At 33.8% G+C, this 57,671-nt stretch carries 60 protein-coding genes and 1 pseudogene (2 of these 61 cut by a window edge); 15 read left to right on the top strand and 46 right to left on the bottom strand.

The features are described 5' to 3' along the window. The 14 genes and pseudogenes from J0J69_RS00585 to J0J69_RS00520 form a co-directional block, all read right to left on the bottom strand. Positions 1–147: the 5' portion of a hypothetical protein gene (locus J0J69_RS00585; RefSeq protein WP_212725517.1), read on the bottom strand. It extends 9 nt beyond the left edge of the window; 147 of the gene's 156 nt are visible here — the first part of the coding sequence; the start codon lies at positions 145–147; its stop codon lies beyond the left edge, outside the window. Between the two features lie 350 nt (positions 148–497). Beyond that, positions 498–854, bottom strand: coding sequence for a hypothetical protein (locus J0J69_RS00580; RefSeq protein ID WP_212725518.1), 357 nt, complete (start codon positions 852–854; stop codon positions 498–500). Between the two features lie 101 nt (positions 855–955). Further along, positions 956–1,102 (bottom strand): hypothetical protein, encoded by a 147-nt coding sequence (locus J0J69_RS00575; RefSeq protein ID WP_212725519.1) that lies wholly within the window; start codon positions 1,100–1,102, stop codon positions 956–958. 234 nt (positions 1,103–1,336) lie between these two features. Beyond that, complete coding sequence (locus J0J69_RS00570) at positions 1,337–1,573, bottom strand: DUF2922 family protein (protein ID WP_212725520.1); 237 nt, start codon at positions 1,571–1,573, stop codon at positions 1,337–1,339. Between the two features lie 32 nt (positions 1,574–1,605). Continuing rightward, the gene (locus J0J69_RS00565) at positions 1,606–1,812 is read right to left on the bottom strand and encodes a DUF1659 domain-containing protein (RefSeq protein WP_212725521.1); all 207 of its coding nucleotides are present in this window, start codon (positions 1,810–1,812) and stop codon (positions 1,606–1,608) included. A 240-nt stretch (positions 1,813–2,052) separates the two neighbouring features. Beyond that, positions 2,053–2,257: pseudogene (locus J0J69_RS00560) on the bottom strand (helix-turn-helix domain-containing protein); the annotation flags it as partial. A 108-nt stretch (positions 2,258–2,365) separates the two neighbouring features. Next, a complete protein-coding gene (locus J0J69_RS00555) occupies positions 2,366–2,671 on the bottom strand; it encodes a hypothetical protein (RefSeq protein WP_212725522.1) in 306 nt (101 codons plus the stop codon). A gap of 124 nt (positions 2,672–2,795) precedes the next feature. Continuing rightward, entirely contained in the window at positions 2,796–3,980 is a 1,185-nt protein-coding gene (locus tag J0J69_RS00550; RefSeq protein ID WP_212725523.1) for a GIY-YIG nuclease family protein, read from the bottom strand. Next, on the bottom strand, positions 3,973–5,895 hold the full coding sequence (locus tag J0J69_RS00545; RefSeq protein WP_212725524.1) for a DEAD/DEAH box helicase: 1,923 nt from the start codon (positions 5,893–5,895) through the stop codon (positions 3,973–3,975). The genes J0J69_RS00550 and J0J69_RS00545 overlap by 8 nt, the downstream gene beginning before the upstream one ends. Positions 5,896–5,900: 5 nt before the next feature. Continuing rightward, positions 5,901–8,495: a type IIL restriction-modification enzyme MmeI gene (locus J0J69_RS00540; RefSeq protein ID WP_212725525.1), complete on the bottom strand. Its 2,595-nt coding sequence runs from the start codon at positions 8,493–8,495 to the stop codon at positions 5,901–5,903. Between the two features lie 2 nt (positions 8,496–8,497). Beyond that, positions 8,498–9,391, bottom strand: coding sequence for a DNA cytosine methyltransferase (locus J0J69_RS00535; protein ID WP_212725526.1), 894 nt, complete (start codon positions 9,389–9,391; stop codon positions 8,498–8,500). After that, positions 9,384–10,289: a DNA cytosine methyltransferase gene (locus J0J69_RS00530; protein WP_212725527.1), complete on the bottom strand. Its 906-nt coding sequence runs from the start codon at positions 10,287–10,289 to the stop codon at positions 9,384–9,386. The genes J0J69_RS00535 and J0J69_RS00530 overlap by 8 nt, the downstream gene beginning before the upstream one ends. After that, positions 10,289–10,510, bottom strand: a complete 222-nt coding sequence (locus tag J0J69_RS00525; RefSeq protein ID WP_212725528.1) for a helix-turn-helix domain-containing protein — start codon at positions 10,508–10,510, stop codon at positions 10,289–10,291. The genes J0J69_RS00530 and J0J69_RS00525 overlap by 1 nt, the downstream gene beginning before the upstream one ends. Before the next feature lie 2,727 nt (positions 10,511–13,237). After that, on the bottom strand, positions 13,238–13,636 hold the full coding sequence (locus J0J69_RS00520; protein ID WP_212725529.1) for a hypothetical protein: 399 nt from the start codon (positions 13,634–13,636) through the stop codon (positions 13,238–13,240). Positions 13,637–15,517: 1,881 nt separating this feature from the next. On the opposite strand from J0J69_RS00520, the gene J0J69_RS00515 reads away from it, so the two are divergent. Next, positions 15,518–16,090 carry a hypothetical protein gene (locus J0J69_RS00515; RefSeq protein ID WP_212725530.1) on the top strand — a complete coding sequence of 191 codons (573 nt, stop codon included), beginning with the start codon at positions 15,518–15,520 and terminating at the stop codon, positions 16,088–16,090. Positions 16,091–17,623: 1,533 nt separating this feature from the next. Here J0J69_RS00515 and J0J69_RS00510 read toward each other — a convergent pair. The 14 genes from J0J69_RS00510 to J0J69_RS00445 all read right to left on the bottom strand — a co-directional run bounded on the left by J0J69_RS00510 (position 17,624) and on the right by J0J69_RS00445 (position 30,473). Beyond that, positions 17,624–17,764, bottom strand: coding sequence for a hypothetical protein (locus J0J69_RS00510; RefSeq protein ID WP_156343908.1), 141 nt, complete (start codon positions 17,762–17,764; stop codon positions 17,624–17,626). Between the two features lie 141 nt (positions 17,765–17,905). Continuing rightward, positions 17,906–19,891, bottom strand: a complete 1,986-nt coding sequence (locus J0J69_RS00505) for an MBL fold metallo-hydrolase (protein WP_212725531.1) — start codon at positions 19,889–19,891, stop codon at positions 17,906–17,908. A gap of 2,005 nt (positions 19,892–21,896) precedes the next feature. Next, positions 21,897–22,751, bottom strand: coding sequence for a hypothetical protein (locus J0J69_RS00500; RefSeq protein ID WP_212725532.1), 855 nt, complete (start codon positions 22,749–22,751; stop codon positions 21,897–21,899). A gap of 363 nt (positions 22,752–23,114) precedes the next feature. Further along, positions 23,115–24,008 carry an N-acetylmuramoyl-L-alanine amidase gene (locus tag J0J69_RS13425; protein WP_212725533.1) on the bottom strand — a complete coding sequence of 298 codons (894 nt, stop codon included), beginning with the start codon at positions 24,006–24,008 and terminating at the stop codon, positions 23,115–23,117. 2 nt (positions 24,009–24,010) lie between these two features. Then, complete coding sequence (locus J0J69_RS00490; protein ID WP_055275811.1) at positions 24,011–24,451, bottom strand: phage holin family protein; 441 nt, start codon at positions 24,449–24,451, stop codon at positions 24,011–24,013. A gap of 37 nt (positions 24,452–24,488) precedes the next feature. Further along, positions 24,489–24,830 (bottom strand): phage terminase small subunit P27 family, encoded by a 342-nt coding sequence (locus tag J0J69_RS00485; RefSeq protein WP_212725534.1) that lies wholly within the window; start codon positions 24,828–24,830, stop codon positions 24,489–24,491. 989 nt (positions 24,831–25,819) lie between these two features. Continuing rightward, a complete protein-coding gene (locus J0J69_RS00480) occupies positions 25,820–26,884 on the bottom strand; it encodes an EcsC family protein (protein ID WP_212725535.1) in 1,065 nt (354 codons plus the stop codon). A gap of 472 nt (positions 26,885–27,356) precedes the next feature. Beyond that, positions 27,357–27,908 (bottom strand): single-stranded DNA-binding protein, encoded by a 552-nt coding sequence (locus tag J0J69_RS00475; RefSeq protein ID WP_212725536.1) that lies wholly within the window; start codon positions 27,906–27,908, stop codon positions 27,357–27,359. After that, positions 27,905–28,276, bottom strand: a complete 372-nt coding sequence (locus tag J0J69_RS00470) for a hypothetical protein (RefSeq protein WP_212725537.1) — start codon at positions 28,274–28,276, stop codon at positions 27,905–27,907. The genes J0J69_RS00475 and J0J69_RS00470 overlap by 4 nt, the downstream gene beginning before the upstream one ends. A gap of 28 nt (positions 28,277–28,304) precedes the next feature. Beyond that, the gene (locus J0J69_RS00465; protein ID WP_212725538.1) at positions 28,305–28,484 is read right to left on the bottom strand and encodes a hypothetical protein; all 180 of its coding nucleotides are present in this window, start codon (positions 28,482–28,484) and stop codon (positions 28,305–28,307) included. Between the two features lie 94 nt (positions 28,485–28,578). Further along, a complete protein-coding gene (locus J0J69_RS00460) occupies positions 28,579–29,505 on the bottom strand; it encodes a rolling circle replication-associated protein (protein WP_212725539.1) in 927 nt (308 codons plus the stop codon). Positions 29,506–29,659: 154 nt separating this feature from the next. Continuing rightward, the gene (locus J0J69_RS00455) at positions 29,660–29,875 is read right to left on the bottom strand and encodes a hypothetical protein (RefSeq protein WP_055277571.1); all 216 of its coding nucleotides are present in this window, start codon (positions 29,873–29,875) and stop codon (positions 29,660–29,662) included. Between the two features lie 18 nt (positions 29,876–29,893). After that, complete coding sequence (locus tag J0J69_RS00450; RefSeq protein ID WP_212725540.1) at positions 29,894–30,220, bottom strand: hypothetical protein; 327 nt, start codon at positions 30,218–30,220, stop codon at positions 29,894–29,896. A 25-nt stretch (positions 30,221–30,245) separates the two neighbouring features. Then, positions 30,246–30,473 carry a helix-turn-helix domain-containing protein gene (locus J0J69_RS00445; RefSeq protein ID WP_212725541.1) on the bottom strand — a complete coding sequence of 76 codons (228 nt, stop codon included), beginning with the start codon at positions 30,471–30,473 and terminating at the stop codon, positions 30,246–30,248. Between the two features lie 352 nt (positions 30,474–30,825). Between J0J69_RS00445 and J0J69_RS00440 the strand changes: the two genes are divergently transcribed. The 11 genes from J0J69_RS00440 (at position 30,826) to J0J69_RS00390 (ending at position 38,331) form a co-directional block, all read left to right on the top strand. Continuing rightward, complete coding sequence (locus tag J0J69_RS00440; RefSeq protein WP_212725542.1) at positions 30,826–31,455, top strand: LexA family protein; 630 nt, start codon at positions 30,826–30,828, stop codon at positions 31,453–31,455. A 72-nt stretch (positions 31,456–31,527) separates the two neighbouring features. Beyond that, complete coding sequence (locus tag J0J69_RS00435) at positions 31,528–32,886, top strand: recombinase family protein (RefSeq protein WP_212725543.1); 1,359 nt, start codon at positions 31,528–31,530, stop codon at positions 32,884–32,886. 23 nt (positions 32,887–32,909) lie between these two features. Next, positions 32,910–34,265: a recombinase family protein gene (locus tag J0J69_RS00430; protein WP_212725544.1), complete on the top strand. Its 1,356-nt coding sequence runs from the start codon at positions 32,910–32,912 to the stop codon at positions 34,263–34,265. Beyond that, positions 34,265–34,843, top strand: coding sequence for a GspE family protein (locus J0J69_RS00425; protein ID WP_212725556.1), 579 nt, complete (start codon positions 34,265–34,267; stop codon positions 34,841–34,843). The genes J0J69_RS00430 and J0J69_RS00425 overlap by 1 nt, the downstream gene beginning before the upstream one ends. Continuing rightward, positions 34,822–35,850: a type II secretion system F family protein gene (locus J0J69_RS00420; RefSeq protein ID WP_212725545.1), complete on the top strand. Its 1,029-nt coding sequence runs from the start codon at positions 34,822–34,824 to the stop codon at positions 35,848–35,850. The genes J0J69_RS00425 and J0J69_RS00420 overlap by 22 nt, the downstream gene beginning before the upstream one ends. A 23-nt stretch (positions 35,851–35,873) precedes the next feature. Continuing rightward, positions 35,874–36,149 (top strand): competence type IV pilus major pilin ComGC, encoded by a 276-nt coding sequence (locus J0J69_RS00415; RefSeq protein WP_055276257.1) that lies wholly within the window; start codon positions 35,874–35,876, stop codon positions 36,147–36,149. Further along, entirely contained in the window at positions 36,149–36,598 is a 450-nt protein-coding gene (locus J0J69_RS00410) for a prepilin-type N-terminal cleavage/methylation domain-containing protein (protein ID WP_055276255.1), read from the top strand. The genes J0J69_RS00415 and J0J69_RS00410 overlap by 1 nt, the downstream gene beginning before the upstream one ends. Beyond that, positions 36,585–36,896, top strand: a complete 312-nt coding sequence (locus tag J0J69_RS00405; RefSeq protein ID WP_055242575.1) for a hypothetical protein — start codon at positions 36,585–36,587, stop codon at positions 36,894–36,896. Before J0J69_RS00410 ends, J0J69_RS00405 begins: the two co-directional genes overlap by 14 nt. Beyond that, the gene (locus tag J0J69_RS00400) at positions 36,865–37,452 is read left to right on the top strand and encodes a competence type IV pilus minor pilin ComGF (RefSeq protein WP_212725546.1); all 588 of its coding nucleotides are present in this window, start codon (positions 36,865–36,867) and stop codon (positions 37,450–37,452) included. Before J0J69_RS00405 ends, J0J69_RS00400 begins: the two co-directional genes overlap by 32 nt. Beyond that, positions 37,442–37,819, top strand: a complete 378-nt coding sequence (locus tag J0J69_RS00395; protein ID WP_212725547.1) for a hypothetical protein — start codon at positions 37,442–37,444, stop codon at positions 37,817–37,819. Before J0J69_RS00400 ends, J0J69_RS00395 begins: the two co-directional genes overlap by 11 nt. An 11-nt stretch (positions 37,820–37,830) precedes the next feature. After that, positions 37,831–38,331, top strand: coding sequence for a shikimate kinase (locus J0J69_RS00390; protein ID WP_055242568.1), 501 nt, complete (start codon positions 37,831–37,833; stop codon positions 38,329–38,331). Between the two features lie 76 nt (positions 38,332–38,407). Here J0J69_RS00390 and J0J69_RS00385 read toward each other — a convergent pair whose 3' ends face one another. The 6 genes from J0J69_RS00385 to J0J69_RS00360 form a co-directional block, all read right to left on the bottom strand. After that, positions 38,408–39,034, bottom strand: a complete 627-nt coding sequence (locus J0J69_RS00385; protein ID WP_212725548.1) for an MBL fold metallo-hydrolase — start codon at positions 39,032–39,034, stop codon at positions 38,408–38,410. Positions 39,035–39,091: 57 nt separating this feature from the next. After that, entirely contained in the window at positions 39,092–40,033 is a 942-nt protein-coding gene (locus J0J69_RS00380; RefSeq protein ID WP_055242563.1) for an ROK family glucokinase, read from the bottom strand. A 227-nt stretch (positions 40,034–40,260) separates the two neighbouring features. After that, positions 40,261–41,205 (bottom strand): L-lactate dehydrogenase, encoded by a 945-nt coding sequence (locus J0J69_RS00375; protein WP_055242651.1) that lies wholly within the window; start codon positions 41,203–41,205, stop codon positions 40,261–40,263. Between the two features lie 297 nt (positions 41,206–41,502). Next, entirely contained in the window at positions 41,503–41,652 is a 150-nt protein-coding gene (rpmG, locus tag J0J69_RS00370) for a 50S ribosomal protein L33 (protein ID WP_055242559.1), read from the bottom strand. 273 nt (positions 41,653–41,925) lie between these two features. After that, positions 41,926–44,070 carry a peptidoglycan D,D-transpeptidase FtsI family protein gene (locus J0J69_RS00365; protein WP_212725092.1) on the bottom strand — a complete coding sequence of 715 codons (2,145 nt, stop codon included), beginning with the start codon at positions 44,068–44,070 and terminating at the stop codon, positions 41,926–41,928. A 224-nt stretch (positions 44,071–44,294) separates the two neighbouring features. Beyond that, positions 44,295–44,918: a superoxide dismutase gene (locus J0J69_RS00360; RefSeq protein ID WP_055276236.1), complete on the bottom strand. Its 624-nt coding sequence runs from the start codon at positions 44,916–44,918 to the stop codon at positions 44,295–44,297. Between the two features lie 130 nt (positions 44,919–45,048). Between J0J69_RS00360 and ispG the strand changes: the two genes are divergently transcribed. Beyond that, the gene (gene ispG / locus J0J69_RS00355; protein ID WP_212725549.1) at positions 45,049–46,137 is read left to right on the top strand and encodes a flavodoxin-dependent (E)-4-hydroxy-3-methylbut-2-enyl-diphosphate synthase; all 1,089 of its coding nucleotides are present in this window, start codon (positions 45,049–45,051) and stop codon (positions 46,135–46,137) included. Between the two features lie 280 nt (positions 46,138–46,417). Then, complete coding sequence (locus J0J69_RS00350; protein WP_055276231.1) at positions 46,418–46,684, top strand: hypothetical protein; 267 nt, start codon at positions 46,418–46,420, stop codon at positions 46,682–46,684. 28 nt (positions 46,685–46,712) lie between these two features. Here the strand turns inward: J0J69_RS00350 and J0J69_RS00345 are convergent, their stop codons facing one another. Together J0J69_RS00345 and J0J69_RS00340 are read right to left on the bottom strand one after the other, a co-directional pair. After that, positions 46,713–47,615, bottom strand: a complete 903-nt coding sequence (locus tag J0J69_RS00345) for a deoxyribonuclease IV (protein WP_172676263.1) — start codon at positions 47,613–47,615, stop codon at positions 46,713–46,715. Positions 47,616–47,639: 24 nt separating this feature from the next. Beyond that, a complete protein-coding gene (locus tag J0J69_RS00340; RefSeq protein ID WP_055245210.1) occupies positions 47,640–48,941 on the bottom strand; it encodes a DEAD/DEAH box helicase in 1,302 nt (433 codons plus the stop codon). Between the two features lie 194 nt (positions 48,942–49,135). Here J0J69_RS00340 and J0J69_RS00335 point away from each other — a divergent pair, with 194 nt between their 5' ends. Continuing rightward, entirely contained in the window at positions 49,136–50,086 is a 951-nt protein-coding gene (locus J0J69_RS00335; protein ID WP_305888110.1) for a 4-hydroxy-3-methylbut-2-enyl diphosphate reductase, read from the top strand. A 32-nt stretch (positions 50,087–50,118) separates the two neighbouring features. Here J0J69_RS00335 and J0J69_RS00330 read toward each other — a convergent pair whose 3' ends face one another. The 10 genes from J0J69_RS00330 to J0J69_RS00285 all read right to left on the bottom strand — a co-directional run. Beyond that, entirely contained in the window at positions 50,119–50,790 is a 672-nt protein-coding gene (locus tag J0J69_RS00330) for a M15 family metallopeptidase (RefSeq protein WP_237252368.1), read from the bottom strand. Between the two features lie 291 nt (positions 50,791–51,081). Further along, positions 51,082–51,507 (bottom strand): HTH domain-containing protein, encoded by a 426-nt coding sequence (locus tag J0J69_RS00325; protein WP_055305350.1) that lies wholly within the window; start codon positions 51,505–51,507, stop codon positions 51,082–51,084. Positions 51,508–51,650: 143 nt separating this feature from the next. Beyond that, a complete protein-coding gene (locus J0J69_RS00320; protein WP_212725550.1) occupies positions 51,651–52,151 on the bottom strand; it encodes an AAA family ATPase in 501 nt (166 codons plus the stop codon). Positions 52,152–52,203: 52 nt separating this feature from the next. Then, on the bottom strand, positions 52,204–52,338 hold the full coding sequence (locus J0J69_RS00315; RefSeq protein WP_256637893.1) for a hypothetical protein: 135 nt from the start codon (positions 52,336–52,338) through the stop codon (positions 52,204–52,206). Between the two features lie 118 nt (positions 52,339–52,456). After that, positions 52,457–53,749: a VanZ family protein gene (locus tag J0J69_RS00310; protein ID WP_212725551.1), complete on the bottom strand. Its 1,293-nt coding sequence runs from the start codon at positions 53,747–53,749 to the stop codon at positions 52,457–52,459. Positions 53,750–53,905: 156 nt separating this feature from the next. Next, entirely contained in the window at positions 53,906–54,784 is an 879-nt protein-coding gene (locus J0J69_RS00305; RefSeq protein WP_212725552.1) for a choline/ethanolamine kinase family protein, read from the bottom strand. A 278-nt stretch (positions 54,785–55,062) separates the two neighbouring features. Then, positions 55,063–56,445: an IS4 family transposase gene (locus J0J69_RS00300; RefSeq protein ID WP_370456870.1), complete on the bottom strand. Its 1,383-nt coding sequence runs from the start codon at positions 56,443–56,445 to the stop codon at positions 55,063–55,065. 142 nt (positions 56,446–56,587) lie between these two features. Further along, positions 56,588–56,710 (bottom strand): hypothetical protein, encoded by a 123-nt coding sequence (locus J0J69_RS00295; protein WP_256637892.1) that lies wholly within the window; start codon positions 56,708–56,710, stop codon positions 56,588–56,590. 143 nt (positions 56,711–56,853) lie between these two features. Further along, positions 56,854–57,189, bottom strand: coding sequence for a hypothetical protein (locus J0J69_RS00290; protein ID WP_055276214.1), 336 nt, complete (start codon positions 57,187–57,189; stop codon positions 56,854–56,856). A 192-nt stretch (positions 57,190–57,381) separates the two neighbouring features. After that, positions 57,382–57,671: the final stretch of a GNAT family N-acetyltransferase gene (locus J0J69_RS00285; RefSeq protein WP_055276212.1), read on the bottom strand. The gene runs 505 nt beyond the window's last position; the window shows 290 of its 795 coding nt (coding positions 506–795); its start codon lies beyond the right edge, outside the window; the stop codon is at positions 57,382–57,384.

Genomic DNA, 57,671 nt, shown 5'->3' with positions numbered 1-57,671 from the left:
ATAGCAACGATTACATAAAGGATTTGACGGATTATAGTCTGTGCCGACAGATAAAATACATCCACAATTATTGCAGTAAACAACACATCCTGGTTCTACAAATGCTTTACGAAGATGAAATGGATTTTTTCTAGGGAATAATGCCATAGTTAAACCTCCTTTCAAACTAAGCGAATAATCACACATTTAGTTATGTTCGATATTCCAATTATAGTAAGAAGGGAGTTATTTTATGTCTGTTTCTTAAAAACATAGATTCTTTTAAACAGAAAATGCTGCTTTTAGTATTTAGTTTGGTCAAAATTTTAATTCAAATGGTAGCAGATATGTAAAAGAGGTGTACTATTCAGTTTTTACAACGCTTGTTTGTTACTCCCTTTGATCCACATTCTTAAATAACAAAAAAGCAGTTCGTTAGCCAATGGCTACTTAACTGCCTTTTTTGTTTTGAATTCAACTTTATCAGTTTAAAAGTTAATCCTGTACTATTCTAATTGTTAAATAAGATATACTTCACATGGCAGGTCTAATAGTTCATCATGTGATAAATTCTCTTGATTATTGAATGACAGAAAGTTATGTAAACTAACGCACATCCCACTTCCAGCTTCTGTATAAAGATACTCACCTGTAAGACTATTAAAAATCATATAGAAACTATGATCATCCTCATACTGTTGGTTCTCCATATCCCACGTTTCGCAAATTCCCTCCCTGATTTTAATGTTGTATTCAGGAATATGAATAGCCCTTTGCTCTAACCATAACCTATGTTCCTGATTTTGCTCTTCAAAAAGATCATAACCCTCAACATCTTGTCCTTCTAAATAATTTTCCAGCTCTTTTAATTGCATATCCTCTCCCCCTTATTATTAATAAATATGAATAAGAGGACGATTTATTCTGTATAAAAGGATTTATTTAATTTTTCATGATGTAATCATCAAGTTTTCAATTATTCTTCTAGTAACTTAAACGCTCTCTCTAATGCCTTGTCATACTCTCTTTGTGCCACTTCATCAAATTCATTATCCTTAATTAATAGAGCCTTTAATAATAATAGTGAATCTAATCTTTCTTCAAATTGTTTTTCCTTTGTCATTTTTATCACCTCATATCACTATACGATTATTAAAGATGATTTCCTTTTTTAAATTTAACTTCCTATAGAAAATGAAAAAGCAGCAATCGTTAAACGACTAATGCCTTTTATGATAGTGATATATTTGTGTGATACATAAAATAATGACTTACTTAGTTTACCACAATTTTTCTTCATTAAACATATTTTTTCACTAAAAAAGAGCCACTACTGATGTAATGGCTCTTTCCTATATTAAGCTAATGTAATTTCTTCAACACGTTTCGTTGTTAAAGAGGCACCTGCAATACTCGCGTATTTTAAGTCAGGTTGTGTCTCATTTAAGACTAATACTTCACTATCAATCACATAATTCATGAAGTCTAAAATTTTATCGTCTGATAAATCTTCTGTTGGATTGTTAATCTCAATTGAGCGTGTTTTATTCTGAGTATCTTTGAATTTACAAGTTAATGTGTATGTTTCTTCCATAATCTTATCCCCCTATCATTTATTATTGTTTACTAAAGCTGACGATAATCGGCAACTACCGTTTTAGTATGAGTTCCAGATGATAACGCGATATATTTATCTCTAAACTCTGATAACTCATCATCCGTTGTGTCTAATCGAACATTTGAAAAAGACTTAGCCTTTACAATGTCGTTCCCCTCATCGTCTTGACCAGCCGTTAAATAAATAGATAACTTGCGATCATAAATATCTTGCATCTTTAATTCCCCCCGAATTCATTATGTTTTTTGAAGGTTAGCGCCACCTACCCTTTAATTATATCCCCATTTACGTTTCCATCCAAAAGCATAAAAATCCCGCTACACTAAATAAAAGGTCTTGGTACTGCCCCATCGCAGGGATGCAAGTAACAAGACCTTAAGTTTTAGGTTAGAATTGAAGAAGCGGTTTTCTTTGTAGCGGGAGACCTATGATTATATAAATTCATATTTTATATCCTTTTTTAAGATTTCATTCTCCTTTTTTAAACGTAACATTTTTTTGCTTCATACGTCTAATTTCCTCTAATGCAATCTCAGTATTATCAATTGTGGCAATTAGAGAAAACTGTTTGATCTATTTATAGATAGTAACTTCTGACACACCATATTCACGACTAAGGTCTTTGACTAAACGTCCCTTTTTATAAAGTTCAACAATCATTGATTTAAATTCAGTATTATATTTTTTGATAGCGACACATTCTTTGATTAAGTCTAGTATAACGACTTAACTTATGTGTATACATAAAACTATACTAGAACCACATACTCAAAATATAAAAAATAACTTTCTATAAATTGACACAATGAAAAGTATCAAATTATACTCCAAACCATCGTTTGTTACAATCTCTTCGACTTCTTCAGGTACCGTATCTTTAATAAGATTCTTTTGAATATACTTTGTGTCAAACAGATTTTCTGCAATAAGAGCATATCCCCCTAGCTGAACATCTACATCTCTGTTGTCTCCATAGTTCTCATCTAATATGCCTAATGTTTCTGATAACCGTAACTTTACTTCGTCTGGTAGTCGTAAATGTTTTACTTCTCTTTGGTATCTTACTTTTTGCATAAAAATAACCTCCCTGAAATGAATTATTCAAATTTATAATATATATTTGAATTTGTATTCATTTCAAAAAGGTTATTATTAATTGCATAGTAATATTATAGTGTTATGTCTCATCTATGCTTCCTTATTTTTGTATAATAGCCTGCATAGTAGAATCATATTCATAATTATTAATTTTTCCGTCAACAATAAGCTGTATTGCTTCTTGTATAATTGGAAGTGGAACTACAAACCATTCTTTAGGATAACGTTTATTCCCATCCTTGTCTATAACTTCAAATAGAACGTTAACCTCATTAAAGAATGAATGAATTGTTGCCTCTAAATTTAATACATTTATATTATAACATCGTACAGTTAACTCTACCTGAACTTGACTCATCAAATACGTTGGCTCATTTGGAGCATTTTTAATCCTCTCGGTAACATCACCACTACACATGCCTATTTTGTATAAATCTTTCATATTAGAAACATTAGGATCAGCGCTCATACTTTTTAATACATAAATATAACCATTTTGTACATCATCATCTGAAATCTCAACAGAATTATTAACTGTTTCTATCGGCTCACTCACCCCAAATCCATCTTTTAATAGTGCTTTATATAAAGATCGATACAACATATCTGACTCTGTCCCATTATCAAATACACAATGTGTTCTTCCATCTTTTCTAATACGCACTCCGCTATCATATTGTTTTTCCTGCTCAGTATGTTCACTTTTTTCAAGATAAAGTAAAACTCCTCTTAATACAAAAAATTTTCCCTCTGATAAATCATGTTGACTAAATTTGACTAGCTTTCGAACACCGCTTTTCAACTCAGTATGGACTTGCTCAAACATTCCCTCATACTCATCAAAATTCTCACATATATTTCTTCTAGAGATATAGTCAGGACGTATTCTATCAGTCTTTTTTACGTGTTTTAGTGAAAAGATACTATCCTCCATTTCATCTATATTAAGAAGATTTAATGGATCATCCCTAAGAAGCTCTTCAATAGTTACTGATTTTGTCTGTTCAACTTTGAGTAAATCATAAAAATCAAATGGCAACAAAATTTTCACTTTTTGAGGACTATTTCTAATACCTTGCAAACGAGATGCCAACATAAACTCTGTAATATCCGCACCTAATTTAGGTTCTCTCCCATTTTCCTCATAAAAATTATTAATTTCCTCAAAGCTGCTAATTAGTCTTTGCTCAGAGGGTGTACGTTCAGTTGTCTGCTTTGCATCTGATATGTCTAACAAGCCAAGATGGTCATCAGCAAAAATCTCTGCAAACTTATTCCTATTCATTTTTCTGCTCCCTTTTAACTTGTCGTAAATACACAAGTGCTTCTGCCAATCGTCTTTCATGTGGATCCAATGCATCCAATGAAGGATGTCTTCTGGTTACTTTAACGAACTCTTGAATCTTAGGCCATAAATATATTGCTTCATCATCTGTCATATTAACTTTAAATGCTGCAACACATTCCTGAATAGATTTTAATACTCTCGGAGTCATATTCTTTGAAATCACTTCATAAGCCTGTTGAAACGGATTAACTGAATCAATTAAATCGATACTTAACTCTTCAATATTTATAAATTGATCTACCAACTTAATCAATCTTTTATCTCCATGAGTACTTTTTTCAGAATGCCTAATAACCATATCCGCCACAAGATGTTCTCTTACTGTCTCCACCTCATCATCTAGCAAGTCAGGATATTTTGTCATTATAATCTTTGGTAAAAATACATGGTTGATAACATCAGTATCTACTGCTCCTGAGAATGACTTCACCATATCAGGATCCTGTAAAATGCTTGCCTTTAATTCAGTTAAATCTGAATCCAAAATATTCTTTACTCTTGGTGTTATAGGTTCTCTCAAGCCTTTAATTTTTATAGTTTTACTACTATTAGTAGTATCATCACCATTCTTTGGCTTAAAATTAAAATTTGGTGCAAGAACTTGTTCCATTAGTAATGAGGCCGCTATAGCCTTCAACATATTGTTAACAGCCTCAATAACTTCGTTATTTTCGGCATCTGGTTCGGCTATAAGATTAGTAAATTGTGCATGGGTTTTATTACTACTATCCCGAGTACACCTTCCAATAATCTGAATTATTTCTGTCAATGATCCTCTATATCCGACTGTCAATGCATGTTCACAGTACTTCCAATCAAATCCTTCTTTTGCCATGCCTAATGCAATAATTAAATCTACATCATCCAACGAGGATACATTCCTTAAAAAAGTTATTGTTTTCTCTCTTTCAGTCGCATTATCATTCACTAAATCTGCTACTTTAATAATTTTTCCATCTGTTCGCTTTACAGAAATAATATTAGTTTCACTATTAACATCAACAATCTCTCCAATTTTGTCAAGGATTGTATCCACTTCAATATACTTATCTTTAGTCGATTCCCCTGAATTTACATTAGGTATATGCAGAATAGTTTTCTTATTTGTGTCAAGTACTTCATCAATTGCCTCTGTATAACGCCCATGATAAAAATGAAATCCAATTCCTAACGATTTTAAAAAAGTATAACCGTTCAACTGTTCATAATAATTATAAGTAACCTTGTAGAATTTTGCCTCATCCTCTGGCATTAAAACTGGAATACCATCTCCTCTGAAATAAGAACCAGTCATAGCCAAAATATGTGCACTAGTGCTGTCCATTAGCATTCGTACTAACTCACCTAATTTACTTTCGTAGTTTGCTGACACATGATGAAATTCATCAATTGCAATTAGACAATTGTTAAACTTTGTAACTCCAAATTTATCAAATGCAAATCTTAATGTAGAATGCGTACATATTAACTTATCAGAATCAGAATCCAAAAAACGCCCTAATGCTGATACCTTTCTTGACTCTCCTCCCGGAAGACATAAGTTATATTCATCTTCTACTATCCAATCACTGTGAAATCCAAAATCAGATAATTTTGTGTTTTTAAATGAGCCACCTATTGAACGTTCAGGCACCGCAACAATTACCTTAGATACCTGTTTTGTTTTTAGTTTATCCAATGCAATAAACATAAGAGCTCTTGACTTTCCTGATGCTGGAGGTGCTTTCAAAAGCAAATATTGTGCATTTCTAGCTTCATATGCCTTAGCTTGCATCTCTCTCATTCCCAGTTTATTTGTCTGTATACTCTTCCCAGTTGCTTCATAATTTACGTTGACTATATTTTCAGTCATCTGAATCACCCCTCCTTTATGGTTTTATATAATAAAAACATCGAGTCAAGTCTTTCTTGATCAGAACAAAATTCTTCTTTTTTATAGCAGCTCTCTACAACTTTATCTAATAATTTATGTGCATATTTTAATCCCTGTGGCATAGTATCTTCATTATATAAGTCTCTTAAAGTCATTTCCGAATGATTTTCTCGTTCTAAAATCACCTGTAATGAAGCTTTAGAAATGTCCTGTTTCTGTTCTTTTGTTAACTCAGGTAGCGGAAATGTATTATAACCTAATACATTGGAATATCTAGGTCGCGTTTCTAAACCTCCACATACTATTCTTGCCCATAAATTATGCATCTTTGACGAAATAATACCAAACACCCATGGTTCTGCATCATAAATAGTAAAACATAGATTGGTTACAACAACATCTCTTCCTACATAACCAATTTGAAAATATTCTCTATTTTCTGATGAAACTGCCGGAATTACAAGTGTATACTTCTGTGGTATATGTATTTCTCGAAAACGATGTGGATTTTCTTTCATTTGAGCAGAGCATTTACTATCTAGTCGATATTCCCTTACTCTTTCAATTCTGTCTGCAATAAGTGGAATACTTATTGCCTCTGTTAATTCATTATCTGAAATCCATAAGCACCACCTTTCGATTCCCTTTATAAATTCATTAGCTCCTACCACACGTCTTAGGAATTTAATTGATTCTGGGTATATGCTAACAAGTTCATCTTTTTCTTTTGGTGTTAATAATAGGGCTTCTCCGTAAGGCATATTACCTTTTATCATCTTAGGTAATTGTTTACTAATAGGTGCCCTATTTTCTTTTTGAATAATAACATTACCTTTAGTTAAATATGGACTAATATCATCTGCATCATACACTAAGTCATTTCTATAAATAGTCTTATGGTGTGGAAACATAATTGTTCTACATCCAATAACCACAACTGTTACAGCTGTATTATTTTTTCCACCATTTTTCCATTTAAATGCGGAGTAAGCAAATGATATGCAAATTCCTTTATTAAATAACATTGGCCATAATACTGGAACATGAGTACCTTGTGTCAAAGAATTAGTTGTAACAAAAGCAAACGCACAATTACTATCTTTTATATATTCACTTGCTAAATAAAACCAACATGTACAGTAGTCTAATTCCCCAATCTTTACTCCATTTTTTATTTCATCAGCAAATACCCTACCCATAGCATTTTTTTGTTTAGTACTAAGGTCCTTTCCTTTGTATGATGGATTGCCTATAATAAACACTTGATATCCAGACTTTGGACAAAAACTATTCCATTCTACATCCGTAGCTATATTGTTTATGATATTATGATCTGGCAACCTTAACGTTGCTATATCTGCTGTTTCATATTTTAACTTGCTAAACAGTAAACCAATTCTTGTTATTATTGAAGCTAAACCATTAGCTTCAATACCATAAAAGTTTTCTAAAACAACATATTCTTTTCTTTCATAAGGAATCTCTTGAGATTCTAAATAATCCTTTACATATAATTCAAGTCTTTTTAATTCTTTGTAGGAAATCATCAAAAAATTACCTGTACCACATGCTGGATCTAAAACTTTAATTCTCGATAATTTTTTTAAAAAATCTACTCCAGATACTTGTCCCTTTTTTATCTTCTCAAACTCTGTATCTAAATCATCCATAAATAGTGGTCCAATAACTTTATAAATATTGGCTGTGCTTGTATAGTTATAAGCAACAGCCTTTTCTTCTGGAAATGCTATATTTTGAATAAGTGCTCCCAATACTTCAGGCTCAACATCAGCCCAATCAAACTCACTTATTTCGATCAAAATTTTTCTAGTAGATTTATTGAAATTCAGCTCAAGTGGTGATAATTCTAATCCATAAATTGTATTATTAATCTTTGACCCAATATAATCATCGCTTTGTTCTTTATCTTCATATAATGCTCTAAAAAAGTCATCTAAGAAACTAGAAACATCACTTCCATCTGTTTTGGTATACTTAGTTAACCAGTAAAAAATAGATTTCTGCATTACAATATCAAAACTATCTGCAAAAAATGCTGTAATAAGAGCTGTTAATAACATCTTCAAAGATTCCTCTTTTCCAGCATTTAAGACAAGCATCTCGTTATAAAACTGTGCAAATTTTTCTCCAATTTTTACATCGACAGTCTTTCTATCATTGAGTATTGCTCGCTCCATTCCCATAAGTGGATAAAAGAAATCGCACTCCTTATACAGTTCCTTAATTGGACACGAGAGCCAATCACTTGTCTTAGAATCAAATGCCAAGATTTCTCTTGTATTCATTAGCATTACAATTCTTGCTTTACTTGTCGTATTCTTTCTCTTTTGTAACGCACTATATCGAGTATATAGATTTTCATTTAACGTAAACATATAAACCAACTTATTTGTAACACATACTTCAACATCTGTCTTTACACCATCTGTAATATTAAGTCTCATCAATGTAGCTTTAGGAATATTATAAATTTGTAAAAATTGATGCAAAAAAGTTGGTGTTCCTTCACTCTCACCTAAATTTTTTATCTGTTGTTGAAGTGCAGAATAATTAATCATTGTTACCCCCTTTCTTTGTATTCTAAAATACAATTAGCTACATATTCCGCAAGTTTAACTGGAACTGCATTACCAATTACTTGTTCCATTACTGTCTTACTTCCCACAAATTCAAACTCTTCTGGAAATGTTTGTATATAACTGCGTTCCTTTGTTGTAAGACTTCTTACTCCCTCTGATATATCAGCTTTATCAGCATTATGACGTTGATAACCACTAGGAATAGGACGATTAACCCCTCTTATTGTTGCACTCGGTTCATAAATGCTAAATACAGCTCGTCTATTATAACTACGAGGATGCATATAATAAAATTCTGTTTGAAGTGAATCTCCAAGATAATCATATAAAGTCATTTGCTTTTCACTGAGATTTGTTTCAAGTATTTCATCTAAAAATCCATCTTGTGCTTCAATATTCCCTATTAAAAAAAATCGCTTTCTTTTCTGAGGAACACCGCATCGAGAAGCATCGAGCACCTTGCTCGTAATTCCATAGCCTGCTTCTTTAAAAATTTTTATTGCTTCTGGAAGTATAGGCATCCTTTCTATGTTGTATACATTTTCCATGACAAACCATTTTGGTTTTATAGCCGCAATAATTTGTGCATATCGTATAGTTAAATTTGCTCTTTCCCCCATTTTTCTATTGCCGGCAATTGAAAAATCTTGGCAAGGAGGACCTCCAATTATTATATCTGGTTTTTTCCCTTTTAGTATTTCAATTGTATCATCATCATTAAGATCTTTTTTATAAACTGGGTGTTTAAAGTTCTTCTCATATATTTTTATAGCAGCATCCCAAATATCATAAGCCTCCATAATATTAAATCCTGCATTTTGAAATCCGCAAGACATACCACCACATCCGCAAAATAAATCTATAGTATTAATCATCTTCACATCCATTCTCGTATTCTAAAATTGCATTTGCAATATATTCTGCCAGTTTTACAGGTACAGCATTGCCAATCATCTGATTTGTATTTGTTCTATTCTCTTCAAATATAAATTCTTCTGGAAATGTTTGGATATAACTTCTTTCTTTTGGTGTCAAAGCTCTTACCTCTGGACCTATATCAACTAAATCCTGAGGATGCTTTTTATAGTTTGGTGGTATGGGTCTATCCACACCTCTTATCGTAACACATGGTTCATAAATGCTAAAAATTGCTCTTCTACTATAGCTTCTCGGAATCCTAAAGTAATATTCTACACCAAGTGAATCACCTAAATAGTCATGAATAGACATTGGTTTTTTTGATAATCCCGCATCTAATATATCCGATAAAAAATTGTCTTTTGCCCCCAAACAACCAATAAGGAATAATCTTTTTCTTTTTTGTGGTACACCACAAAGACTTGCATCTAAAATTTTCTCTGTCAATCCATATCCATTTTCTTTAAATATATTATAAATATTCTTATATATATCACTAACTCTGATTCTTGGTACATTTTCCATTACAAAATACTTTGGCATTGCTGTCGTAACGATATCAGTATATGTCTTTGAAAGTATAGCCCTACCCCGCGTTTCATCACGGTGCCCTGCTGATGAAAAATCTTGACAAGGCGGTCCTCCAATAATAATCTGTGGCTTAAAACTAGCAACTTCTGATACTATACTTTCATCAGATAAATCTCTCTCATATATTATGTGCTTAAAATTCTTTCTATAAGTCTCAACTGCAGGCTTCCAGTTATCATACGCTGCAAGAATATCATATCCTGCATTCTGAAATCCGAGTGACATTCCGCCACACCCACAAAATAAATCGACTGTCCTAAACATTATTTTTCCTCACCTTCAACATTATCAACAAAACTACAGATGTCTCCGATATCACATTCTAGTATTTCACATATGTTTTTTAAAGCAGCCAATGATACATCCTCGTTTTTATTTAAACGTGTAAACACACCTGCTGAAAGCTTTGCTTTCTTTCTCAATTCACTTTTACTCATATTATTTTCAATTAACATTATCCATAATTTTTTATAATCAATGTGCATCTTTTGACCTCTCATTATCATGTATCAAATTATTATTAGATACTATACTAATTCTATCATAATTCTCTTCACTCCTCAATATTCCTTCAATAAATACAGTTAGATTCTAACTATATTTAAGTAGTTTTCATTAAAGTTCATATTTTGTAACTAAATTAAATTCTTAGTTTAGTTCTTACTGAATTAATCAACTTCAAGCAAATAGACTAGACAATTTAAATAATTTTATATTAATGTCTATTTTCGCTTATTTGAAAATAAAAAAGCTTTTGGATATAAAAGCAAGTTTCCCAAAGCCCATAATGCAAAAAAATTAAATATTATCCTTTAACTCCCTATAGTACCAATTAATATCTAAATCTTATCTAATTTCTCAGATTCTTTTATTTATAGGCTCTGTTTTAGAAGAGTGTTGATCTTTAACTAAAATCATGAACTCAGCGTGTATGATGTTCATGGATTAGTTAATCAAACTTGATGATATCAACGATTTCAGGCATCAACATTTATTTAAAACACAGCCTATTTATATGTATACTTTTACCACTAAGCATACATATAAATATTTACTCTAAACATCTTTCATCGATACTTCCAAATTCAGTAAAACTATCCCCTATTTATGATACGGTTCACCATCTCTTATGCTAAATCACATCTCTATTGAATTAAATGTTTCTCCAATTCTTATAAGCTTTATTACATATCTTTTAATTTATGGTATATATAATTTTTTAATATCATATATCTTGAAAATCACTTGTAACATGTATATGAACGTGGATGCTAACCGAAATACCCCCTGTTAAATAAAAAACTAAACATCAAGACATATGCCCACACCGTATGTAATAGGTAAGGCAATAGATGGATTGAATGGTTAGTGACTCTTTCTTTTGGGGTATAAGGTTTTATCTTCCTTTGGAGCAGGATGCCTATGGTTATTTCTATCACCTTTTAAATCTATCTCAAAACACGATGGATACCAACACCACATTCCTGTCGTTTTGGTTTTCTTATTGTTCTTGCTACATTAATTTCTTCTTTAATCAGAAGATATGATTTAGTAACGGGTTTGTATTTATATTTTTATTTATAACGAAATCCCCCCAATAGTTGCCTAGCAACCGTTGGGGGGATTTCAAATTCTATGAACTATGGTTTTTCATTTGTATAGAAGGGAATATCTCCCACTACGATGCAGTCTCCTCTATTAAACAAAAACAGCTAAACATCAATCCCCACGCCCTAACCATACGCAAGGATGGTAGCACTGGGGATTGATGTTTAGTGATGACGTTGTTTTGGGATGAAAGATAGGATAAGAAAAGGCTAATGATGCACTTGCATGATTAGCCTATCCTTGGTTTAGTTGTTGCAGGAGGCTTAGAATTAGCAAATGCACCTAAATAGCAATTCCACCCGTCTAAAATATCCGTAGGATATGGCGCAGGTGGATTGATATTTAGGATAGATATAGTTAGATAGTTCCATAGTAGCGGGATATTCCATGCTCATTCTTAATGCTTTTTTAATTTATTTCTCAAAAAATCAAGGATACCAACACCGCAGACTTGCCGTGTTGGTTTTCTTATTGTCTTACTATAAAGAATATCTTTTCAATCAGTAGATATCGGTTAATAATCTGAGTAAATAACCGTTCATTTTTGAACCGTTATTTACGTCCTTATTTATAATATGGTTGATAATGATAAAGCCCCAATCGTTGTATAACAACAGTTGGGGCTTTATCAAATTCTATGTACTCAGATTTAGTCTGTAATTAGAAAGAACACTCTCCCGCTACTAAGAAGCCTCCTCTATTAAGCAACACCTAACCATCAAGCCCTAAAGCCCCCAACATCAGCATGATGTGGGCAAATAAGGGGATTGAATGGTTAGGGAACGTCTTGTTTTAAAAGAATTCGCTAAGTGCAAAAATCGTTAGATTTGCACCTTAGCATCAAATAAGAAAAAGCGAATGACTTATCAATGTGATTCGCCTATCCATGCTTTAATATAGCGGGATTAATATGATTATTAAATAACACTAAATAGCAATTCCACTGCTCCAAAATATCCGCAGGATATGACGGAAGTGGATTGATATTTAGGGGAAATGTAGTCAGATACTTTCTTGTAGCGGGATAGTTTATGCTTATTCTTAGTGCCTTTTTGATTTCTTTCTCAAAACATCATGGATACCAACACCGCCCCCGTGCCGTGTTGGTTTTCTTATTATTTGTGATTGATTATTCTACTTGAAGAGTGATAATTTTTTATGAACAACAAAATTTTTATAAATAACTGTTTAGGATCATGAAGGGCTAATCGTTGCAAAGCAACAGTTAGCCACTTCATGAAATCATTTACTAAGATAAACATTCAGTAAAGAACTAATTTTCCCGCTACTTTGAAATCTTCTTTATTCAACATAGAAACTAACCACCAAGACTCCACTCCGAACATACGCAAGTATGTCGGATACTCGGAGGATGGATGGTTAGTAAGAACCATAGTTTTAGTGCTAAAAATCCAATGAGAAAAGGCTAATGACGTGTGAACGTGATTAGCCTATCCATTTACTTATTGTTATTAGGAAACATTGAAATAAAAATGCTACATGGTAGCGAGATCATTCTGATTAGTTATAGCGTTTTTACATTGTATTAAAAAGCCTAGTATATAATCATTAAGTTTCCTGAATCATCTGTAATATAATTTTATCTAGATATCCTTTAAATTTTCATTTTGTTTATACTGCTCTAATAACTCATTTATAAATGAGTTAGCTTTTCCTTTTATATAGTCATATGCATGTTCTGGTAACCCTTCTTGCATATACTGTGTAGCAAATAGATATGAACGAAGTAACCCATCCACTGCACATTTTGAAAACCTGTACTCATCATTCACTTGATGGTAGTTCATTAAAATAATATCATCTAATTCTCTTAAAACAAAGTTCATATAGATTTGTCCACCATAATTTTCTCTCACATATTTGATTTTACTCTCTATATCCCTAATGTTTTTTCTTTCTAGTTCATCATCAATCTTATAAAAATCTCGATGATCGATAGTATGGCAGTTACAAAACTCTTCATTACTCATATATTTTTTCATACTTATCCCCCATTTATTACTTGTTCCCTAATGTATATGCTAATAACTAGGTGGATATTCCCTATATTTTTATATTCTAGTTAATAATTCACCACTAACTTAATCTATTTCATATATTATTTATATTAACTAAAAATCTGTCGCTATTAGAAATTCCTTTTGTTAACTAACAAGCTAAATAGCACATTCACCGCACCTGAATATCCGTTAGGATAGAAGTATGGGGGATTGATATTTAGGTGAAATGTAGTTAGATAAGTTCTTGTAGTGGGATAGTTCATGATTAGTTCCACTCCCTTTTATATCTATCTCCTAATGATCATGGATACCAACACCGCATTGATGCCGTGTTGGTTTTCTTATGGCTTGTGACTCCTTCTCTCGCTTAGAAGAATGCGTGTATTTTATGAAACCTTAACTTTTTAGAAAGTTAGAATTAGAGTCATGAAGCGCTAATCGTTGCAAAGCAACCGTTAGCTGCTTCATGCCCCCTTGTATGAAGAAGATCGCTAGGCATTAAACATCCTGTCCCGCTACGTTGAATAATCTTAGTTAAACAAAAAAGCTAAGCAACAAACCCCAACGCCCCAATATCGGCACGATATGGGCAAATAAGGGGATTGATGCTTAGTGATTGTCTTGTTCTAAGATAAAACATCCAATAAGAAAAGGCTAATGATGTTAATTATCTTCTGACATGATTAGCCTATCCATTTACTTGTTGTTATTAAGAAGCCTTGAAGTTTAATCACGAATGGTAGCGGGACACCTATGGTTAGTCAGATACTCTCTTGTTAATGAAGGCACGATCATCACTTATTTTCAATAAAGTGAATACTTTTAAACATTTATGCCAATAACATTAGAGTGCTACTCCCCCTAGCACTTATAAAAAAATTTACTTTCTACTCTTCCTTATAATTATATACTTACATTAAAGTAAACCCTAATCGTTGCTTCCCCCTGCAATCATTAGGGCTTTTTTCATACTTTTAAATATTTTCTAGTGTTAAATCGTTAGGTAATTTCCCGCTACGCTGAATGACCTTTGTTAAATACAACAACTAAATATCAAGCCACACCACATCCGCCATATGCAATAGGTGGGTGAATCGGTGGGATTGATCATTTAGTGACTCTTTCTTTTGGGGATAAGATTTTATCTTCCTTTGTAGCGGGATGCCTAGGGTTACTTCAATCATCTTTTCTATCCCTATCACAAAAGACATGGATACCAACACCGTAGTCTACCGTGTTGGTTTTCTTACTATCTTACTATAAAGAATATCTTTTCAATCAGTAGATATCGGTTAATAATCTGAGTAAATAACCGTTCATTTTTGAACCGTTATTTACGTCCTTATTTATAATATGGTTGATAATGATAAAGCCCCAATCGTTGCGCCCTGCAACAGTTGGGGCTTTATCAAATTCTATGTACTCAGATTTAGTCTGTAATTAGAAAGAACACTCTCCCGCTACTAAGAAGCCTCCTCTATTAAGCAACACCTAAACATCAAGCCCTAAAGCCCCTAACATCAGCATGATGTGGGGCAAATAAAGGGATTGAATGGTTAGGGAACGTCTTATTTTAAAAGAATTCGCTAAGTGCAAAAATCGTTAGATTTGCACCTTAGCATCAAATAAGAAAAGGCTAATGATGTGCGAACATGATTAGCCTATCTATTTAATATTAGTAGCGGGAATTGAAGTTAGAATAATTCTTGTAGCGGGATGCTCCTGCTTACTGTTCATATCTTTTAAAATTTTTATCACGACTGTTCACCCCTCTTTACACCATTTATTTCCAGTGTTAAACTTTACCTATACAGATTGGACTCTATGGGGAATTTATAAAAACTACAGAAATGAGCGATAAAAATGAATAAACACTTTAATGAATCTGAAATCATACTTGGACGATTACCAAATAAGAAAGTAGTTCCAATATTAATCATCAAATCAAATAATATCTATTTTGGATTACGCCTATATAAATATAATCCCAACTACGAAACTACTTTTTCCTCAACAACAAAAAACACTAAAAAAACCAAACAAAATTTTAAAAAAACAAAAAGTAATCCTGAAATTCTTATACATCAGTCAGAAGGTTTGAAATTTACATCTGTTGTAGATATAAAGCAGAAAGTTTCTTTAAATCAAATTGAGAAAATTAAAGGATTATGCTATTTAGAGAAAACCAAATATCAACTAATTATAAATAATCATAATGAATTCTTACGGAAAGAATATCAAGAGTACATAAATTCACATACAAAGAAAAAGAAAAAGAAACATGATGTTGAAATAGAAATTAGTGCAATCAACAACGAAAAATCTAATTTAATGGGAAAAAGAAGAAAAAAATTCGAGAAGTGGAAAGGTCCAACAAGATCATTAAATTACATCGAACCTATACATACTCCCTATATTACAGTTTATCGTTTCTAACGGGGCATTTTTTTTATATCTCTATCTCAAAACATCATGGATACCAACACCGCAAGCTTGCCGTGTTCGTTTTCTTATCTGTCTTGCTATAATTACTACTTCTTTAATCAGTAGGTATCGTTTAGTAATCTGAGTAAATAACCGTTCATTTTTGAACCGTTATTTAAATCCTTATAACATTGTTGATAATGATAAAGCCCAATCGTTGCTTCTTGCAACAGTTGGGCTTTATCAAATTCTATATACTTAGATTTACTCTTTGTAAATAAATAACACTCTCCCGCTACCATGCTATAACCTTTGTTAAATACAAAGCTAACCATCAAGACTCACCGCCCTAACCATATGCTAGTATGGAAGGCATGAGTGAGGATTGAATGGTTAGGGATCATCTAGTTTAAAAATAAATTTATTCGCTAAGTGCAAAAATCGTTAGATTTGCACCTTAGCAATCAATAAGAAAAGGCTAATGATGCACTTGCATGATTAGCCTATCGATTGGTTAATTTATATTTAGGATTATTGAAGTTAGATACTCACTTGTAGCGGGATGAGTTTGGTTTAGAAACTGGGCACCCTAAGATGCTATTCATTCAAGGAGAGTTAAACGGTATGATATGCTGTGTAACTTTTCTGATTCTAGTTTTATATGGTAACTACGAATGAATTGTGATATACTATTTATGTAACGAATTAAAAAGTTATAACTTTGATTGTTATTTCTCTTTTATTTGGTTTGTTTGGTTTGTTGGTTGAAGAACAGCCTAGTCAGCTGTTCTTCTTTTTTTATGTCTGAAAACTGAAAGAAAAAGCCTAGCTGTCATTAGCTAGGTTATTTTGATAAATTAACAGCAACTGTTCTATCGTTGCCTATTGAATATCATGACACGATATGCAAAAAATACCGATTAACTTTTCTAGTCCTAGTTTTATACGTGGATATTTCCCGCTACTTTGAAATTCTTTTTATTAAATGAAAAGACTAAACATCAAGACTCCACGCCTAACATACGTCAGTATGTAGGAAACTCGGAGGATTGATGGTTAGTAAGAACCATAGTTTTAGTGCTAAAATTCTAATATGAAAAGGTGAATGATGTGTGAGCATGATTAGCCTATCAATGTCTATTCTAATGTCATCGTTATAGTTATTAAAAGAACCTAAATAGCAACTCCACCTCACCCAAACATCAGCATGATGTGACATAGGTGGATTGATATTTAGGTGAAATGTAATTAGATGAATTCTTGTAGCGGGATGATTCTGATTATCTTACTCCTCTTTTATATCACTATAAAAGCATGGATACCAAAAACACATTCATGCCGTTTGGGTTTTCTTACTATTCTAAGTATAAATACCTACCTATCTAGCAGAAGAAGATACTCTTTAATTAAAACACTCCTATTTAAATCTATTAATAATGAATAAGGTTCAATCGTTGCAAAACAATAGTTGAGGCTTATTCACTTGCTATAAACTAAGAGTATATCTGAGTATAAAGAAAAAATCTCCCGCTACTAAGATTTATGTTAATATACCAAGGCTCTTTCCCTTGCTTCTTGATACTCTTTTTGTGCTACTTCATAAAATTTATTATCTTTAATCAGCAAAGCCTTTAATAAAATTAATGATTCCAATCTTTCTTCAAATTGTTTTTGTTTATCTGTCATGTGTATCACCTCACTATACAATACAACCTAATCAATCATTTTCCTTTTTCCATTTTGAAATTTAAATAAATTAAAAAAGACAGTTAAGTAACTTTATGCTACTTGACTGTCTTTTTCTTGTTAATGACTTATTTAATCATTCTAACGTTCACATGCCCAACCATCTTTGTCTCGATCATGCTTCGATGCATAGGCTGGATGTCCTTGTGGCACACCATCTGGATAATCTTGTCTTAGTAATGTACAGTTTTGATAAGACTGTTGAGGAGCTGTTGATTGTTGATTATGTACTCCATTTGGATTATCGTCTTTATTTTGAGTTGTTGTAGACTCTTGACTAGATGATTCACTTGACGTACTATTTGATGAATTACTTGACGCTTCACTTGATGTGCTATTCGATGAATTGCTTGATGTACTACTTGAGCTTTGTGTTCCATCTCCTGATTTATAGCTTCCCGGTTCTTTGTCTACTGAGACACCATCTTCACTTAAAGTAACAATGATTGTGCCTTGTTCATCTGTTCGATAAACAGGAATTCCTAAGCTTTTAAAACGATTCATTACCTCAGCACTTGGATGTCCATACTTATTATTAGCACCTGCCATAATAACTACGTGTTCAGGTTTAATACGGTTTAATAAACTAGATGTATTACTTGTGTCAGAACCATGATGTCCTGCTTTGAATAAATCAACATCTCCAATGTTGGTTAAGTTTGCTTCAACTTGGCTTTCTGCATCACCTGTAAATAATGCTTGTCTTGAACCACTTTGAAGAAGCGTTACTAATGAATTATTATTTTCATTAGAATTTCCACCTCTTGTATTATAGAAGGTTAATGTGGCATTTCCTAAAGAAACCTCTCCACCTTCTAATGGAACACTTGGTTTTAAACCTTTATTTGACAAGGAATTAATAAAATCTTGATAGACTTGTGTATCAGCATTTCCATTTGAAACAAATGTTGTTCCCACTTCAAAGTCTGTCACAACTGTATCTGCTGCACCAAAATGATCAGCATGGAAATGAGTAATAATGAGATATTCTAAACGTTTAACACCTTGTCCAGTTAAATAAGACTTAACTGTAGTATCATCATCTCGATCTCCCGCATCAATTAAAGCAAACTTTCCATTATTCTCAATTAAAACCGAATCTGAATGACCAGTATCAATAAAGTGAACTTTTGTATCACCTGAAACTTGTTGAGTTACAGGTGAACTATTATCTCCCGCTTCTTGAATTGATTGCTCTGTTGTCTCGTTTTTAATTTCCTCATTAGACTCTTCTTTTTTATCTGTTTCAACTTTACCTAACTCTAATTTATAATCAACATCTGAAGCTTTGAACAAGTCCGCTTTAGATAATTGACCTTTAATTGTTAATTTGACTTCATCATTTTCTAACTCTTGACGATTAAGTGTAAAATCTGAATCATTAATCGTATATTTGTTATAATCTTGATACTGATATGTCTTTAACTCAGATACTAATTTATTAAAATCAGTATTTGAAATCGGTAAACTTAAAGCCGACATTAGTTGTCTAAACCCTTCAAGCAATGCACCATCGTTATCTTTTTTAACCGTTTGATTCAGTTCAATAAACAGATTCTTATCTGTATCACTAACTGAAATATCTACGCCATTAAGCTGAAATGATACCTTAATATCTTGTACCTTCTCGGTAAAAGATTCTTCAGTTAAGCCAATTCCATACTTAGCATTTAACTCACTGAGTAAATGATTGATTGTCTCATTTTCATGTATCGAACCTACTGCTAAAGTTTCTTTTTCAGATTCTTCAAGTTGATCAACATTAACAGTTTCTTCTTCAGTATTCATCATATCTGATTGCATAAACATATCTACCATAGAAAATGTTGATACTGAAATAATAAAAGCTATTAGCGATGATATTCCAAACTGTCTTCTTTTATCGCGTTTGAATAATGCTAAAACTAGTAAAATAAACGCTACAAGCATTACAATAAATGGAATAAGTATAAATAGAAATAGACCTGCTACAAAAATAATAGGTAATGCTAGTAGTAAAAATAAGATACATAGCCCTTTTTGTTTTTCACTTAGACTTTTCCACCAATTAAAAATCTTGTTTAACACCTTGAAACACCCTTCCTATTTACATTTATTTATTTTCCACAAAAATTAACTTTCAATAAATATTACAAGAGAATTCCATAAATCACAACATCTAATTGTTAAAAATAACCATATTAATTGATATATTTAAAAATTAACATAAAAATGTACTCAAATTAATGAGTATAAAGAGTAATACATTTAAAGATATAGTTTTTTAAGGAGAATTATACCACAATAATCCTGATTATCTAAATATCCTTTTATATCTCTATTCTAATCAAATATTGATACCCAAACCGCATCCATGCCGTTTGGGTTTTCTTATTATTCTATGTATGTGAATTAACCTATCTATCAGAAGAAATATCCGTTTAGTCAGACTATCTTCTTTATATGTATTTATAATGAATACGCTCAATCGTTGCTACTAGCAACAGTTGAGCGTATTCACTTGCTATAAACTAAGACTATCTCTTGGTATAAAGAAAAGAACGTTCCCGCTACTATGTAACCCTCTTAATTCCATAAACACACTAAACATCAAGACACCTGCTATAAACATACGAAGTATTTAAGCAATAGGTGGATTGAATGGTTAGTGATTATTAAATTTTAGTGATAACAATCTAATAAGAAAAGGCTAATGATGTGGATACATGATTAGCCTATCGATTTTCTATTCTAATGTAATAATTATCGTGATTAAATGAACCTAAATAGCAACTCCACCCGCCAAGAATATCCGTAGGATAGAGGCCTTGGTGGAGGGATAGTTAGGGGAAATGTAGTTAGAAATTTTCCTGTAGCGGGATAATGCTGATTAGTTTAAATGCTTTTTAAATCCGAGTTTCAACTGATTAAGGATACCCACACCGCACTCGTGCCGTGTGGGTTTTCCTATTATTTGTGAGGAAATACTCCACTTAGAAGAATGCGTGTGTTTGATGAACCCTTAACTATTTATAAATTTAGTCTTAGAATGATAAAGTGCTAATTCTTGCTGCTGCAACAGTTAGCACTTTATCCCCCTAGTACAAAGACGATTACTAGGTATTGAAATAATTATCCCGCTACTTTTTGTCATTTCTATTAGATATAAAAACTAAATATCAAGCCCATACCCTCACCATACGCTGGTATGGGAGGTACTGGTGGGGTTGAATATTTAGTGACCACTCTTATTTATGGATGAAAAATCCAATGAGAAAAGGCGAATGATATGAAATCTGATTAGCCTATCCATTGGTTAATTTATGTTTAGGATTATTGAAGTTAGATACTCACTTGTAGCGGGATAATTCATGATTAGTTCAATCCCCTTTTATATTACTATTTCAATGATTATAGATACCAACACCGCATTGATGCCGTGTTGGTTTTCTTATGGTTCGTTATATATCATTTGATTTGAAAAGTGATAATTTTTTATGAATAATTATCACTTCATAAATAACTGTTTAGATCATGAAGCTGCTAATTCTTGCAAAGCAACAGTTAGCAGCTTCATGAAAACCATGTACTAAGATTACTACTTGGGATAGAAAGATTCCTCCCGCTACTAGATGCAACCTCTATTAACTATAACCACTAAACATCAATTGCCTACGCTCGAATATCGGTACGATATGAGGCGAACTGGAAAGATTACATGTTTAGTGATGATAAAAGTTCTAATGTGAAAAATCCAATAACAAAAGGCTAATGACGTATCAACGTGATTAGCCTATCCATGTTTTATTGTGTTTATTAGGGAAGATGTAGTTAGTAGTTTTCATAGTAGCGGGAGGATAGTAATTATTTTCATCAAGGCTTTAAGACTTTCTCAAATTGATAATTGAGACATGACATTAAACATAAAGCTCCTCTCTCTATAAAAATCCTATATTTATTCTACTTAAAAACACTTCCCATTCTCCGTTAGTACAGTATGGATTCTCTAGGTATTATCGAAAATAATATGTACTCCAATTGTTTAGAAAATAAGCCATCCGGCCATAACTCTTGATAGCTTATTTTAATTTAGCTACTCAGTAAGTGAACATTCAAAAATAAATGGTTCAAAATCTAAATAGTAATCATCTGAACTACCTTCAAAAACTAATTTAAGATTTTCTCCCTGGATATCAACTGGAGCAAATGTAACAACACCTTGTGAAGTAACACCTGGGAAAATTTCGCTATTAATTTCTTGATAGTCTGCATCCCAATTATCTTCCTCACTAATTTGATTTGATCCTTGTATTATTACTGAATTGAAACTATAAAATGAAATATTATCTGATGAATCATTTTTAATTTTTAAGTATACACGTGTCTCACTTGCTGCTAATTCAATACGCTCTAAAGTCATACTATAACCATGTTGATTAATTTCTTGATTAACTTCAATCACTTTTAAAGCCGGTGAAAAAGCTGTTGCATAATCTGATTTTTCAATTGAATTCGCTAAAATCTGTGGGGCTACAATTGTAGCTCCAAACGCATTTGTTCCCTCAAACACATCACCAACTACTCCCTTTACATAAACAATATCACCATTGCTAACATCTAGATTGGGATCCTGAATTGCAACTACTGTATTCCCATCACTTCCTTGATTGAGAGTATACATTTGTAAATATGTTCCTTCAGCATCCTTTTCCGGCTCAATGAAAATTTTACCATAAAACTCTACTTTTCTACCTTTATATTCTTTAGGGTTAGAATAAACTAAATTAAATTCATCCGCTAAAATAAGATCTCCTTCCGTTAAATCTTCAACTGAATTAGAGGTTTCTCCTGTTGAATCTCCAACCGAATTAGAATTATCTTGGTCACTACAAGCAAAAAATATGGTACTACCTGCAATAAATAACATTAAAACAATTATTTTTTTCAAACACATTACCTCCCTTTTATGTTTCTCTTTCGAAACATCTACCTAATAACATTATAAAAAACTACATATTACTACATAGATACTATATTCGTTTCTTCTCCTTAATATGAAAAAAATAGTAAAAAATGTAATTTTAGTAGTTAATTAAGTAAATATATATCCGCAGTAAATGGTTGAACTGTTTAACGCTTATTATTGGTCTGTACGGACTTTGTTTTAAGCTATGCGACAAACTCTCCCAGAGTTTGTAATGTAATACCGTAGTCGGGCCTAATGTCGTACACATACGAGATAATAAGTGAGGCGTGCAGGTTTTTTTCTTTGATCATGATACGAAAAAAGAGAGCGAATTTGCTCTCCTTTTTACTTTTTCTTGATGTAATTTGGATTCATGCTAATATATCCAACGCCTGATTTTAGTTTACCTAAGCCATTTTCTTCTTTAGTTATGGTGTAGACTTCTCCACGTTTAACCGTTCCAACGACCTTAGAATTAAAGTCGGCTTTTTGTCTAATGTTAAGTTCATCACAGATGATCTCAACTAAGAATGGATAAGATTTTGGAATAACGGTATTAGCACTCACCTTTTCCACGTCATCAATCCAAACCCATGAAATAATATCCGATAACAACAGTTGATCTCCTGCTACCTTTGTGACTTCATAAATCGAGCCTTTCACAAACCACGCCAGTGCTTGTCCTGTTGCATACTGTGTGGCTGATTCCTTCACTCGAACCTTCTCACCAACTTTAAAGCTTGATGATGTTACGGGTATATCATTTAAATAACTTTTAATCATTTGAATGAAGCCATTCCACCCCTTATCAAGGGTGCGATGGGGGCAATATTTATTTCTAAAATCTTGATGTTTTTTCACCTTTTCAATACCCCAACCTCGCTCTCTTAAAAGAGTGGCGATAAAGTGTGCGGCATTTTTTTCAGCCTGATCAAAGCGTGTTCCCCCTGATTTAGAATAACAGATTTCTATGGAAATTCCTTTTCGATTCCCTTCGCCATTCCCATCTCCTGCATGCCAAGTATTACGGTTAATCGGTACACCTTGGACAACCTCTTGATCATCGACGGCATAATGAAAGGAGACTTGATTTTTATTACGAATCATATAGGCAACCTCATTCTCTGCGGTTGCATCATTAGCGGTATTATGAACGACGATAAATTCAGCAGTCATGGAATGTGGACATTTTACCGAATAGTTTTCTGATGCGACTAAATTTTGTTTAATAGTATACATTTTTATTTTTCCCCCTCTAATGTAACTTTTAAGCGTTCCACCGATTTCATAATAAAGTTTGGTAATGGTACCCCAACTTCCCCTAAATTCTCAAACAAGCTCACGAGTTCAAAGAGTCCAAAAAAGCCTAACATGACATGGCTAAGTCCAATACATGTCTGTTGAAGCTTGAACACGTCTAACACCTCACTTGGAATGAGCGAAACAAAGTTTAATTCCACAAGAGAATCTACCACAATAAATACTAATAACGCCAATAAGACCCCTGCTTTTCTAATAAGTCCGTTCGTTCCGATGGTTGAATTGATGCCCCGCTTCTGAGCGATGGCTTTAAATATTCCACTGAGAATATCACAGATCATTAAAAAAACTACCAATGTCATTCCCCCAACTGGCACACTAATTTCATGTGAAAAGACCTCTATCATTTTGGTTGCTATCACGTTTTACACCCCCTTTCAGATTAAAACGTAGCCTTCATCATTTACTTAGTTTGGCTCGACTAACAGGACTAAGCCCCAACTGAACACAACCTTGCCAAAAAATCTTCTGATAGTCTTTTTCAATGTTAGCCGCAGGATTTTTAACGAGCTTTTCCCCTTGCTGAATCAATAGTCCTTCTTGATCTAGTGATTGTCTTGCTTGTCGCATTCGATAAATCGCATAGGCGGTCATTTCAATACAATCAATATCCAAATTACTTAACACATCTGCCCCCTCTAAATGCCAGGCAATCGCCTCATACAATCTTTTGACTTCATCAGGCAATCCCTCTCTTGCACTAAAAACCTTGTCATAACTTCCTCTTAATTTGTTTTCCATTTTCACTTCCCCTTTCATTTATTGCTATTAAAAAAGCCATTCATTTGAACGGCTTAAAAGAAAATATGAGAGACTTTCTTGGATTTTTAAAAATAGTGATGAGTAAATGGAGGATATCGTGTAAATAGTAACGGTTGATAGCGTTACACTCATTATTATATCCTGATTTACGCTCTCATCCCAGTTAGGGTTGATCGCTTAAATATAAACCTATATTTGACTCATTTATTGGTTGTTTTATTCGCTTTGCCGTTGAGATTTTTATTTATCAGATATTTAGAGCATTATCTAATTTTTTAATTATTTTATTTTATCCCGTAAAAAATGGCTGCATTGACGACACTATTTAATCCTGACAAGCTAAACTATTCACTCTCCCCTTATATCCCCTCGTATGTGTATCGTACATCAATAGAGTGTAAAATTTACTTGTAAACTCTGGGAGTTTACCACATAGCCAAAAACAAATTCCGTACAGACCCAAAATAAGTGTTAAACAATTCAAACATTTACCGATGTCCAAAATCGCTATACGAGAGTATTATTCATCTTCTTAAAGACCACTTATCTTTACTGTGAAATGAATTTAGCTACCCCTATAAGTTATAATATCTTGATAATCACAATAAGCCCTGAATGAATTATTATCTAATTTCTATCTTCTTCAAAAAGAGTTATCATCATGACTAAAATAGGTTTATTATGATTTTTTGAAACACTAAATATCTTTGAGCATAATAAAAGACACTCAAATGAGTGCCTATTGTATTGATTTATTATAATAATCTTAAAATTATTTGCCCCGTAATAACTTTCTATTTAAATTAAATTATTATTTGCTCATTTTACTAAAATAAGAGCAAATCGTATTCAAGTACGATATGTCCCAGTAAATATTAAAACTGCTTAATTCTAATATAATACACATATAAACTGCGAATTGTATTTCGGGATTACTATTCCTAAAACATATCTCCGCTTAAATATAATTATGTATTAAGTTCTTCCATATTTTCAATTATACTTTCGTCATTAATAACTCCAACCATACAATCTATTCTATATTGTTTTTCTAAAATATATCGCTTGTTATAAAACACATCGGCATATTCCAATACTTTGTTCATTTGTGCAGTATCAAAACATGCACCAATAACACCTGATATAACAGGGACAGCTCGTTGAACGGTTTTCAATGCAAGTTTTCTACCAATTTGCTCAAATACATCTTTAAAAATACTTTTCTCTAGTCCTTTTTTCCCAGCCTTCTCAAGTGCTTTCTTCGCAGATTTATGGGCCAAGGCTCTCATCTGAGCAATTAATAACTCTACTCCACCCCTAGAAGCCATCTCTCCCCATCCCTTTTTTGCTACCTGCTTTACTGTCGTTGCTTTACTTATTAACATTACTTTTCCAATTATATCAGTTAAGCCACTGGCATCACTTCTTCTTGGGCTCAAGGCACTCATAAAGACTTCACTCGATATCACTAGCTCATTAGCATCATTTTTAACATCATAACCATAATACATAGCAATGGACTGAACTGCACGATAATATAAAAACGTACTCAATACTAGGTTAAACGGCAATCCGGCAAATCCAAATATTCCAGTTATTCCACCTTCTACAAATGCAAGGCCTATGTCCTTAGTTTTATATGAACCTACTAACTTAGATATATCATATCCCCTTGCCAAACATACCTCATTCAAACTAGAAATATTGTTGTTTGGAACTATTTCATTTATTTTTTTTAATATTGACTCCTCACTAATTGTAAACTTAATAGCATATTCTTCTACAATCTTAAAACCATCTGCAACTATTTTCATAGACTGAATATAAAGTTCTTGCTCTGAGATAGAATTTCCTACCCCCGTTCCCAATTTTTTGACTGGTTCTGGTAGAACATCAATAACTTTGCCGCCTAACTTTGATAATTTGCTAGGCTCAACGAGCTTCTCATATCTTTTAGTCAACTTATCTAAAGAATCTTCTTCTTTAACATCAATTATAGGAACTGGAAGAGTATATTGGTTATTATTTTTCATTTATGTTCCCCCATAATGATTTTTTTATCTTTGTTTAAGCATACTTTATCATAATATCCCAATATTTAACTTGTATTATAATACCTGCTTTGTTTATAAAAAAGAGCATATATTCTCTTATTTAAACCTCTTCACTACCAGTAGATATCTAAAAGAGCCTTTTATCTTGTAGAGTGACAAGTATAATAACATGTTGCATTATCATTTAATCTTGTAGCTATTTCTTCTATCCAATCGTCAACATTTAGATGTAAATGTAAACTCAACTAAGTACGGTATAGAAGACTTTTCCTTCTTAATCAAAAATATATTAGCCCATTTAGTTACGATTATAAAGCTCACCTTAGTAACTTCTAGAGTGTGGTTATTTAATTTTATTTCTAAGTTACACTATATAACAGTTACGAATTAGATAGTTATAATATGATTATATTATCTTCAAAGAAAAATAGAACTACTGTAAGCTCCTTTTCTAAAAAGGTAAGACTTCATCATGAATGGAGATAGAATTCATGGTAGTATTCATTGCCCTATTTAAACTCCCAGCCAAAGTTGTAGCGGTTGTAAAGGGATTGTTGTAGTTTTGACTGGTGGGAGAGTAATTAGGATTTGAGAAGTTTGGATCATAAGGATTATAACTTGTTTCAGTAGTGGGATCATGTTGTGCCTTAAAAGTGTCTACTGATTCTAAGGTATTATTACTTTTCTTGGACTCTAAGAATGTGAATCGATTAACTAAAACCTCTGATAGATACTGGCGGACTCCCGCTTCATTACTATAACTTCTGACTTGTAATCGCCCCTCAATCCCAATCATCATTCCTTTTAAAACGTAGTTAGCAATGGTTTCCGCCGTTTTATTCCATGCGACACAAGTAATAAAATCCGCCTGTTGTTGCCCTTGTTCATCTTTATAGGGGCGATTCACTGCTAAGGTAAATTGCACATAGTTTGTCCCGTTTTTGTTTTGCTTTAATTCAATCATTTTGGTGGTCCGCCCCACTAAAACAATATTATTAATCATCGATCTGCCTCCTTATCATACTTCACTAACCAGTAGCCTTTTGCTTGTCTGACATAATAGGGAATGTCCTGTTGTAATAAATATTCTTCTATCTCTTGTAAGTGATGACGGTAATAACAATAGATGTCACCCGAAGGCTCACAATGAATACACACACATTCTTGAGATAGAAAAGAGGTGTTTGGTTCTCCCACTTTCTGCTTCCCATCATTAATAATATTTAACTGTTCAAAGACACGCTTGATTGCTTCATCTCGTGTGACTGCCCCCTGTTTCACTCGAAAAAGCCCGTGATAATCCAGATTATACGTTTTAGCAAAGGTCGATAACTTCATCTGATGCTGCTTCAAATACTCTTGTAACGTCACGGCGATTCTCCTTTCTCGCTTCAAATCATCAGTTATTTAACAAATGATAAAGTCGTTGTTCTAATTGATCACAATGCTTCGCACAAAATTCGGCTCGATTTCTCTGCTCAATGGCAACCAATTCATTATGAATCAAAAGTCTTAAAATACGTTTTGTTTCTGTCAACACTTCAATATCAAATGGATAAATCACTTCTAACTGTTTCATCTTCTCACCCTCATTCCTCTCAATCTAGCCTCGTACGGCATCCGCTCTATCAAGTCCTCTAGCATCACAAAATTTTCTCCGTCAATTTTGACTGCTAGGTTCGACTTGTACGTTCGGATACCCGCCTTCTCAGCTTTTTACTTTGCATCCGTGCATAAATATAAAACAAACCATTCCAGTCGCTATATCTAATTTCCACTTCTTTAAATTGATACATGGGATAGTCTTGCTCTAATTTCTCACCAATCGAATCTTGATTTAACACCATATCCATCACTTTCCGCTTACTCATTTTGGTGCGATTCTTTGAGGGCTTTGGTAACACAAGATTTCCTTTACTACTTCCCCAACGACGCTTCCCCTTTAATCTAAAAGCCGTTCTTTTATACGTTTCTTCATCCTTTACCATGTACTTACAAACCCCAATGAAGTTTTCTTCTTTGTAATAATTTAACGTTCGAATGGTTGATGCCCCTAGTTTCCACTTGGATTCCACTTCTTCTTTGGTTAACCCATTATCCATAATTAAATGGAGATGGAATCGCTCGGTTCCCGTTGTTCCCTCTTCAATCACATAAACATACTTCGCATTTTCTAAGCCTTTTTTCTTTCTGACTCGGTTAATCCGTCTAAAAAAATTCTTACTTAACTTTTCTGCTGTTTCTAAATCTTGTGGTTCCTCTTTAAACGTTAGGGTACACCAGTAATCACCCGTATAAAAATTTTCATGAACTAACCGTATTAACTTTTTCTTCGCATTTCGATCATTCAAATTCTTCTGTTGCTCACTACTCTCACGACTTTTCTTTTGTTTAAATCGTCTCATCATCTCAGGAATCTCTTTTTTAAATGAGGGATAAATCTCTACTTCTAACTGATTTCCCGCTTTAATGGTTGCTGTGGTATAAGCCACTCCCCTTAACGACTTCACACCATCATTTAATAATTCCCCTGTTTGCTCATGAAAGGATTGATTATAAAAACTCTCATAATCATAATCATCAAATACTTTTTTCTTCATCACGACTTCCCCCATTTTAACTCCCACTTATTCGACAAAATCTAAAAATGGTCGACTTGTTAATATCCTATACAAGTTCGTTAAAGAGAAGAATTTCTTCTCTTTTTGTCGAACATCTTTTCTATCTGCTGATCGTGATGAATCTTTAGAAATCCTATCCCTTCAATTCATGAATAATCCAACCCGCGACTCGCATCACGGATTGATCACGCTTAGTAATAATATTGATATCTTTGACAATGGCCCCAATCCACGTATGGCTACGGTATTCAAGGGTTGCCACTTGTTCATTTTTCAAAAGAACTTTATAGCCTGTTACAACCCCCTCCTGATTCATCTCATATTCTTTAAATAAAAATCCCGCTAACATCTTCATCCCCCCATCGATCTAAACAACTTGTGCCACGACCCCGATGTATGTTTTAGTCATCAGTTCTTCGCATTGATGACATCTGATGCTTTCTAAATTAAACCCCGATTTTAATTCATAACCGCATGGACACGTATATTCATAGTCCTGTGGTTTATCTTTCCTACAACTAATCTCCGTAATCGCCTGATTCGCTGCATTACGATACCATAAAATTTCTTTCCCCTCATCATATGTCTGAATCTTCAACTTCTTTAAAGTCTTTTTTGTATCGACCGATGCATAACCATAATTTTTTAATGCATCAGAAAATTCAATGATTCCAAGTGGTGTATTAACTTTCATTTCTAATCCCCCTATGATTGCCCCCTTAGTTATCGTTGCTTTTAGTCAACGCATCAGGGAAAAAAATATTTAACAGCTCATCGGGTGTTAAATCTAATGTTTGCATAATTAATTTAATGTCAGAACGCGAAAAACTATCTGGTTTTCGCAGCTTAGCATAGATAAAACTTCTATTAACCCCTAACAGTGCAGCAAATTGAGTGAGATTCATTCCCCTTAATCCAATATAGTATTTCAATAATGCAACATTCATTGTCATTGTATCCCCTTCCATTTCGTGGCTTTTAATCAACTCCATAATATACCAATTTATGGCTTTAATCAATAGGAAAGCGCTTATTTTTGTAAATTTTTTATTTTATTCTTCAAAAAGTGTCATGATAGACAAAACAACACCAATTCCCATCAAATGTTATTATCTAGTTCTATATGTTTATAAAAAGCAACGATTGTTGTATTTTATTACATAAAATAACTTCAAATTGGAAAAAATAATATTAAATCAACAACAGATGTTGATTTCAAGCAACACGGGTAGTATCATTAAAAAAAGGATGTGGTTATATTAGGAAAATATGTATTAAAAAGGAGATTCAAGAACTGCGATGAACAATACAGAAGTTAAAGACATTATCAAAGCACGAAGAATACAATTAGGTCTTTCTTATAGTGATTTAGGAAAGCTATGTGGAGTTGATAAGACAACGGCATGGAAATGGGAGTTAGGAAAAATTGAAAATATGAGACGAGATAAAATGGTCCTTCTCTCGAAAGCATTAGACATCTCTCCACTTGTATTGCTTGGGATTGAGGAGTATGTATCAGAAGGTACAACTACTTATTCCAATGATAAAGTCAGTGTTTATCATGAAGTGTTTGCTAATAAGTTTGGGGATGTCATAGGTGAAATTAATAATCCTTATTCTAGCGAAACGGGTCACTTTTTCGCCTTAGAAATTGAAGTGAAGGACAAAGGAATGACGGGACTCCTTGTTGATAATAAGGTTTATGCGATCTTTAAAAAGCAGTCAGTGGCGGAAAATGGAGCAATTGTTGCTGTTGCACTAGCCGATGAAAAAGCAATGATTAAGAAGTATTATCACTTTGAGGATGTCATTGTCTTACGATCACCAACTTCTGAAAATGAGAATCCCATCACAATAGTTGGTGATCAGGTAGATGAGATTTGTATTTTGGGAAAATTCGTTGGGATGGTAAGCCCATTTGTTGATTAATAAATAGTTATTTACAGAATAAAAAAGGCCTCACACTGAGGTCTTTACTACTATTATCGGAGGAAAAGGAAAATGAAAGTAGCACTGTATGCAAGAGTTTCAACCGAGCAACAAATTGAAAACTACAGCATTCCTTTACAAAAGGAAAGAATGAAAGCGTTTTGTTTATCTAAGGGATGGGATGACATGACGGAGTATGTAGACGGAGGATATAGTGGTTCTAACCTAAACCGCCCTGCGCTCCAACAGTTGCAAAAAGATATTGCTGATAAAAAGATTAATGCCGTGATTGTTTATCGTTTAGATCGGTTAAGTCGTAGCCAACGTGACACGCTCTATTTAATTGAAGAAATGTTTCTTCCTAATAATGTGGAATTCATCTCAATTTCAGAAACGATTGACACCTCTACTCCCTTTGGTCGAGCGATGATCGGCGTGATGTCAGTCTTCGCCCAACTAGAACGAGAAACGATTACCGAACGTTTACGCTCAGGACGATTAAAGATGGTCAAAGATGAAGGTTTGTGGGCAGGTGGTGCTGAGAGCTGTCCCTATGGTTTTACAAGGCTCAAACGTGGAAAATTAGTCATCAACGAGGATGAACGCGCTCATATTGTTAGAATATTCGAAGAATATGTCATATTAAAGTCTTATATTAAAGTTCAAAAAAAGCTTGAAAAAGAAGGATTTAAACCGTTAGCTGAGTGGCGGATTATCCCCCTCTTAAAAAATCGTGTTTATATAGGAGAGGTTTCATTTGGTGGTGAATGGTACAAAGGTGCACATGAACCGATTATCTCGACTGAGTTATTTAATCAAGCACAAAAAGTAAATGAACATTTGAAATATAAAAATTATGGAAAAATAAAAAACAACGTTTTCCGACAAAAAGTAGTTTGTGGACTTTGCGGTGAAAATTATCGATCGTATTCCCAAAAAGATTTAAAAACTCAAACTCGATATTTCTATATGGTTTGTTGTCGCCGTAAAATGCCGGCACGTTATGAGAGTAAATGTTTTAATCGGAATATCCAGCGTACAGACTTAGAAGAAGAAATTTTTAATCGGATCATGAATTTAGAAGTGAGTGGTGAAATTGAATTCAACAGAAAGAGAACGCCAGTTGACTACTCAACGAAAATTAAGGCTCTTGATGAAAAAATCAATAAAATCTTAGATTTATATATTGAGAGTGGACTGCCCAAAGAGACACTTGATGTAAAATTAGCCGATTTAAATCAACAAAAAGAGAATTTAATAACTCAATCAAAAGATACGGATTACGAAATAACACGTATGGAACAAATGATAAAAGAAGGAATACCCAATTTATTTGAATGTGATTTAGATACTCAAACGGCGATTGTTGATTTATTTATTGATAAAATCATTGTTAAAGAAAATAGCTTACAAATTATTTGGAATCAATAAATCCATTACTTGGAGGAATCAAAATGAAGGTAGCATTATATGCTCGTGTATCAACAGAGAAACAGATTGATAATTACAGTATCCCGCTACAACTTGAGCGGATGCAGGCATTTTGCAAATCTAAGGGTTGGAACGAAATGAGTGAGTATATCGATGGAGGTTATAGCGGTTCTAATTTAAACCGTCCCGCGATAGAACAATTACAAAAAGATATTTGTCACAAAAAAATCAATGCCGTAATCGTTTATCGCCTCGATCGATTAAGCCGTAGCCAACACGATACACTTTATTTAATCGAAAAAATATTTTTACCAAATAATGTCCAGTTCATTTCTCTTTCAGAAACGATTGATACTTCCACCCCCTCTGGACGGGCGATGATCGGGGTCATGTCTGTATTCGCTCAACTCGAACGTGAAGTCATTATTGAACGTTTACGAGATGGTCAACATAAGATGATTCAAGAAAAAGGGTTATGGGTTGGAGGCGGACTGGATAATCCCTATGGCTATATTCAAGTAACACCTGGACATTTAAAAGTAGTTGAGGAAGAACGGCAACATATTCTTAGATTGTATGAAGAATTTATCAAACTAAAATCTCCAACTGCGGCTAGAAAAAAACTAGAGGAAGAAGGATTTAAAAAATTAAACCATAATCGTATTATTCGTATTCTTCAAAATCGATTGTATCTCGGAGAGGTATCGTTTAAAAAGGAATGGTTTAAAGGCAGTCATGAACCTATTATATCGACTGAGTTATTCAATCAAGCTCAACAAATCTTTGACGAGAATCGGGTTGCTTCGTTTGGTAAACCTAAAAAAAAGCTATTTACAGGAAAAATTATTTGTAGTTGTTGTGGTGAGAACTATGTTATTCAATATGCGTCAAAAACAACTTCATCAGGTAGAATTGTAAATTACCAAAACTATGTATGCCGTCGGCGTAAACTCCCCGCACGTTATGAGAGTAAATGTTTTAATCGACGAATTAAATGCTCAGACTTTCAACATGAAATTTTCAATCGAATCATGAATTTAGAAATGAGCGGTGAAATCAAAATACCTAAACCACTTAATTTCACCAAACAATTAAATCAAATAGATCGAAAGATAAATAAACTATTAGATCTTTATATGGAAGAACGATTATCTAAAGATTTACTCAACACTAAATTAAATGATTTGAACAAACAAAAAAAGGAAGTTCTAATGAAGCAGCAAGAAATAACAGAAGTTTCAGAAGTTCAAAAAGCTATTAAAAACGGTATTCCTAACCTATTTGAATGCGATACGGAGACGCAAACGGAAATTATCAATCTATTCATAAAAAAAATAATTGTAACTAACGAGAGTTTAAAAATCATTTGGAATAACTAATTTTTTTTACCCCTTTTCGGTTTTCAAATGGAGCGTGTACGGGAAGCGGGAAAACAACAACAACCTATGCCTTCATTGATTACCTTAAACATCACTTAGGAAAAAGCATCGTCACAATTGAAGATCCGGTTGAATATCAACAACCTGATATCGTCCAAATGCAAGTGAATGAAAGCCTGGGAATGACTTATGACGTTGGGATTAAAGAAATTTTACGCCATGATCCAGATGTTATTATTATCGGTGAAATCCGAGATAATCAAACAGCCCATCAAGCACTACGAGCTGCTTTTACAGGTCATCTAGTCATCTCAACGGTACATGCCAAAAATGTCATGGGAACGATAACTCGCTTACTCGATTTAGGTATTTCTTTGCAAGAACTCGAACAGGCACTCGTAGGCGTTGTTAATCAACGACTGATACAAAAGGAAGATGAACGAAAAGCCATCTTTGAACTTTGCTTCGGTGAGCAGCTCGACCACTTATTCTCACAAATCCAACAAGGAAATCTTTGCTCACTTCCGTATAAAACACTAGATGAGGAGTTATTTGAATGTCAACATCACGTCAGCTAAATCACTATTGGACACTCCCTACTCAACAAAAGTTTCTTTCCCGCTTCAGTCAATTACTTGAACAGGGATTTTCTATTGCGCAGGCCCTTGATGTCATGACCTCACTCTTTAAAAAAGAAGCCGTTGATTTTATGTTAAACTGCTGTGCCAGTGGTCAATCTTTTGCCACTACCTTAGAAGCTTGTCACTTTGAAAAAAGAATCGTCTATATCGTCAGGTGTAGTGAAGAAGCAGGATCCTTATTACAAGGATTACAAAAGTCGGCCCAATATAGTGACTATCATCTTCAAAGCAAAACTGAGCTGAATAAGAAGCTCCGTTATCCTGTCTCTTTATTTGCTTTAATGATTGTGATTTTGGCCAGTGTTTATTTCTTTTTCTTTCCTCAACTTGATAGCTTTTACAATAGTTTTAATATCGAAGGTGATCAAAGCCTATTAAACACCATTCTTCTCATTTTGGGGATCGTACTCGCTTTCTTTGTTCTCATCGGATGTTTTGCATTCCTTACCTTAAAGTGGCATGGTAAAAGATTTCAACTGAAGATGAAATACATCTTATTTCACTGTCCACTACTGAGACAACTATTTCAAAAAGTATTTTCTTATTACTTTAGCAGTCAATGGCTCGTCTTCTTAAACTGTGGCCTTCCCCTCAAAGAAAGTCTCTTGATGATGAGAAACTTCGAAACCATCCCCATGATTCAACTCATCATTTATGAATTTCAGACTCAGCTAGAAGCAGGTGTTTCACTTGAAGACGTCTTTCATCAAAGTCCTTACTTTACGCCTTACTTCAAAATCATCATGAAACACGCCTTACAAATCGGACAAGTTCATACTGAACTTGGTTACTATACAAAATCCGAGCTCCAAATGCTGACCACCATGCTAAATAACACCTTTAAAATCATTCAATTTACTTTCTTGATGCTTATTGGTTTCATCATCATTCTTATCTATCTGAGCCTGCTACAACCCGTCTTTCAAATGGCTCAACTCATCTAATAAAATCTAGGAGGAATAAATTTATGAAAAAATTAATCAACAAAAATCAAAAAGGATTTACATTAATTGAAATGCTTATTGTCATGATTATCGTTGGAATATTAGTGGTACTAGCATTCCCACAGGCAAGTGCTGCCCTTACAAAAGCTAATGAAACAGGATGCGAAGCTTTCCAATCATCAGTGAGGGCTAAACAAACCTCAAATAAACTTTTAGGACTTAGTACTAATGAGGGGATTAATGAAGCTGATGGAAAAAAAGTCTGTGGTAATGATTATACTATTCCCGATTTTGAATAATGTTTAACAATCAAAAAGCATTTACTCTCATTGAAGCCCTTCTGGCTCTAACTATCACAGGAATAATTTATCTTTTGAGTGCCCCAACTTTCATCAAGCTTTATGATCATATGAAGCTCAATCAAGCCACTTCAGTCCTTCAATCAGATTTGCATTATGTCAGAGAGTATAATATGATGCCCATTCAAGGCAGCACTTTATCCATTCGAATCTTTCATAAACAAAACTATTATGTCATCATTCAAAATAACTCCAAAATAAAAATAAAGCGTCAATTTCCACCAGGGATTAGTATTCCATCTGTGAGTGCTAATACGACGGACCTCACCTTTAATAACCTCGGTCATGTCTCGAATGGGAAGACAATAACCATTCAAAGTGAACATTTCAAAAAAAATATTGTTTTTTCGATTGGAACAGGAGGAATCGATATTCGTGAAGCCAATTAATCAGCAGGGATATATCCTCACAGAATGTCTCGTTGGACTTATTATCTTAACCACAATCGGAATCACGCTAGTCAAAACCCTCCCCACTTTGCTTCAAATCCAACAACAACTTGAAATAGAACAAGCCATCTACTATAAACTTTACGAACTTAAAGATCAATCATTCTTTTATCAAACTGCCTATGACTTTCCTCTAGAGTTTGTTAACCCTATTTCATATACCGTCACTCAAAAAGATGCTAAACTTTGCGCAACGTATAAACGAGGTGATTTTACTGATAAAACGATCTGTTTTTAAACTTTCTAATCACGGCTTTCTACTCGTTGAACATCTCATCGCATTGTCCATCACCGCCTTACTCGTTCTCTTAATAACCCAGCTCCTTCCACTCATTAACTTCTATCAAGTCGATCTAAATCAAGTCACGCAACAAGAAATTAGTGTACTTCGCACTCAACTTCAAAAGGAAGCCAAACGTGCCAATCATTTTTCCAATACGTCCTCTCAATTTCAAATTCACTTAGCCAATGGAACCGTCCCAACCTATTACATCTCCAATCATCGTCTCATGCGTCAAGTGGGCGGAAAAGGAGGCGAAGTCGCTCTCTATCACTGTGACAAACTTACCACTACCCTTCATCATGACCAATCAGTTACCCTCACTTTACACAGCTCAAATGGTAATCAATATACCATTTACCTCTCCTCTTCTTTATTCCCCTTACAATTGACAGAGTCATATGAAACAGCATCTGAGGAGTTAAATAAAGAAAACTTAAATGAAACCATACAGGATAAGTTAGATGAAGCACAATTAATTGAAATTTTCCAGGAGGGATTAGATGAAGAATGAACAAGGGGTGATTCTTCCATTGACATTGGCTATCAGTTTTATTATCGCCCTTCTCCTACTCCATTTCGCTTATCGAATCGAAAATCAGGTTCGGACTTATGAACTCGAGCAACAGCATTTCATACTATCCATCCTTGAAAAAGAATGTCTAGCCACTATCATAGACGAATTATCTGACGCTAATTTTACCCCAAGCAATAACATGCCATCAAAAAAAATCACCTTACACAATGGAACCACGGCTACTTTTACGTATTCAAATGGATATGAAAAACTTGATGTGACCTATAAATTTCTTTATAATGAATATTTAGGACAAGGAACTGTTGAATACAATAAAAAGCAACAAACATATCTTTTAAAATAGAGGTGAGATGCATGAGGCCAATCGTCTTAATTGGGATGATGGGAAGTGGAAAAACAACTATTGGGAAAAAATTAGCAATGGACTTAAATTTATCGTGGGTTGATACCGATTTGTATATTGAAAACACAAAACACCAAAGCATTTCTTCCATTTTCGAAACACAAGGTGAATCTTATTTTCGTGATTGTGAAACAAATGCCCTACAACAACTAATCAATCATCCAGGCGTAATCTCTACCGGAGGTGGGATCATCGTTCGTCAAGAAAATCGCCAACTATTAACTGAACACACACTAGTTATTTTTTTAGAAACTGAGATTACCACACTAATAAAACGACTTGATATTAATAATCGTCCTTTGTTACAAAATGAGATAATCGAAACCAAACTAACTTCTTTATATAAAGCGCGTGAAAACTTTTATCGTGACTGCGCCCATATAACGGTTAAGACGGATCACTTAACTGTAGCAGAGGTGGTTGAACAAATTAAAAATCAAATGAATCAATAAAAGAAGGAGATTAATCCTTCTTTTATTATGTTCTGAGTATAAAAAAAGTCATGTAATCAAACGATTGCATGACGTTCTAAGCTAAAAATGGATTATGTTTTGATTCTTCCTCAATTGTTGTACATTCTCCGTGCCCTGGATAAACAAGTGTCTGTCCTGGCAACGTTAATAATTTACGTCTAATCCCTGTCACTAATTGCTCATGATTTCCGTAAATAAAGTCAGTACGTCCGATTGACTGCTTAAATAATGTATCTCCTGTAAAGACTATCTCATCTTCTTCAAAATAATAGCATAAGCTTCCTGTTGTATGACCTGGAACATGAAAAACTTTTATTTTTGTTTCTAAACACTCAATGCTCTCTTCATCACTTACAAAACGATACTCAAAATCAGGATTTAAAATGAGACGCTCATAAATCATCGGCGATAAATTCACTTCAGATTTCTCAAAATATTCTTTTTCCTTTTTATGCGCGTAAATTGGTACTTGATATTTTTCTACTAACTCATTCACTGCACCAATATGATCAAAATGTCCATGTGTTAAAAAAATCGCCTCTAATTTTAATTTTTTCATTCCTAAATATTGAATAATTTGATTAGCATTAGCCGCTGGATCAACAACAACTGCTCTTTCATGATTTGAAACGATATAACAAGACGTTTGTACAGGTCCTAAAACTAATGGATAGACTTTCACACTCATCACCTCTAATACGACTTAAAGCACCCTCAAAAAGGGTGCTTTTTTATTTCATTAAACTGTTTTTGCTAAATAAGCTGAACCAACGATTCCAGCGTCGTTTCCTAACTCGGCTAAAACGAACTCTGTTTGGCGAACTGCACTAAATGCATAGTTTTGATAATGTTTCACGATTGTATCAATTAAGATATCTCCTGCTTTAGAGACTCCACCACCGATGATAATTTTTTGTGGATCTGTCGTTGCAGCTAAGTTAGCAGCTGCTAAACCGATATAACGCCCTAATTGATCAACCATTTTTAATCCAACTGCATCTCCTGCTTTAGCTGCATCAAAAACATCTTTTGCTTCGATTTTTTCTAAGCTACGTAATGAAGAAGCTTCATCACATGCTGCTAAGTACTTTTCAGTTTCACGAACAATCCCTGTCGCTGATGCTACTGTTTCTAAGCATCCTTTTTTACCACAGTTACATTGATTTCCATCCTCTAATACAACAGCTAAATGTCCGATTTCTCCACCAGCACCATGAACACCGGCAACGACTTTACCATCTACGATAACTCCGCCACCAACACCAGTTCCTAAAGTGAACATAATGGCATCATGTGAACCTGCTGCAGCTCCTAACCATAACTCACCTAATGCCGCAACATTCGCGTCATTTCCGACTGCTACTGGAACTTTAACTAATGATTCTAACTCAGATTTAACATCACGCTCTGACCATCCTAAGTTAACAGCAACTTTAACAACTCCATTGTTATCAACTGGACCTGGAACACCTACTCCAACTCCTTCAACTTCTTCAATTTGAATTCCTTTTTCTTCACATTTTGCTTGGATTGTTTCTGCAATATTAGCAATAATATGATCCCCATTATCCGCTTTATTTGTAACAATTTCCCACGACTCTAGCACTTCACCTTTTGATGAGAATAAACCACATTTAATTGTCGTCCCACCAACATCAATTCCAAATACATACTTGTTCATTTTCAAAATTCCTCCTTATATTTCCTATCTAATCGGTCAAGTGAAATCAAACGCTTTCTTGTACCGTCTTTTTAATCTTATCAAAATCTTTTCTCATACATTTTATCATAATATCATTATAATAAAAAGCTGTAAACCCTTTAATTTTATAATATTAACCGGTTACATATTAATTAAAATATATGAAAAAGCACTGTGCTTTGCACAGTGCTTACAGAAAAAAGAAATTATTTAACAGTTGCTAAAGTTTCTTTTAATACATTAACTGATTTAGTTAATTTTTCTTTTTCTTCTTCAGTGATGTTTAATTCAAATACTTCACGAACTCCGTTACGGTTGATGATTGCAGGAACTCCTACGAATACATCATTTTGTCCGTATTGTCCGTTTAAGTAAGCTGAAACTGATAAACAGCTGTTTTCGTCGCTTAAGATAGCTTTAACGATACGAGTTAATGCCATACCGATTCCGTAATAAGTTGCACGTTTACGTTCAATGATGTGATATGCAGCATCACGTACGTTTACGTAGATTTGCTCTAAATCTTCTTTGTTGAATTTTGGATTTTTCGCAACAACGTCTAAGATTGGTTGAACACCAACTGTTGTATGAGACCATAATGGGAACTCAGTATCTCCGTGCTCACCAACGATGTATCCGTGAACGTTACGTGGGTCAACATTTAAGTATTTTCCGATTTCATAACGTAAACGAGCAGTATCTAAAGTTGTTCCTGATCCGATTACACGATGACGTGGTAATCCTGATTCTTGCCATGCAACGTAAGTTAATACATCTACTGGGTTACTTGCAATAACGAAGATTCCGTTGAATCCTGATTTCATAACTTCGCGAACGATTCCACGCATGATTTTTGCATTTTTCTCAACTAAGTCTAAACGAGTTTCTCCTGGAGCTTGAGCAGCACCTGCAGTGATAACTACAACATCTGCAGTTTTGCAGTCTTCATATGTTCCAGCCCAGATATCCATTTTATTTGGGGCGAATGCTAAACCATGAGATAAATCCATTGCTTCCCCTTCAGCTTTATCTTTGTTTACGTCGACTAAAACGAACTCTTCTAATCCACCTTGATTTAACATTGAGTAAGCGAAACTCATTCCTACGAATCCAGTTCCAACTAAAACAACACGTCTTACACCTGTTTGCATTACTGTCACCTCTAATATATGTTTTTTTGACACACTAATTTGCATACAACTTCCACTAACTCCAACAGCTTCCATATTTGTGCTAATAACAAATGTGTCCTTAATTCATTTTTATTATATACCATAATACATTTTTTCACAAACAATATTAATCGAAAATTGTAAAAAAAGCGCTTTTTTAATAAAACAAAAACATTATTAACGTTTTCACAAACTTCTTTCATCTAAGATTTCCATTACTCCTCTACATAAAAAAAATCCTGTTGAATAACAGGATTTATAAAAAGGAAGTATTCCTTATTTTTTCTCGCGATGAGCAGTTGATTTACGGCAACGTGGGCAGTATTTATTCATCTCAAGACGTTCTGGGTTATTACGTTTATTTTTCTTAGAAATGTAGTTTTCTTCACCGCAAACTGTACATTTTAATGTAAGATTTACTCGCACTAAAATCCCTCCAATCTAATAACAACTTCTACATTATAGCATGAGAGACTACAAAAAACAAAGTTTTTTTTATCATTTTTGTACTATAAAGTGATTCTTTGTTGTTTAATATTGTGTGTAAAAATTATAACAAATGCTTGAACATGGCTCAAGTCCTATTTTTAACTAATTTATACCTAATTTAAAAATAGTTGTCATATTAGTATAACTCTTCTATATAATAGGATATTTTTCCCTATCTCATACATACTGAGTGAATATTTTTATTGAATCTTAGTTCGAATCATCAGCAGAAACTTGTTCATCTGCCGGAACTGTTAACTCGTCCGTTTCTACAGTATTGTTTTGAATATTCGCTCGTTCCTTTTTCAAATCAAAATACGCTTGCATCGCTCGCTCTCCAATTTGTAACGAAATAGGATGTGATTGGCTTGGGAGTTCACATTGCGGAACAACAACTGAAATTGCAACTTCTGGATTATCTGCCGGAGCGTAAGCAATTAACGTACGGTTATGAACATCAATCAATTCTCCATTTGCATCTTTGATATACTTTCCTTCCTCATCACGTGCATACTCCTGGGCTGTCCCTGTTTTTCCCGCGGGATTATATTTTGCTTTTGCAAATACTGAATATCCTGTCCCACCTGATTGTTGCAACGCTGCAACAAAACCTTGATGAACACGATTGAAGTATGTTTGATCTAACTCAACGACATTTAATAAGTTAGGCGTAAATCCTTTAACCAGTTGTTTACCACTCACATCATCATTTGAGGGTAAATAGACTTCTTTAACAAGTGTTGGTGCAAATCGTTTCCCACTTGTCGCAATTGTTGACACATATTGCACTAACTGCATTGGCGTATAAAGGTCAGCCTGTCCAATCGCAAAGTCAAGTAACTTCCCTGGTGTACGTTGAGACTCTATCAGGCCAGTTGATTCATTCGGTAAATCAATGCCAGTGCTCACACCTAAACCAAACTCATTAAACGTTGAACGATATTTCTCAAAAGCGTCTAAATCAAGGTTAAGGGTCATATATGGAGAATAAGAAGATCCGCCCATTGAAATTGTTTGTTGGAAGAAATAAACGTTACTTGAAAACTTTAAGGCAGCTATATCATCAACCCCTCCAAGATTTTTCCATGATCCTTTAATTAGACCACCTTTGAAATACATCTTAGTATCAGTGATTGTTTTTCCTGGCCATGAATCGCCATACTTAAATCCTGTTAATAAACTGGCACCTTTAACAACTGATCCCACCGTAAATGAGTTTTGGAAAGTTCCAAGAGAATTGTCGATAATTTTATAATCTTTAGCTTCTTCGTCCCACTCAATAATATTTCCCGTCATAGCTAAAATTTCACCCGTATTTGGATTGGTCATGACAATATAAGCTTCACGTAAATATTGCGTCGTTGACGAATTTTTTTTCGCATTTATTAACTCTTCTTTGACGATTTGATTTACAGCTGCCTGTAACTCGGCATCAATCGTTAATACTAATTCATAGCCACGTTGACCTTCATAAATCGCATCATAGTTTGACGTCTCATTTTCATTCGTTAAGACATACTGTGATTTATAGCCTCGAAGAAGGGGCTCATAATAAAGTTCTAATTGTGATAATCCCACACGATCATTTGACTGATAATCATGGGCCTTGTAATAACTAGATAAAGTCGCTGGTAATCCTTGTTCATAGGTTGAAACACGTCCATAAATAGGATGCCACTCTGCCACGCTTGGATAAGTACGATCCCAATCCACCTCTGTATTAACTCCTGGCATTTCTTCTAAGTGCTCACTCACAATCGCAACTTCATCTTCTGTCGCCCCTTTTTTAATAATATTGGACGTTAAATTCGTTCCTTTTTTCATGTTAATATAAATCGCATGCGTCTCTTTATCATGATCGGTTAACTGGGCTAACATCTCATCCGTGATACGACTCAACTGCAGTTGATAAAGCTCTTTATCCTCTAAGGTCTTTGCTTCTTCTTTCGTATATAATTCTTTCGCTTCATCCTCAAACTTTTCAAGATATAAGTCTTTCAAATCACGTGATGTTAACTTGGTGAAGTCAACATCAATTAAATCTGCTAATTGACTTGCAATTTCTTTCATTTCACTCTCACTAACGTCTGAATATCGTTGATATGTAATCGTACTCACCGCTTCATTATCAACGAGTACATCCATATTGCGATCATAAATGACCCCACGAGGTACATTTTTTTGTAATTCAATAGTGGATGTTCGATCAATATAGGCTTGATAATCAGCCGAATACGTCACCTGAATGGCATATAAACGAAAAACAACAACTAAAAATAAAATAAGGCAAACACCCTTTAGCACATGTATCCTAAAAACTAATGACTTAATTAGTTTTAAAAACTTATCTATCATGATCCTACACCTTTCCACTCTAACTTCTCACTTATTATATCATAATTGAAAAGAGGCCAATTGAATTTTTTGTGTAAAAACTATTCTTAGTATGATGAATTTTCAATTGATTGTTTCAATGAAAATCACTTTCTTTCTTTACTTTAACTCTCATGATTATCTAATCACTTTTTTAGGATTAAACATCAAAAAAACTGGTCATTTTTCATACCAGTCTTTAGCCATTATTTATTCATTGCCTCTTCGTAACGTCGCTCTACTTCATCCCAATTAATAATCTCAAAAATAGCATCCACATAATCAGCACGACGATTTTGATATTTTAAATAGTAGGCATGTTCCCATACATCTATATTCAATAAAGGAGTATAGCCCGCACTTAATGGTGAATTTTGATTTAATGTTTTAGCAACTTGTAATTTCTTTTGATTATTTAAAACAAGCCACCCATATCCTGAACCAAATTGACTGATTGATGCTTGACTTAGCAGCTGCTTTAATTGATTGAAGCTACCAAAGGTTAGATTAATCTCTTTAGCTAACTTTCCATAAGGTTTTCCTCCCCCATTCGGAGATAAACTATAAAAGTATAAGTTATGGTTATCATACCCCCCTCCTTGATTAATCACATCTTGTCGAATATCAGCTGGGATTTCTTCTGGTTGACTTAACACCTCTTCAATGCTTTTCCCTTCAAAAAATGAAGGGTAACGTTTAACTAACTCATTTAACTTATCTAAATAGGCTTTATGATGCTTCGTATAATGAATCTCTACCGTTTTTGCATCAATAATGGGTTCTAGTGCATTATAAGCATAGGGTAATGGTGGTAAAATATAACCTGCCATCCTAATCCCCCTCCTTTAATTTTAAGTATAATAGTTGAAACACTTTAGAATTATTATATAATTAATACAGATAAGATATGCCAATCTGGCACTTTATCTTAAAAGAAGCTAAATTGTGGGGTGAAATTCGATGTCAATAATCACACATCGTAACAATACAAAACGTGTTAAAGTTGGAGAATTATACATTGGTGGTGCTAATGAAGTTATTATTCAAAGTATGACAACGACAAAAACACACGATATTGAAGCAACGGTTGAGCAAATTAACCGCTTAGCTAAAGCTGGGTGTCAACTTGTTCGAGTGGCATGTTTAGATGAAACAGATGCCAAAGCTTTAAAAGAAATTAAAGAACGTATTACCATTCCATTAGTAGTAGATATTCATTTTGATTATCGTTTAGCGTTAATAGCCATTGAAGCAGGCGTTGATAAAATTCGCATTAATCCAGGTAATATTGGAAATGAGGAAAAAGTGCGCCAAGTCGTTGAAGCAGCTAAGGCTAAACAAGTTGCTATTCGAATTGGTGTTAATGCAGGTTCACTAGAGAAAAATATTTTACAAAAGTATGGGAAAGCGACACCTGAAGGAATGGTGGAAAGTGCTAAATTCCATGTTCAAATTTTAGAAGAACTTGGATTTGAAGATATTATTATCTCATTAAAAGCCTCAGATACTGATTTAGCGATTAAAGCTTATGAATTAGCAGCTCAAACCTTCTCTTATCCACTACACTTAGGAATTACAGAAGCGGGAACAGTTTTCTCTGGGACGATTAAAAGTTCAATCGGTCTTGGTATCTTATTAAATCAAGGAATTGGAAATACGATGCGTGTCTCATTAAGTGCTGACCCAGTCGAAGAAATTAAAGTCGCACGTGAAATTTTAAAGAATTTCGGATTAATCAAAAATGCACCAACCCTCATTTCATGCCCAACGTGCGGACGTATCCAATATAACTTAATTCCACTCGCACAACGTGTAGAAGACTACCTAACAACGATTCCTCATGATATTCATGTGGCCGTTATGGGATGTGCGGTCAATGGTCCAGGTGAAGCTAAAAATGCTGATATCGGAATTGCTGGTGGACGTGGTGAAGGATTACTTATTAAAAATGGAGAAATCATTCGTAAAGTACCTGAAGATCAAATGTTTGACACATTAGTTGAAGAAATTCAATTACTTGTTAAAGAACGTGAACAACAACATAACTAACAAAAACGAGGAGATGAACTCCTCGTTTTTATAATTTAAGTCATAATTGTTGTACTTTGGTTTGTTTTTGTTTTAATGACTCTTGATTCTTCTCTTACATTTTCATGAATGGATTTAAAACTTGATAATTTTATATTTATTATATTATTTTTTAAAAATAACTTTATATAGAGAGAAGTAACCGTTGTCTTTAAAAAACGACTCATTTTTTAGAACGTTTTGTCATAGGATACATAGTATAAATGAGTATGGCTCATTTATTGCAAAAGGGGGAACCGCTATGTATGAGTTATTAAAAGCTACCTTAATGCAACTTACGATTGAAGATTTAATCTTATTAAATTCTAAAAATGACTTGCGCATCGATGCTAGTGATTTGGAATGTTTCCACTACATATTAACCAATTACTGGAACGAAGTCATCGATGAAAGTTCTTTATCCTTAAACCACGATCAATTACGTACTCATCTAAATACGTCCAATATATCAAAATATCACGAACTTATTACGAACATTAAACGCAATGTCATTTTCAACAAAAAATAACCATCCATTTGGATGGTTATTTTTCTTATTATAGACGTCCTAAAATACGATCTAAATTTTGAGGGTCAAATTCACCTTTTCTAAACATTTCAATCTCTTGTTTATAGGGTGGTACTTTATCTTTTGAATCTCCACCTACAGCCACATATGGTGTTTCTAAAATTTTAGGTACTTTTTTGAAATCTGGATGATACATGATATATTTTAACGCATCAAATCCGATTTCTCCAAATCCGATATTTTCATGACGGTCTTTTTTCGCTCCGCTCACATTTTTACTATCGTTAATATGGAATGCTGCAATTTGTTTTTTTCCGATTAAACGATCAAATGATTCTAATACTCCTGCAAAATCATTCACAATATCATATCCTGCATCATGAACGTGGCATGTATCGAAGCAAACACGTAGCTTATCATTATGAACAACATTATCAAAAATATAAGCTAATTCGTCAAAACTACGTCCAACCTCTGTTCCTTTACCGGCCATTGTTTCTAACGCAATCGTAATTGCTGTGTCTTTCGTTAACACTTCATTTAATCCTTCAACGATTTTTTTAAGTCCAACTTCTACACCAGCTCCAACGTGAGCCCCTGGGTGAAGAACTAATGTATACGCACGAAGGGCTTCAGAACGTTCAATTTCTTTGGCTAAAAACTCAACAGCTAATTCAAAAGTTTCTGGTTTCACGGTATTTGCTAAGTTAATAATATATGGCGCATGAACGACGATATCCGATAGACCATGCTCATTCATGTACTGCCATCCCGCTTCAATATTTAATTCTTCAATAGGTTTACGACGTGTATTTTGTGGAGCCCCCGTGTAAATCATAAATGTGTTGGCCCCGTATGAAGCTGCTTCTTTTGCAGCCCCAAGTAACATCTCTTTACCTGCCATCCCAACATGAGAACCGATTTTCAACATCCCTCATCACCTGACTTTCAATACTTATTTACGCTTACGGCGTTCTTGACGTTTCACTTGCTCCATTTGAGCTTTCATTTTCTTTTTATATCCTGGCGTTACTTTCTTAGGTTTACGCACTTTCGACTTTGCAATCTTATCGATTTCATTTTCTTTTTTCTCACGTTTTTGACGGGCATTACGAGCATTAACAGCCACTAATTCACCATTTTTAACTTCTTTATAGTTAAATTCAATTCCACGTGCTTCTAACTCTTGTAATAATTCTTCTTCAGCTGAATCATATAATGTGATTGCCACTCCATCATAGTTTCCACGAGCAGTACGTCCAACACGGTGAATGTAGAACTCTAAATCTTGTGGTAATTCATAGTTGATGACATGACTTACTCCTTCAATATCAATTCCGCGTGCCGCAATATCTGTAGCCACAATGTATTGGAATTCTAAGTTACGAATACGTTGCATCATTTGACGACGTTGACGTGGTGTTAAATCACCATGAATTTGTCCAACACGGAATCCTTGTGACATTAAAGCATTTGAAACTGTTGTGGCATTTTGTTTTGTATTGACGAAAATAATTGCTAAATATGGATTTAATGCCTTTAAAATATTAGCAATGATATTAACACGACTACGGTGTTTCGTTGGATATAAGATATGTTCAATCTTAACAGCTGTTTGTTGGCGTGGTTGAATATGAACATGCGTTGGGGCTGTCATATATTTTTTTAAGAATGGTTTTAACGCTTGAGGAATTGTTGCTGAGAAAACCATCATTTGTAATCCGCGTCCCATTGTTCCTGCGATTTGATCAATATCTGTTAAAAACCCTGTTTCCAGTGTCATATCTGCTTCATCGACAACAAACATTTTCGCTGTATGAACTAATAAGACACGTTCGTTAATCGCTAAGTCTTTGATACGTCCAGGTGTTCCGATAACGATTTGTGGCTGTGTACCTAATTTTTCAATTGTTTTTTGTTTATCGGTTCCACCCACATAACGTGCAATTTTAATTGGTTTATCACTGAATGATGCTAGTTGATTTGCCACATTATAAATTTGTTCAGCAAGTTCACGTGTTGGTGTTGTAATCACTGCTTGAACTTGTTGTAACTCTTCATCTAACCCTTGGAAAATTGGAATTAAGAACGCATGTGTTTTTCCACTTCCCGTTTGCGATTGACCGATAATATCTTTTCCTTTTAATGCTAACGGCATAACCTCTTCTTGGATTTGTGTTAAAGTTTCAAAATGTAAATCAGCAACAGCTGCCTTTAAATATGGTTTTATATTTAAATCTTGAAAACGTACAGACATGAATACCACTCCTTCAATGTTAGTATAACTAACTTCTATCAATCTTAACGACAAAATTCTCATTATTTTGCAAATTCCTTTTGACGCACAAATTCTATCTTACCAAATGTGAGTGACCAAATTCAACCTATATTCTTTATTATTAGGAGATAATCGTCGAAATATGATATAATAAACCCAAATCTAAAGCAGAGGTGAGTTCATTGAAAGTAATTAAAATTGCTCCACGTGGTTATTGTTCAGGTGTCATCGGCGCTTTAAATATTGTCCAAGATGCAGCACTGAATGAAACATTACCACGTCCAATTTATGTTTTAGGGATGATTGTTCACAATGAACATATCACAAAAGCCATCGATGATTTAGGCGTGATTACAGTTGATGATAAATCAAAAACACGTGATGAGTTACTAGATCAAATTGATACTGGGACTGTTATCTTTACTGCGCATGGAATTTCTCCATCCGTTAAACAAAAAGCAATCGATAAAGGATTAACAGTTATTGATGCTAGCTGTAAAGATGTCATCAAAACCCATGTCTTAATGAAAGAGCATATCGACGCAGGGTACGACGTAATTTACATTGGTAAACAGGGACACCCTGAAACGGAAGGGGCACTTGGTGTCGACCCTGAGCACATTCATCTCATTTCAAAAGCAAATGAATTAGAAGGATTAAATCTTGATAATGAAAAAATTATCATCACCAATCAGACAACCATGAGTTTATGGGATGTATATTCATTATCGCAAAAAATCCAAGAAAAATTCCCACAAGCACAATTTATTAAAGAAATTTGTAATGCGACACAAGTTCGTCAAGAAGCAGTGGCAACTCAAGCTATTGAAGCAGATTTAACAATTGTCGTTGGAGACCCACACAGTAATAACACGGCTCGTTTATCACAAATTTCAATTGAACGTGCTAATACACCATCCTATCGTATTGCCTCACTTGAAGATCTTGACTTAAACTGGTTAAAAGAGGTTGAAACAGTTGCTGTGACAGCAGGGGCTTCAACGCCAACACCAATTACAAAAGAAGTGATTGATTTCTTAGAGGCTTATGATAAAAACGATCCAAGTACATGGAATACAACATCACATATTACAAGTGATAAAGTGTTATTCAAACGCAAATAAAAGGGGCTGTCTCGAAATGAGATAGCCCCTTTCTAATATTTTTTCTCAAAATGCTGATAGTCTTTTAAACTCGTCCAATCGCCTCCCCACGTCCATCCATGTGACGTAAACAGTTGATAAACAGCATCGTTCTTTTTAATAATACCTAGTACATGTTGATCTCGATTCACATAGGCTAGCCCATTTGTGGGTAAAACTAAATCATTTTTCACATACGGATTCACTTTCGGATTTAAATCAATCGCCAATCCATAGGCATGATTAGACAATTTACCTCCATCCGTGACATGACGAAAATTAAACGAACTGCTATTGTTATCTTCCATCGATAGCTCATCAGAGCCCCCATAACAACTCATCACACGCAATTTCTCAATCGGATATCTCATTAAATACAGTTGTTTAAAAATATCGAGAACTTCGTCCGCCACTTTTACATTGACAATAAGTTCTCCCACATGAAAAAGCCCATCATAACCAAAATGTAAAACCTTTAAATAACGTAACTCGTCATAAGTAATGATGCTTGGATCCAATGGAACTTGTTGTTCTAAACAATCACCATACTGTTCTTGTAGCGTCAGTACTTGAAAACAACTCATTGTCTCCTCCTCCCCTACTTCAAATAAAATGAAAGGATCAACCCCTGACTGTAACAATGGACACTCATTTAAATAAAGACTAGCCATCATTTCAAGCAGCATAAGTACCCCTCACTTTCCTACTTACAGTTTACGACAGAACTTTCAATTTTATGAGGAATGAATGATAGAATAAGCTAAATCATTTAATCCCTTGTACCAAAAAAATGTATAAAACAAGTACCATTCAAAGCTAACTAGAAAAAAGAGCTATCTTAGGGTAAGATAACTCGTCTATATAAGAATAAAAATGTATTTAGTTTTCTAACTACTTTAATACAAAGGCATCTTCCACTACTAGAACTTATTTTTTACGCTGTAAAAAACTTATCTGGACTTATACATTGATTTTGATTAAATTAAGCTGATAGAATCTTTGAACAATGAAAACAAAAACATGACTTTAACTGCCAACCGATACTTAACTTCAACCTCAACTTGTTCAGGATGAGCTAAAAAGAGTTGAACCTCTTCTAGAGGAACGTTCGCATATGCAGCAAAGGTTTCGAGTTTTAGCCCACATTCAACGATTAAAAGTTTCATAATGGTTAAAACCCGTTCATCATCTTTGATCGCTGTGATCCCCACTCTAAACATTTCAATCGTTAAACTGAGTGTTAATAGCTGTTCATCCGATAAAGCACTTAACGTTGATTTCTTTTCTAACACTTCAGTAAACCAAAGTAAACTGATATTTGTTAAATGACTCAGTGCCTCGAGTGTCAAATGATACTCTATTAACAAACTTTTTAATTGTTCACGAAAGAGTTCATCCTTCATCTTCTCCACGTCCTTACACCAAAGTTAAGGCAATTTCATTATAAAAATGACAACTGCCACTACACTAGTAGTATAATCGAAATGAATCAAATCGTGACATCTTAATCTTTTCTTTTTCCTTTCTATAAATGATTCTTATAGATTTACAACTTTCTTAAAAATTCCGAACATTCTCTTCGATTATGAAAAATAATGACTGTCTTATCTTTTTGATGACTTAGCATCTCTAAGTAGTTTTTTCGATTATTTTTGTTAAAGTCCCAAACAAACTTAAAAAAACTAAAGTCAAATCGTTCAGGACAATTTCCTCCCATATCTGGTCGCGATTTACCATACCCTTTAAGAACTCGTTTAATAACCCCCAACAAACAAGTCATTCGCGAATAATCTAAGTAAATAACAGTATCACATTGTTCTAACCTAAGTGGAATTGTCCGATGATAGTTTCCGTCAATAATCCATGCTTCTTTTCGGACTTCCTGTAAAAGTAAGGCATCAAATTCTTCTGTTGAGACTGGTTGCCAATGATCTCGCCAGTTCAACACATCAAGATGAACAAGCGGCAAGTTCAGTTTACATGAAAGTTTTCTAGCTAGTGTTGTTTTCCCACTACCAGGACAACCTATAATCATGACTTTTCTCATTGAATCCCTTCTTAAATAAGAATTTCATGAGTCTAACTTTAAAATCAATCCCTTATGGAATAGCTGGAATCCAGATAGATGCTGCTTGATTATGATTTAAAACCTCAAAATGATACATTGGCTGATAATAACCTTTTGAATCCATTTCGTACTGCAAGCTAACCGCTTTAACTTCAATCGGCTCCATCAAATCTAAATACAAACAGAAATGTTTTCTACATTTAATACAGCAACCGAAATATGAGATGGTTATGCCGTGCAAGGCAGACTATAGTCCAGCTAAAAGTTTTTACGATGTAAAAAACTTATCTGGACTTATATAAATACTTAAGGTATCCTTCTTTCACATTTCCCTTTTTCAGCTGCATAAAAGCTTGTGCCTCTGATAAGATATCCACTGTTTTATATTCTTCATATTGAATCATATGGTTCCTAATCGATTCAATTGAACCATCAGTTGTAATCGTGCAATCAATAAATCCATCTAAATAATAACCATTAACCTCCCCCATTTTCGCTTCTAATGTATAAGTTCCATCTCTATGATCAACAAAAATCACATCCTTAGGTAATGTAATACCGTATGTCCCTAAAATTTCAGTCACTTCTTCTAATGTATATCCCGCTTGCTTGGGACTATCCCAGTGTGTCCAATCCCGAAACGAAATAGCCAACCCTAAAAAATCAACCCAAATCAAATAATCCCGATCGGTTGAATAATAAATAATCGTCTCACCATAGACATCAATTTGACTGTCATCAATCGTTGCTCCTACATAGGAAAACCATTGATTGGCTACCTCTCGTGTGTCTGCCTTTGTCCCAACGTTTGCAGCATAAACAGCTGCTTGAGTCACAGCATTTGAAAAAGAAAGGTCTGTGATTAACTCAATATTTGACATATTAACTTTAAAGACAGGAGCACTCCTTAAATTCCCAAATTCTTTCTGATCATACGAATAAAAAATCAAACCGAATGCAACAAGTGTGATGACAAGCGGTAGTTGAATCATCCCCATTTTAACAAATGATATGTTTTGATTTTTACACTTAAACCACTTAAATAATTCAATCACCATCATTACCATTCCATACCCAATCATACACCCCACGGTATTATTAATTAAGTCATCCACTTCAACAATTCCTCTTTTTGCGATAAGCTGAACCCCTTCAATGAATAATGAAAATAGAAATCCTGTTAAATAAGTCATCCATCCGTTTTGAAAGATGTTTCCCATAAGTGGTAATAAAAACCCTAGAGGGACAAACATACAAATATTTAAAATGATATTACGCCATTCAACCAGTGAAAAATTATTCCACGCCTCCCAATACGCTCGAAAAGGACGAAAATCAATCTCTTGTCGATCATAATGCCCTCCTCTTCCTAAAGTAGCACCTAAAACAACAATTAAATAGCAAAGAAAAATTGCCATTAACGCTACTCTGCCTTTAGACAACTGTTTTTCCCCTTTAAAAACTTTCTTATAAATAACTAAATACCCTAAAATAAAACAAACGCCTAATATTCCAACTAAAACAATGGCAAGTCCCATATAATCTTGAGCTAATCTTATAATATCTGAAACTCTCATCTTCCTACCCTTTATTTTACATTTTTTAACAAAATAAATTGTAACACATTCAATTTTTCATGAACACGATAAACTAAAAAATCAAACAAACTTCTTATCTCACCTTATGAAAAAAGCTTAGAACGAAAATTTCATTCTAAGCTTTTTAAAAATTTCTTATTTATATTGGTTAGCTCCACTTAAAAATTGCTCTGCTTTTGTTAAATAAGCAGCTGCAATCATATTAAAGTCTAAGCCTAAATCTTTACTTAACCCAATTAAGTCTTTGTATAATGCCACGTTATGCCATTGTAAGCACTGGAAAGCACGCCATAAATATAAACGACGAGATTCTTCTACCTGCGGTTCACGTCCTAAATAAACGGGTAAGAATTTTAACGCCAATTCAAACTCTTTATTTCCAACACAAGCCACATCATACATTGGATCGTTATTTCCTGTAAATTCCCAGTCTAATAAATATGTTTGATCCGCTTCAACGACCATGTTTGAAATTTGGCTATCATTATGACAGATGACTTTTGGGAATTGATCTAAGAATTCACGATTACTTAAGAATTCTTCTTTTAATTCAAAATATTTATCCGCATGTTTATAACCAAAATCAGTCACTAATTTTTCATAAGCATTTAAACGTTCATACGGACGATAATCATCATGTGCTTTTAATCCTGATTCATGTAACACATGTAAAACTTTCGATACCTCTTCTAAGTAGGCTTCGGGATTTTCAACCTCACTTAAAGGTGTCCCATCAACGAATTTAGAAAGTTTGTATCCTGTTTCTGTCTCGAAATAAACCATTTCATTATTGATTCCTAACTCATCAACAATATGAATATTGGCTAACTCTTCTTCACGATTCACAAATACTTCGGCATTCTTTCCAGGAATACGGAATGTATATCTTTCTCCATTTACAACAATCACGTACATTAAGTTTGACATCCCACCCATTAAACGGTAATCAATAACAACATCTGCCTCGTTTACACCTAATGCTTTAGCAGTAACCGATTTAATGATGTTTTCCATAATCTCACTCCTACATCTATGATTTTGTTATTATTGTACCATAAATTCCATCAAAATAAATTATTTTACCAAAACAGTTTATAAAATTGTATCCCACTTATCGAAGTGTATCGGTACAATTTTATTAATTGAAGTCAACATAGTTAGTAAATGAAACCTCTAAAACAGAAAGCACTGATTTTTTTAATAAAGATTCATCAATCCATCACGATACTGATTATTAACATAAATATTATTTTGATAGGCACCTACTACTTCAAAACCATATTTCTTAGATCTCAACTTTCGCACAACGAAAAGCCTAATAACCCCTTGATGTAATTAGGTAAAGTCATCATCCAATTGTCTAGTTGTTTTTTCACTACTTCTGTGTTAATTGTAATTTCTCTTTCTCCTAGGTCGATGATTTCTTGAACCATCGTTAAAAGTCCTTTTAATGCTGTTTCTAAATCCACATCTTTGACTTCTGAACAGTAGTCATAAAAAATCATTCCTAATGTTTTAGGGTCATTCGTTTTACGATTCTCCCACGCTAAAAAGATATAACGTGTAAAAACAATCGTTGTATGTCCAATCATTGAGTCATATGAACGACATTGAAATTCTTTATTCAATTTTAAGTGAGATTTATTGCACTTAAAAAACACTTCAATGTCCCAACGGTAACCATAGATCCTAATGATTTCTTCATCACTTAAACTTGTGTTTGTACTTAAAATCGCTAACCACTCTGTTTTATATTTTCGATGACGAATGAAGACGATCTTAACTGGAATGCCGTTATTTAATTTAACTTGAATGGATCCTAGACTTCCCTCTTGATGAGAAAATATCTTTTGATTGACGTTACAGTGTGTTATCAATGTTTGAAGTGGGAATTTCTTTCCTTTATACTGATAAAATCGTTTAGAAGTCTTTTTAACCATCCCAATGACATCAAGCCCCTCATTCATCACTTCTTTAATTAAGGGAGCTTCTGTGAACCACGAATCCATTAAGAGGTAATCAGCTGCTATGCCTTGAGATAAAGTTTGTTTCACCAAGTTTAGAGTGGCAGTGGGTTTATCGATCAGTGCTTCTATACGACGCTTATACCCACTACTGCGTTTATCGATCTCTGATGAAAGATTGACTAGTAACTTCTTGGCACTTACCATTAATGAAAAATTACAAGGGATAAATGAATATCCATCCGACCATCCAAGCGTTAACAGTTGAAATCCTTTGAGATACTTATGACTGACATGATCATAAACCGTTGAAAGTAGCTCTACTTTTTTACTACGATGACGTTCAAATAAAGAGTCATCTACAATTAAAACATTAACACGATCATCCGTTGTGAGTTTCGTACAAAGTGAAATCACGTAAGAGCTTAAAGAAAGCAAGAAGCGACGCCAATTGTAAGTAGAGGTACTTAAAAAGCGGTAGACCACATCTTTTCCTGGTAAATCAGAAGCTTTACGATCACAGAATTTAGATTGAAACCACGTTCTATGATGAAAAGTTAATAGAAAAATCAACGTAAAGAGGTAAAGACAAGAGAACCCCTTAGATTTTTTAATGTTAGCTTGGCGTAAATGGGAACTGATTTTTAGTTCAGAAAAAGTTGCTTGCATTTCTTTGGGTAAAAGCATAAATTTTTTAAATGGTGGTAACATAATGATGACATCCTTTCTATTGGCTGGTTACCATTAGTATTTCCAGAAAGGATGTCTTTTTTTATGTCATCCAGTAAAAAGAATAAATTGTCAAGAGCGATACTCGATAGATGCCCTCCCTTAGAAGATTAAGGAGGTATGATTATTTTTCAACTGAGAAAGTTGAGTTAGATAAATAAACGGCACGTTCCTTTCCAACTTTTATAATTAAAGAGACCACTTTAATCACAAGATCATTAATTACAAACGTGACTAATGCCTTCATCATCACTGAATTCTAATACCTTTTTCTTACAGATAAAGAAAAATTTTTATTATGAGCGATACACGCTTGCTTAGGCATTGCTTATACAGCAACACCAACTATTATAGAACCTTTATTCCCTCTTGTTCTCTATAAATCAAATTTTAGATTCCAAAATGAATCAGATATTTATTTTCTTGTTTTGCTTGGTTAGCTAAAGAAATCAAATGAGTATATTCTAATTTATCTTGTAACGATAAAATCTGTATTAACCGATCGATGGACTGAGGAGGTATAAGTGTAATCCCGTGGTATGCAATCCCTCTACCTGGAACTTGACGAGTATGCCAATAACAGCAGACATTTTGTAAATCGATTAAAATAGGCTCAATAAAATTATCATCAATTGCAATACAATGATATTTATTTGGTTCATATTCATCAAATCGTTCGTTATTTATAGGCTCATTTTGCATTATTCCAAATTTATGTGTGGCCACCTTATCACCTCTTTAAACACCTAGCAATAGTCAAAATAATTGAAACTCATTTTTAAACAACTTGTTCTCTCCAAATAGACGAATAACTCATAACAACCTTTTCCTCTAAAAGACTAAAAATAAATACATCGGACTCAGGTGAGCAAATAGCCACCTAAAACATAGACAACTGTTAAAATTTACGAAATCATCTTATGGCTGGCGAACAATCATCTTCCACTTTCCTATCGTTTTAAACCCTAATTTATGATAAACGGCTCCGGCTTCAGGGTTATCATAAAACAAACAAAGTGTCTTCTGTTCATTTAATAAATCTTGACATAATTTAGATAACACTTGCGTCATTAATCCTTGACGTCGATAATCTTTACGTGTCGCAACACTAACTACCATCGCAGATTTAGAGTTTTCAGCTGCTGTTTGAGCAGTACAAATCACTTCTTTTTTCTCATTCTCAATAAAATAAATGCGTCCTGATTGAT

This window comes from Turicibacter bilis, assembly GCF_024499055.1.
GTDB classification, from domain to species: Bacteria; Bacillota_I; Bacilli_A; order MOL361; family Turicibacteraceae; genus Turicibacter; species Turicibacter bilis.
The sequence above is the reverse complement of the archived record's forward strand: the minus strand, read 5'-3'. Positions and strand labels throughout refer to the sequence as shown.

What these genes read in the sequence shown, in the direction of transcription:
- J0J69_RS00580 (WP_212725518.1), bottom strand. Translation starts at nt 854, where the DNA reads ATGCAATTAAAAGAGCTGGAAAATTATTTAGAAGGACAAGATGTTGAG.
- J0J69_RS00575 (WP_212725519.1), bottom strand. Translation starts at nt 1,102, where the DNA reads ATGACAAAGGAAAAACAATTTGAAGAAAGATTAGATTCACTATTATTA.
- J0J69_RS00570 (WP_212725520.1), bottom strand. Translation starts at nt 1,573, where the DNA reads ATGGAAGAAACATACACATTAACTTGTAAATTCAAAGATACTCAGAAT.
- J0J69_RS00565 (WP_212725521.1), bottom strand. Translation starts at nt 1,812, where the DNA reads ATGCAAGATATTTATGATCGCAAGTTATCTATTTATTTAACGGCTGGT.
- J0J69_RS00555 (WP_212725522.1), bottom strand. Translation starts at nt 2,671, where the DNA reads ATGCAAAAAGTAAGATACCAAAGAGAAGTAAAACATTTACGACTACCA.
- J0J69_RS00550 (WP_212725523.1), bottom strand. Translation starts at nt 3,980, where the DNA reads ATGAATAGGAATAAGTTTGCAGAGATTTTTGCTGATGACCATCTTGGC.
- J0J69_RS00545 (WP_212725524.1), bottom strand. Translation starts at nt 5,895, where the DNA reads ATGACTGAAAATATAGTCAACGTAAATTATGAAGCAACTGGGAAGAGT.
- J0J69_RS00540 (WP_212725525.1), bottom strand. Translation starts at nt 8,495, where the DNA reads ATGATTAATTATTCTGCACTTCAACAACAGATAAAAAATTTAGGTGAG.
- J0J69_RS00535 (WP_212725526.1), bottom strand. Translation starts at nt 9,391, where the DNA reads ATGATTAATACTATAGATTTATTTTGCGGATGTGGTGGTATGTCTTGC.
- J0J69_RS00530 (WP_212725527.1), bottom strand. Translation starts at nt 10,289, where the DNA reads ATGTTTAGGACAGTCGATTTATTTTGTGGGTGTGGCGGAATGTCACTC.
- J0J69_RS00525 (WP_212725528.1), bottom strand. Translation starts at nt 10,510, where the DNA reads ATGCACATTGATTATAAAAAATTATGGATAATGTTAATTGAAAATAAT.
- J0J69_RS00520 (WP_212725529.1), bottom strand. Translation starts at nt 13,636, where the DNA reads ATGAAAAAATATATGAGTAATGAAGAGTTTTGTAACTGCCATACTATC.
- J0J69_RS00515 (WP_212725530.1), top strand. Translation starts at nt 15,518, where the DNA reads ATGAATAAACACTTTAATGAATCTGAAATCATACTTGGACGATTACCA.
- J0J69_RS00510 (WP_156343908.1), bottom strand. Translation starts at nt 17,764, where the DNA reads ATGACAGATAAACAAAAACAATTTGAAGAAAGATTGGAATCATTAATT.
- J0J69_RS13425 (WP_212725533.1), bottom strand. Translation starts at nt 24,008, where the DNA reads ATGTATACTATTAAACAAAATTTAGTCGCATCAGAAAACTATTCGGTA.
- J0J69_RS00485 (WP_212725534.1), bottom strand. Translation starts at nt 24,830, where the DNA reads ATGGAAAACAAATTAAGAGGAAGTTATGACAAGGTTTTTAGTGCAAGA.
- J0J69_RS00480 (WP_212725535.1), bottom strand. Translation starts at nt 26,884, where the DNA reads ATGAAAAATAATAACCAATATACTCTTCCAGTTCCTATAATTGATGTT.
- J0J69_RS00475 (WP_212725536.1), bottom strand. Translation starts at nt 27,908, where the DNA reads ATGATTAATAATATTGTTTTAGTGGGGCGGACCACCAAAATGATTGAA.
- J0J69_RS00465 (WP_212725538.1), bottom strand. Translation starts at nt 28,484, where the DNA reads ATGAAACAGTTAGAAGTGATTTATCCATTTGATATTGAAGTGTTGACA.
- J0J69_RS00460 (WP_212725539.1), bottom strand. Translation starts at nt 29,505, where the DNA reads ATGAAGAAAAAAGTATTTGATGATTATGATTATGAGAGTTTTTATAAT.
- J0J69_RS00455 (WP_055277571.1), bottom strand. Translation starts at nt 29,875, where the DNA reads ATGTTAGCGGGATTTTTATTTAAAGAATATGAGATGAATCAGGAGGGG.
- J0J69_RS00450 (WP_212725540.1), bottom strand. Translation starts at nt 30,220, where the DNA reads ATGAAAGTTAATACACCACTTGGAATCATTGAATTTTCTGATGCATTA.
- J0J69_RS00445 (WP_212725541.1), bottom strand. Translation starts at nt 30,473, where the DNA reads ATGAATGTTGCATTATTGAAATACTATATTGGATTAAGGGGAATGAAT.
- J0J69_RS00440 (WP_212725542.1), top strand. Translation starts at nt 30,826, where the DNA reads ATGAACAATACAGAAGTTAAAGACATTATCAAAGCACGAAGAATACAA.
- J0J69_RS00435 (WP_212725543.1), top strand. Translation starts at nt 31,528, where the DNA reads ATGAAAGTAGCACTGTATGCAAGAGTTTCAACCGAGCAACAAATTGAA.
- J0J69_RS00430 (WP_212725544.1), top strand. Translation starts at nt 32,910, where the DNA reads ATGAAGGTAGCATTATATGCTCGTGTATCAACAGAGAAACAGATTGAT.
- J0J69_RS00420 (WP_212725545.1), top strand. Translation starts at nt 34,822, where the DNA reads ATGTCAACATCACGTCAGCTAAATCACTATTGGACACTCCCTACTCAA.
- J0J69_RS00415 (WP_055276257.1), top strand. Translation starts at nt 35,874, where the DNA reads ATGAAAAAATTAATCAACAAAAATCAAAAAGGATTTACATTAATTGAA.
- J0J69_RS00410 (WP_055276255.1), top strand. Translation starts at nt 36,149, where the DNA reads ATGTTTAACAATCAAAAAGCATTTACTCTCATTGAAGCCCTTCTGGCT.
- J0J69_RS00395 (WP_212725547.1), top strand. Translation starts at nt 37,442, where the DNA reads ATGAAGAATGAACAAGGGGTGATTCTTCCATTGACATTGGCTATCAGT.
- J0J69_RS00390 (WP_055242568.1), top strand. Translation starts at nt 37,831, where the DNA reads ATGAGGCCAATCGTCTTAATTGGGATGATGGGAAGTGGAAAAACAACT.
- J0J69_RS00380 (WP_055242563.1), bottom strand. Translation starts at nt 40,033, where the DNA reads ATGAACAAGTATGTATTTGGAATTGATGTTGGTGGGACGACAATTAAA.
- J0J69_RS00375 (WP_055242651.1), bottom strand. Translation starts at nt 41,205, where the DNA reads ATGCAAACAGGTGTAAGACGTGTTGTTTTAGTTGGAACTGGATTCGTA.
- J0J69_RS00365 (WP_212725092.1), bottom strand. Translation starts at nt 44,070, where the DNA reads ATGATAGATAAGTTTTTAAAACTAATTAAGTCATTAGTTTTTAGGATA.
- J0J69_RS00360 (WP_055276236.1), bottom strand. Translation starts at nt 44,918, where the DNA reads ATGGCAGGTTATATTTTACCACCATTACCCTATGCTTATAATGCACTA.
- ispG (WP_212725549.1), top strand. Translation starts at nt 45,049, where the DNA reads ATGTCAATAATCACACATCGTAACAATACAAAACGTGTTAAAGTTGGA.
- J0J69_RS00350 (WP_055276231.1), top strand. Translation starts at nt 46,418, where the DNA reads ATGTATGAGTTATTAAAAGCTACCTTAATGCAACTTACGATTGAAGAT.
- J0J69_RS00345 (WP_172676263.1), bottom strand. Translation starts at nt 47,615, where the DNA reads ATGTTGAAAATCGGTTCTCATGTTGGGATGGCAGGTAAAGAGATGTTA.
- J0J69_RS00340 (WP_055245210.1), bottom strand. Translation starts at nt 48,941, where the DNA reads ATGTCTGTACGTTTTCAAGATTTAAATATAAAACCATATTTAAAGGCA.
- J0J69_RS00330 (WP_237252368.1), bottom strand. Translation starts at nt 50,790, where the DNA reads ATGCTGCTTGAAATGATGGCTAGTCTTTATTTAAATGAGTGTCCATTG.
- J0J69_RS00325 (WP_055305350.1), bottom strand. Translation starts at nt 51,507, where the DNA reads ATGAAGGATGAACTCTTTCGTGAACAATTAAAAAGTTTGTTAATAGAG.
- J0J69_RS00320 (WP_212725550.1), bottom strand. Translation starts at nt 52,151, where the DNA reads ATGAGAAAAGTCATGATTATAGGTTGTCCTGGTAGTGGGAAAACAACA.
- J0J69_RS00315 (WP_256637893.1), bottom strand. Translation starts at nt 52,338, where the DNA reads ATGGAGCCGATTGAAGTTAAAGCGGTTAGCTTGCAGTACGAAATGGAT.
- J0J69_RS00310 (WP_212725551.1), bottom strand. Translation starts at nt 53,749, where the DNA reads ATGAGAGTTTCAGATATTATAAGATTAGCTCAAGATTATATGGGACTT.
- J0J69_RS00305 (WP_212725552.1), bottom strand. Translation starts at nt 54,784, where the DNA reads ATGGAAAACATCATTAAATCGGTTACTGCTAAAGCATTAGGTGTAAAC.
- J0J69_RS00300 (WP_370456870.1), bottom strand. Translation starts at nt 56,445, where the DNA reads ATGTTACCACCATTTAAAAAATTTATGCTTTTACCCAAAGAAATGCAA.
- J0J69_RS00295 (WP_256637892.1), bottom strand. Translation starts at nt 56,710, where the DNA reads ATGAAGGCATTAGTCACGTTTGTAATTAATGATCTTGTGATTAAAGTG.